This window comes from Archaeoglobus sp. UBA230 (genome assembly GCA_002507545.1).
Taxonomy (GTDB): domain Archaea; phylum Halobacteriota; class Archaeoglobi; order Archaeoglobales; family Archaeoglobaceae; genus Archaeoglobus.
Genome location: DAVR01000020.1, coordinates 1 through 52,772, shown reverse-complemented (window position 1 = coordinate 52,772; position 52,772 = coordinate 1). Strand labels below are relative to the sequence as shown.

Below are 52,772 nucleotides of genomic sequence, written 5' to 3'. Positions count from 1 at the left end.
GTGCTTACCAAGCACGCGCTCTTCCTGCTGAGCTACCGTGGCCTGCAATGTCCTAATGAAAAAGGGAATTAAAAGCTTTCGCTATCGTAAAATCCAGCCTCGCTGTATGGGGTAGTCATAACACGCCTAATTCTCGAAGCGATCTTTCTGCCAACTTTCGGAACCTTTGCCAGTTCTTCTTCATCGGCAGTGGCAATTTTCTCTATCGTCTGGAAATAGTCGAGCAGGTTTTTCGCAATAACTCCCCCTACATTGGAAATGGCTGACACTATGTGCTCCTGCTCCTCTTTCAGCGTTCTTTTCGTCTTCGCAGCATGCTCCACGACAGCTCTTCTCTTCTCCTCCTGTTCTCTTTTCGCCATAGCCATTATGAATTCTGCCGTTTCTTTTGCATCCCTTGTCTGGATTATGGGGATAGAAAAATCAATTGCAAGAGATACAATTGCACCTCGGATTGCGTTAGGATGCATTCCCCTATACAAGTTCGCCCCCTCAATTATAAGCACCGGACGTGAATAAGCAGATTTTAACTTCCCGATCTGCGAGAAAAGCCTTTCACGCTGCTTGATGCTCTCTATAAAGTCGTCAACAGTCTTTCTCTCCACTGCCACCCTATCACTCAAAACGTAATCTGCAACCTCCAGATTTCTGATCTCTATACCTACCCCCATCTCTCTGAGGTGCTTCACCACATCCGACCTTAGCTCTCGCGAATCCACTATGATCTTAACACCAGCTCTTGGAATTTCCTCAAATTCGACAAGCGTTTTTTGCTTCTTTCTTTCAATTGTTTCTTTAATTTTGAGAATCATTTCATACATCTTTTTCTCCTTTCTCAGACTTGTGTAATAATAGGCCTCATCCCTCGTCCCTTTGGTCATCAGAACAACAATCCTTCCCTCTCTCCCTCTTCCAGTTCTACCTTTCCTCTGTATTGCCCTTATCTCTGAAGGAACTGCTTCGTAAAACACAACAAGGTCTGTTGACGGAATGTCCAATCCCTCTTCCCCAACGGACGTGGCAACGAGAACCTTATATTCTCCCTTCCTGAACTTGTCAAGCGTTTCAATCTGCTCCTTCTGCCTCATTCCCCTGTCATCCTCCCTGCTCGCCTGTCCCACGAATTTCGCAACCGGAAACCTGTCTGAAAGCTCTCTCACAATCATATCCGCCGAATCCCTGTAGTTCGTGAAAACAATAATTCTTGAATCCTCCTTAGCCCGAAACTGCTCCTCAATTATCTCTTTAAGCTTTTTTAGCTTCGGATGCTCCACCTTGCATTTCGCTGCTGCAACGACGGCATTTCTAAAGAGAGTGTCGTTAACGATGCTCTTTGCAGCCTTGCTTCCGCCCTTTGACGATGCCTCCTTTATCAGCTTCTTCAAATATAGCTTCAACGCCTTAATTCCCTGGGTCTCTATCAGTTCAACAGCATGCTGAAGTTTGAGAATTTCTGCAAGAACCGATATTGCTTCAAACATATCCGAATCTCTACTCTCGGCAGCCTCAACCTGCAGAGCCTCTTGCAAGGCAAGTAAATCTTTCTTTGATGCGTTTTCCGGAATCTCTATCCCTACATCTTTCAACCTCTTGAACCTGATCTTTATACACTCTTCAAGCCTCCTCTTGACCTCCTGCATTTCCTTCGGCATCTCAACCTTTATCCACTCTATTTCCTTCCTGCCAACGTAAGGGGCAACATCCTCATCCCACTCAGTTCTGACTTCTATGGTCTCGATTGCCAGATTCTGGACAACCTCCATTATTCTTTCGGGATCGCTACCAGGCGAGGCGGTCATTGCCAAAATTAAAGGTTTTTTCGCCTGTCTCAAATATTCTCTGGCGATAAAAACATAAGAGTAGTTTCCGACTGCTCTATGCGCTTCATCAAAAACAACCAGAATAACATCCGTCAGTTCGATTCTACTGGCAAGAAGGTCGTTTTCAATTACTTGTGGTGTCGAAACGATAATTTTCGCGTCTTTCCACATCTCTTTTCTTTTCTCAGGCTCAACTTCACCACTTAGAGAAACAATACTATCGCCATTTATCTTAAGCACATTTCTCAAAAACCTTGCATGCTGCTCAACCAGCGGCTTTGTAGGGGCAAGGAAGAGAGCCTTTCCATCCTCGTTGAGCAATCTTGATGCAATGACAAGAGCAGCAATTGTTGTCTTCCCCAATCCAGTCGGTATAACAACGAGTGTGTTCTTAGCCAGTGCAGTAGCAGCTATCGAAATCTGATACATTCTCCGCTCAATTGTATTCTCTTTAATCAATGGGTGAGTTACGTATGCCACATTTCGTGTTGGATAAAACAGTAAATAAAACATACCTTAAATCTCCAAAAATTTAGAAAAGAAATATATAGTATTAAAGCACAGAAACTATCGGTGGGAGAGAATGGATGCCAGAGATGTTGTGCTGTCGGTAATTAGTGTGTTTTCGGCAGCAGCGTTGGTATACAAATGGTTGTCATTATACAACAGGATTGATGGAACTGTCATCTTTCTGGCTACATTACTCATAGCATCGCTCACTCTGCTTCTTATCAGCATAGAACTGAGAATGCAGAAGATAATGGATGAATTTCAGAGTGTGAAAAGAACGATAGCTGTCAACTCCGATGATCTCGAAGGGAGGATAGAAGCTCTCTTTAGAGACAAAATAGGAGACCTTGAGGAAAAACTCGAATCAATAGAAAGGAGGATGTACAGGTAACAGCAAGGTTTAAATACAAATCTACCGAAAGGTATCACACAAGCCAGGGTGGCAGAGGGGCTATGCGGCGGACTGCAGATCCGCTGACCCCGGTTCAAATCCGGGCCCTGGCTTAAAGGAAAAGATGTAGAGCCAGCTCCAAATTCTCTTTCCTATTTTTTACTTTCTGGTAGACTAAAGTTGTTATGGTTTTTATTTTGTTGCAAGATTAAAATTCTGGTAGAATTACTTATGTATTTAATGTCCGCTCCTATTTACTGGAATCAGCTTAAATCCAGTTCCTGCCTTTATCACTTGCACAACAGGAAAATCGAAATCATCTGGCGGGAAGATAAGATTGCCAATCCATCACGCTGGGAAGGGTTATTCTGTGAGATCAGCAGATGGTTGCGAGATAACGAATGAGGAGCTAAGGGAGATTATTGAAAAATGGATTGAGGTTAAGAAGTACAAGTTTAGAGACTAGGAGTGGAAAGCTCTTGTTAGCTATGCACCAAACGTGACTGGGCTTTTAACTCTTACAATGCTTATTTGATTATGTTTTTTAAAATTTTCTTTTTTCATAGGAAAAAAAGGACATGTAAGAAATTCTTATATACTGATACTTTGAGACATAATGTCAATGACATCTGATAACAGCATTGAAGGTCGAACAAAAATAGGTGTGAGAGGTTTGGATCATCATTCAAGAGATGAAATTGAGAAGTTCTGGCGAGAATGGAATCCAGAAAATCCAAAAATAAGGGCTGTAGGGTTAAGCACACCGAAAATTTGTAATCTTAGGTGTGTATACTGTTATGCGGGTAGTGATAGGGTCAGATCAAAGAATGAGCTTACTGTAGACGAGTACAAGAGGGTTGTCGATGAGGCTAGAGAGCTTGGTGCAGAAGTTGCTTTGATTTGCGGTGATGGTGAGCCGTTAATGTACAGATATCTGATTGAATTTGTTGAACACCTTTCGGATAAAGGAATGTATCCAGTTGTAGTTACAAACGGAATTGCGTTAGGCGATGATACGCTATCTCAACGAATTCATGGAGTGGACTCGTTTGAACTGTGTGAAACCTTGTATGAGCACGAAGCATCTTTGGTAGTAAAAATGGATTCTATTACCAAGGAAATCTACGAAAGGATAGTAAATGTTCCCGGTACCTTTGACAAGTTTATGAGAGCTGTAGAGATAAAGGAGGAATATAAATGTTTCATAACAAGATTTTTGGAATTAAGAACAAATCATTAAAATCGTTTTTAGCTGCCATATTTGTAGCTGGGAGGTTTGAGTATTTCATAGCAGATATGTTGCCCTTTATTACAGGCGTATTTTTAGGATTGAGTTGTATTTCCCGTGACATCTTTCCATACCAACAGATTTTAATTGGGCTGATAATAACCATATGTGCCCATTACGTGTCTGTCTGGGCCAATGTTTTGGGAGATTATGAACTGGACAAAAAATTCAAGTCGTATCTCCCAAAATCGGTAGACATTATTGGCAAACAGAATTTAATCATCGGAATAGTGTTTATGGTGCTTTTAGGTACTTTTTTCATAATCTATTTGGCTTTTACTGTTGGGTTTGTAATCTTAGTTCTTTGGATTATAGGGATATTCTTCGCTTTTGCGTATTCTAATGAACCATTAAGATTGAAAAAGTACATCGCAATTGGGGACTTTTCAAGAGGGATACAACTTGTAATTCTCTTGCCGTTCGGATTCTTCATAGTAGCACATTATACTGATTTTTCGATGAGTGATATTGTGTCATTGTTATTTTATACTGTTGGTTTAGGCATAAATCTATTCGGATTATTTTTAGTAGGTGAAACATGGGATTGGAAAGACGATGTTGGTTTTGTTAATACTTTTGCGACAAAGTATGGATACAAAGTATGCTTAAACGGTGCCATAATACTCATGCCGTTGGGAATTATTTTGATGATGGTTTGTTATTTTATAAAAATGTCCTATTCAAACGTTTTACAACTTATCTATTTATTGCTGTGGATCGTCTTGGCATGCGTTATCATGGGAATTTTCTATCACTACATATATTCCAGAAAGGAACAATACGAGAGAATAGAGAGCAAATGTGGGATATTCACAATGGCTGGAACAACCGCTATATGGAGTTTAATGGCGGCTTCATGCTATATGCTTATCGTGAGGTGAAAATATGGATGAAAATGAGTTAGTAAAGAAAGTACGAACTGCTATTAAACGTGCTAAAACAAATCTTTTATCATATCAAAAAAAGGAAGGCTCCTTCTATGGAAAAGTCGAATTTCATATGTGGAGTAATGCTGCATATCTCCTACTCATCGATTATTTAGAGGAAAAATATGACTTAAAATACGGAAAGAAGAATAAAATTATTGAGTGGATTTTACAGCATCAAAACGATGATGGAAGTTGGGGCAACATCATGATGAAATCTGAGGGAAATTACAGGAACACTTTGCTGTCTGTAGTAGCTCTGGAGCAATATGCGGATAAGGAGGCACTTAAAAGAGCTAAAAGTTGGTTAGAAAAATATAGTGGAAACAAATGGCTTGACCCCTATACACAAATGTTTCTGTCGATAAAAAGAGATGTAAAAATATTTTCACCTCCGCCCCTCTTTTCGTGCATTCCTGAGAGTTTGGGCAGATTGCTGGGAAAACTGCACATGAAATGTCCTAAGTTATTCCATTGGAGTATCTATCTGTTTCCATCCGCATGGACGAGAAATGCTTTACCGCCTCTTCAAATTGTTTCACTAATCAAAAATAAAAAGAAACTAAATTATTTTGATAAACGAATTATCAGTAAATTAAAGAAAAAGATTATTGAGACTCAGCTAGCCAATGGCAGTTGGTTCGATACTGCACTACCAACAATGGGTGCTATTTACGCTTTATGTGAGTGTGGTGAAGACATAACCAATCCAAAAATACAAAAAGCATTCAATTTCTTGGATGGACTTGTAGATGATGAGGGTTTGTTGAGCAGATTTAGACTTAAGGTTTGGGATACTGCTCTGTCAGTTATGGCACTGCTTGAAAGTGGTATGAGCTACAAACATGCCCCAATAAATGTTGCGTTAAATTACCTTTTGTCAGCACGTACTTCAAAAAATGTGTGGGCGTTTAGTGAGTATAATGTAAACCTTCCAGATAACGACGACACTGCCTTAGCATCTCTTGCCGTTTTAAAGGCATTAGGAAACGATGGAAGAAAATATGTTGAAAATGCTATTACATACCTTCTCAAGATGCAAAACGATGATGGGGGATGGGGTGCATTTGATAAAAATCAATCCCGAAAAGCGAGAGGATATATGCCACCTTATCACGAAGATTACGGGCATGAATTAAAGGATCCCTCAACAGCGGATGTCACAGCACACGTTTTACAATTTTTGGGAGAAGTAGGATATGGTACTTCAGATGAGCAAGTTGAAAAAGCCATTAAATGGTTAAAAGACGACCAGTTGGATTTTGGTGGATGGTGGGGGCGTTGGGGGCTAGCATACATCTATGGTACAACACAAGTTTTGCAAGCGTTAAAAGCCATAGGCGAAAATATGAATAAAAGCTATGTTAAAAAAGCAGTTCACTGGCTCGTAAGCATGCAGAATGATGATGGTGGCTGGGGAGAGCACTATTCCAGCTATTATTCGCCCCACCCGATTAAGGGAGAGAGTACAGCAGAACATACATCGTGGTGTATACTAGCTTTATTGGACTGTGGTATTGATCCGTTTTCGGAAACAGTTATTAGCGGGATTGGGTATCTCTTAAAACTACAAAAAGAAGATGGAAGTTTCCCATCATCCTACGCTGCAGCAGCAATTGATCCAGGAAAGTATGAGATATATTCAGCAATATTCCCATTATGGGCACTCTCCAAATGGTATAGAATTGCAAGAGGTGATAACTATGAAAATAGTTGAAATAAACGCTAAATCCATAATCAGCAGGATGAGAGATGGATTCTTTGCCATGAGGTACCTACCGTTCAGATTAACGGCGAATATTTATCGTGGTTGTACCCATGGTTGTATATACTGTTATGCTGCTTGTACTCACTATTACATGCGTTCAACTCCAAATCTTTTTTCAAAAGAGATATATGTGAAAAAGAATGCCCCTGAGATTTTCGAGAAGGAGATAATTAAATATGAGCAAAGAAAAAAGAAAAGCGTCATTGTTATCGGCAACATCTCAGACACATACCAACCAATAGAGATGAAGCACAGGTTAACTAGAAGATTGCTTGAGATATGTTATGGATATAACTTCCCATGTTTTATAGAAACAAAGTCGCCCTTAATACTGAATGATATGGACATTATAGAGAAACTAGCTGAAAGAGAGCTCATTGGGGTTGGTATGACTGTAACTTCCTACGATGACAATTTTACAAAACTTGTGGAGCCGTTTGTTCCAAGAAGTAAGTTTATTCATTCCCAAAATCGTCAAAAAGAAAGGATCCTTACATTGCAAAAGCTGTCTGAAATCGGGGTTGATACGTATCTCCATATAACTCCATACTTCCCATACATAACGGATAAAGATATAGATAGCATAATCAAAGACGCCGCTGAAGCGTGTATAGGCAATGTTATAATGGCACCTCTTGAGCTATCGGGATTTATCTGGAATAGACTTAAAAAAGTGCTTGCCACAAGCGAGAAATATTCATACCTAATACCTCTATACGAAAAGATGTACTTTGATAATGGGCGAAAGCTTGGAGCAAGAATAACCACATCTGAAAAAGACCATTACGTGTTAGAGGAAAAGGTATCGAGACTGTGTAAAAAATATGGCATAGGCTATTGGGCATTTACCAATCCGCAGTTCAATACAGCAACAATATCTGGGGCTTATAAATTACGATATCCTATCTTACTTGACTATTGGAAACTTGCACGGGAAAATGGCGAGTTGAGATTAAAAGATGTTCTCCAATTTGCTATGAATTTCCCTGTGGATAAAAGATACTTGTCAGCATTAAAAGAGTATTTTTTGAGTGGAGAGCTCTTCGAAGGCGTGTACGGCATAAGAAAAATAGTTGAAAATGGTGAAGTTATATATGTGCCAGTTTACTGAGAACTAAGATGGTTCGATTTGAGGAGCTAAAAAATATATTACCAAACTTATGCAGGTGACCAACATGGGAATGACGATAGCAGAAAAAATACTTGCACATGCAAGCAGAAGAGAAGAAGTAAAGCCAAACGAAATAGTAGTCGTTGGTCCAGATCTCGTGATGAGCAATGATGCGACAACTCACATAACAATCGACATATTCAGAAAAATGGGAGGAGTAAAGGTGAAAAGCCCCGATAAAATCGTGTTCGTCATAGATCACAATGTTCCTTCAAATTCCGTTCAAACAGCGGAAGTTCATAAAAAGATGAGGGAGTTCGCCAAATACAACAGCATAAAGCTGTACGATGGAGAGGGTGTTTGCCATCAACTTCTCATAGAGCATCATGCTGTACCGGGGACTGTTATTGTCGGAGCAGATTCACACACCTGTACTTTGGGAGCCTTAGGAGCATTTGCCACTGGCATAGGCTCGACGGACATGGCAGCAATATGGGTGAGAGATAAAATCTGGCTGAAGGTTCCTCAGACACTAAAATTTGAGATAAACGGAAAATTACCAGATGGTGTTTATGCGAAGGACTTGATTCTAAAAATCATAGGAGATATAGGGGCAGACGGAGCAACCTACAAGGCTATGGAGTTCTCTGGATCCACGGTAAAAGAGATGTCGATGGATAGTAGGTTCACGTTGTGCAACATGGCGGTTGAAGCAGGAGCAAAGACTGGTATAATCGAACCAGATGAAAAGATCATTGAGTTCTTATCAAAGCTTAGGAGCGGGCGAGGATACAGGCTACTTAGGAGTGATAGCGATGCAGAATATGAGAAAGTCTACTATTATGATGCAAGCGAAATCGAGCCAATGATAGCTTGCCCGCACACACTTGACAACGTAAAACCAGTCAGAGAAGTAGAGGGTTTAAAAATTCATGAAGCATTTATAGGCTCTTGCACTAACGGCAGAATCGAAGATCTGAGAATTGCCGCTGAAATTCTCGAAGGAAACAAAGTACATCCAGATGTTAGACTGATAATCTCTCCAGCTTCGAGAAACGTGTTCAGAGATGCGTTAAAAGAAGGTTTGATAGAAACGTTCCTTGAAAGCGGGGCAATAGTCATGAATCCGAACTGCAGCACATGCTGGGGAGCTTGTCAGGGGGTTTTAGGCGATGGTGAAAGGTTGATAAGCACTGGCAGCAGGAACTTCAGGGGGAGAGCTGGTAATCCAAATTCTGAAATATATGTAGCTTCTCCGGCAACCGTTGCTTATTCAGCAATAAATGGGGTTATAAGTGACTACTCAAAGGAGGTGTGATCGTGAGAATAGTAGGTAGGTGTTGGGTTTTTGGAGATAACATAGACACAGACGTCATTCTTCCGACACAATATCTGCTTCTTCCCGATGTAAAATCCATGAGTAAGCATGCATTCGAACCGCTTCGTCCCAACTTTAGCAACGAGGTTAAAAAGGGAGACATAATAGTAGCTGGAAGGAACTTTGGATGCGGGAGTAGCAGAGAGCAGGCACCAGCGGTTCTGAAAGAGCTGGGTGTTGCAGCAATAGTTGCAAAATCATTTGCGAGAATATTCTACAGAAATGCAATAAACTTGGGTTTGCCAGTTGTGGAATGTAGCACACTTTATGATGAAATTGGAGAAGGAGATATTGTAGAAATAGACCTCGAAAACGGAAAGATACTCAATAAAAGAACTGGTAGAATACACGAAGCTACAAAGATCCCAGAATTCATAATGGAAATTTTCAGATGTGGTGGACTGGTTGAGTACATGAGGCGAGATTCATGAATATCGTCCAGAAGATACTTGCGAATCACGTTGAGAGGGAAGTTAAGCCCGGAGAAATAATCACGGTTTCAGTCGATCTAGCCATGATTCACGACTACTTCGCACCGCACTGTTTCAGCCAATTTAAAAATATGGGTTTCACTGAGGTTTGGGATCCATCAAAAATTTTGCTTATAGCAGATCATGAAATCCCGCCAGCATCGGTGGAAGAATCGGAAAGTATGAAACAAATGCGTAGTTTTGCTGAAAGATACGGAATAAAACTGGTAATTGGTGAGGGAGTGAGTCATCGAGTCATGCCAGAAATGGGTCTGATTGTCCCAGGGGAAATCGTGATTGGTACGGACTCTCACACCTGTACAGCTGGAGCCTTAGGAGCTTTTGCTACTGGTGTCGGTTATACAGATATGGCTGCCGTACTGGGTAGAGGAAAAATCTGGCTGAAGGTTCCTCAGACACTAAAATTTGAGATAAACGGAAAGCTACCTGACGGTGTTTATGCGAAGGACTTGATTCTAAAAATCATAGGAGATATAGGTGCGGATGGAGCAACCTACAAGGCTATGGAGTTCTCTGGATCCACGGTAAAAGAGATGTCTATGGATGGCAGGTTCACGTTGTGCAACATGGCTGTTGAAGCTGGAGCGAAGACTGGTATGGTAGAGCCCGATAAGGTGACACTTGAGTATCTCTCCGGCAAAACGAGAAAGGAGATCAAAAGAATTAGAGGAGATGGAGACGGGTACGAGAAAATTTACCAATACTGTGCAGAAGAAATTGAGCCGATGATAGCTTGTCCGCATTCTGTTGATAATGTGAAGCCGGTGAGAGAAGTGGAAGGTACTAAAATAGATGAGGCGTTTATAGGTTCCTGCACTACAGGTTTGGAGGATTTAAGAATTGCTGCTGAGATCTTAGAGGGGAACGAAGTACATCCGGATGTCAGACTCATAGTGACACCACCGACGAGAAGGATCTATATGGAGGCTCTAAAAGAGGAGATCATTGAAATACTAATCGAAGCAGGTGCAATAATAACTCATCCTTCGTGTAGCTTGTGTGCTGGATCGAAAAGCGGTGGGATAATAGCCGATGGCGAGAGGGTTATCACGACGACGAACAGGAATTATTTGGGCAGGCTTGGTGGCAGAAATTCTGAAGCTTTTCTTGCTTCTGCAGCCACTGTTGCATACTCCGCAATTTACGGTGAAATCAAGTCTCCGTGGTGATTGGGGTGTATAATGCGGAAGAATACTGGAATGTCAGGTTTAAAAACGAAGGGGAAGTGTGGGGAAAAGAACAATCTCTATCAGCAAAATTAGCTGCTGAAGTGTTTAAACGATACAGTGTAAAAACAATATTAGCCCCAGGTTGCGGATACGGAAGAAACTGCCTTTATTTCGCAAAGCTGGGGTTTTCAGTAACGGGTATAGATGTTTCGACAACTGCTATAGAAATAGCTAAGAAAAATGCGGAAGAATGCAATTCGAACATAAAATACATCATCGGTGACGTTTTGCAAGTTCTACCAACTGATAAAAAATACGAGGGAATCTTTGCTCACAATCTACTACATTTGTTTCTCGAAAGTGATAGGATGAAGTTGATAAATGGTCTTAAGGGCTCTCTAAAGAAATCTGGGATCTTAGTTGTCAATGTCTTTTCCGTAAACGATCCCTCCTTTGGTGAGGGTGTACAGGTTGAAGAGAATACATTTTTTGAGTCAGATGGACATTGTTCGCACTATTTCACGAAAGACGAACTACTATGCTATTTTAACGATCTAACCTCAATAACAGTAAGAGAAATCGAAGAAATGGAAGAACACGGTGAAAAAGGTTTGCATAAACATAAGTTTCTATTTGGTGCTTTTAAAAAATAAAATATGCAAAAAATTAATTAAAATTTAGATAAATAAAAAATATATTTTGATTAAAAAATTCAAAGAATTATAGAAAATCCGGAGAGGTTTAACAGCCTGAGCATGGACATAAAGTACTCTGCAGTAGTTAATCTGCCTGAGCTCTTGAGAAGATGGAAAGATGGCAAACAAACTGTTCAAGTTTGCTGTGGCGATCCCGCCGGAGTTACAGAGCTCTTACTAATGTCAATGAAGCAGGTGGTAGGAGAGGAAGTGTTCGAAGACACTCTCAAAAGATTTAAGGGAGCTGGGGCAGGGAACTTATAAGGCTCATAATAACATTATATAAAATTAAAAATTAAGTCCTTTTAATTATAAACAAAAGGAGCAAGAACGAACTCACTACTCCCAAAAGAAAGAAAACACCGAGGAATACTAATAATACACTCATTTCAAGCATTCCAACTGATCTACCCACCACGTCCCCGTAAAAGAATCCAATCCTGCGTTTAATCTCTCCTTTGAGCATCCAGCTACCGATGATTGATAGAATTGAGCCAATCGCAAAAATTAGTAAAACAGCTATCGGTGCCCCCTTCTTCAATCTCCGAAGAACAAATGTCCTTAATAAATGTTCAAACTCGTGTTTTTCCATTGATGAGAGAAATACTATGCTCTCTTTGTCGTAAACGTACATTTTTATATCTCTCATCCTCTTTCCAACTTTCTTTTGTGCAATTCTGACTATGTCAAGCTCCATCAGCTTGTTAACATGATATTGTACAGTTGATGCAGGAATACCCAACTTGCTTGATAGATCTGTAATAGATGACGGGACGGTCCAGAGCTACTAAATTACTTAAAAGAGAGGATTTTTCCTAACATTGGAAACATGAAATTTGACTTAATCGAACTGCTCTCTGACGAAGTTAGGCTTCAGCCACTCTGCGATATCCTTTGGGGGGTGAATGCATGGTTTTATTCTGTGGAGAGTGTTTTCATTTTGACTATACAAAGTGCTGCCACGAATACTACGATTACGACGGATTTGAAGAGAAGGTAGATGATTACGGAGACTTTGCGGAAGTTTATTGTCCATGTTGCCATAACGATAGGCTTTTAGAATCTGACCTCGATAAAGAGCTTGTTAAAGCTTTAAAAGAATTTGATGAACTCGTAGCTGCCATAACTATTGGAACGACTCTTTCACCAGTTTTGCTGTGAACTTTGATCTTAGCTCCTCATTCAGTCCAAATAACATTTCCCCATATAAGCGAAGCAAGCTCTCCGATTCTCAATCCAGCTTCATAACCGATAGCGATGATAGCTCGATCTCTCTCATTTACAGCAGCTTCGATCATACGACTGACTTCTTCTGTGAGAACGTCTGGCTTTCTTTTGTCTTTTCTCTCCCCTCTCAGAACTTTTCAAGCCAAGCCAGTTTTCTCAATGAAGCCAGCGGAAGAGCATTCGAAGACCTTTTTTGAATTCGTTACGTTAATTGTATGTGGCTTATACCCTTCCTTCTCGATCTCAAAAAGAATGTCCTCAAGGTCTTGTTCAGTCCACTCCTTGAATGGCTTGTTTTTCCATCTGTGAATAACTCGTAATGTTTGAATGTAGCGTAGTACTATGTAAGGATGAATCATCCATGTAGCCAACTGTGCTGGTTTCATTAAAAAGATTTCTCCCTGACTCTCAACCCTTTGTTAGAATCCAGGCCCTGGCTCTCTTTTACTCTGGTTCTAATCTATCATATGATTTTAGTTGGATTCCGTTTAGGAAAACGAGCAAATTGTGTGAGGAAAAAGACTTAGTTTTTATATTATTAAAATATTGACTTCAGTTAAACTTATTAAGTTACAGTGTATACAATATATGGGTGTAAAAAATGTTAAAAAAATTTTCTGAAAATGATTTATATGAGTCCACAGAAGAAGCCAAAGGATGTACACAGGTTAGCGAAGGGATTTATGAGGAGGCTTTGGACTATCTTACATTTTGGGATTCAGTTGCAAAGAATGAAATTGAGTGGTTTGAGCCCTACAGAGAGATAATATATAGCGGTAACGCTCCTTTTTATAGATGGTTTGTTGGTGGAAAGATAAACATAACTTACAACTGTTTGGATAGACATATTGAATCAAAAGGGGATAAAACAGCAATAATATGGCAGGGAGAACCTGAAAACGAAAAAGAGATGATCACTTACCGCGAACTCTACCAGAGAGTCTGCAAGTTTGCCAATGCTCTCAGGACGCTTGGAGTTGAGGAAAAGGATGTAGTCACGATCTACATGGGGATGGTGCCGGAGCTTGTTGTCGCAATGCTTGCGTGCGCTAGAATCGGCGCGATTCATAACGTGGTTTTTGGAGGTTTCTCCTCGAAAGCTCTGAGAGAGAGGATAAACGATTCCGACGCTAAAGTTGTCGTTACGATGGATGGTTACTACAGGAGAGGCGAGGTTATTGAAACTAAGCGCATCGTTGATAAAGCTCTGGAAGCTTGCAGCGTTGAGAGTGTTGTTGTGCTCGAGAGAGTCGGCAACGATGTGAATATGGTCGATGGAAGGGATATCTGGTGGCATGAACTGGAAGAAGGCTTAGCAGATGAGTGCGAATGTAAAGCTCTTGACAGCGAACATCCGTTGTTCATACTGTATACATCGGGAACAACCGGAAAGCCGAAAGGCGTTCTTCACATTCACGGAGGCTACAACGTTGGCACCCACATTACAACCAAGTGGGTATTCGATTTGAAAGATGGAGACGTATTCTGGTGCACTGCTGACATAGGGTGGATTACTGGACATAGCTATGTTGTCTATGGACCGCTCAGCAACGGTGCGACAGTGCTAATTTACGAGGGTGCTCCAGACTATCCACAGCCGGACAGGTGGTGGAACATTATTGAGCAGTACGGCGTGACCATTTTTTACACTGCTCCCACCGCAATACGCTACTTCATGAAGCTCGGCGAGGAATGGCTGGAGAAACACGATCTGTCCTCGCTGCGTCTACTTGGAACGGTCGGCGAAACGATAGATCCAGAAGCTTGGAAGTGGTACCACAAGTATGTAGGGAGTGAGCGCTGCCCTGTAATTGACACATGGTGGCAGACTGAAACCGGAATGATCATAATAGCTCCCTTGCCCGGCATAACAAAGCTCAAGCCCGGCTCTGTAACGCTGCCCTTCCCGGGAATGTTGGTAGAGATACACGACGAGAAAGGAAATCCAGCAGATGTCGGAGAACTCGTAATAACGAACCCGTGGCCAGCAATGTTCAGAGATCTACGGGGTGATCCAAGAAGATTCGTCAAACAATACTGGACATCAGACGGTAAACGAATTTACTATACTGGAGATGGAGCAAGGAGAGACGAAGATGGGTATTACTGGATAATAGGGAGAATTGATGAAGTTCTAAAGGTCAGCGGGCATAGACTTGGAAGTGCTGAAATCGAGGGTGCGCTTGTATCTCATGAAGCTATAAGCGAGGCAGCCGTTGTTGGAAAACCCCACGAGATCAAAGGAGAGGTACCAGTAGCATTTGTTGTCCTTAAGATTGGCTACAAGCCGGACGTCGAACTTGAAAAATATCTTAAAACGCATGTTAAAAACGAAATAGGATCAATAGCTGTTCCTGAAAAGATTTACTTCGTCGAACAGTTACCAAAAACGAGGAGTGGAAAGATAGTGCGCAGGATTCTACTTGCTATTGAGAAGGGTGAAGAGATAGGAGATATCACAACTCTTGAAGATATGACAGTTGTTGAGAGGATCGTGGATGTTAAAGGGGCAAAATAAAGCCAACCTCATTCTATTATTTTTAAATCTCATTTGCAGGGCTGTGGTTATCAAAGAACTTCCTCGTAAAACTTCTGCACAACCCTCTTATCGAGCATAAGCTCTTTGTCCTTTATTACTTGCCTTTCAAGCTTATTCAAGGTTGCATGAACTGCAAACCCAACACCCCAGCTTTCACCAGTAACAAAGAAAACTCCACGGTCACTTGTCAACCTCATCCTCACGTAAATGAGAGGTATTCGTCTATAGTACAATTTGAGCTTCTTCACATAAACAAATAAATGGACTTTCCCAAGAGAGCTCTTGAGCTTCCTCAAAAACTTGTTTAATTCGTCCAAGAGCTTTTCTATTTCAGAATCGTCCAAAATTATGCCCTTCGCGATAATCTGCACTTCATACTCTTTTGGAAGTGCCTCTTTTAAATAATATTCAAGAAAATCTTTCTTTACCACTATCCCCTCAGGAATGATGCCCTTTACAACCACGAGGCTTGATATGTCGTTCTCGATCATCAGGTCAATAGCTTTGGCAATCGTGTCATTCCTCTCAACTGTTATAACCGGATGACTCATTATACCTTCAACCATCACTGAAAGCGTTTTTTCTTTTTCTTTCATGCTCAGGTGTCCGAGTCTATCGTCTTTCCCTATAAACACAACTCTATCTACAATATCCTTGCCGGTAATGATTCCGACAACTTTATTTTCATCATCAACTACAACAACTCTGCTGATACCATGATTTCTCATAGTGGCCAGAGCCTTGGATACGCCATCGTACGTTTTCACGGTGATAACTTCTGGATTCATAACATCTCCGACTTCAACATTTTCAAATTCCTGTTTTATTTTTTGTAGAAACTCGTTGATGTGAATAACTCCAAATCCTCCGTTGAGCTTTATAAGAACAAAGGGCGTGGAATCCTCTATAAACCTTTTCGCCACCTTCTCTGGCGTTAGCTCGTCAAGGCGAATGATTCCAGTTTTCGCAAGGAACTTCTTGATTTTCGTTTCATCAGGGTTCGTCATTAGGCTACCCCTGATTAAGTCCTTTTCTCTTACAACCCCAATGATTTCGTCATTTTCTTCAACCAACAGGGCTCTTTCATGCTTGGACTCGCCTAACATTGAAATTACCCTCGAAAGTGTTTCACCTGCGCTTATAACGTCATAATCGTCTCTAATGACCTTCTTTAATTCTCTGACATCCATCTCATTCCACCTTTTTGCGTAGATAATAATGAAACTACAAAGTATAAAAATGTTGGTTACATATATTTAATTAAAAGTATAATAAAAATCTAAAAGTGTAAATTCTGCAAGATTTTTCCGAAGTGCGTCTTGCTAACCCGCAGATGGTCACAATCTGCTCCATTCGCTAAGTTCAACATCGGTTAAGGACTTATTTTTGGGGCAAAATTATTATTGACCAATAGGCAACCTAACAGATGGACAAAGAAATCGAATGGTATAGAATCTCAATTTCAGAAGTCTTTAGACTTGTTAAAAGCTTACCTCAAGGTATAACAGATGAAGATGCCGCAGAAAGGCTTGTATTGTTTGGTTATAATGAGATTAAAGAAGAAAAGAAAATAAGCGAAATTTTAAGATTTCTTTCTCACTTTAACGATCCCTTAATTTACATTTTAATGATGGCCGGTTTGATAACGATATTTCTTCGTCGATACGTGGATACAACCATAATATTCTCAGTCGTGCTGATAAATGCATTAATTGGTTATATTCAGGAAAGAAGAGCAGAAAAAACAATTGAATCTTTAAAGAAGATAGTAGAGGTTAAAGCAAGGGTAATAAGAAGGGCCGAAAAAGATATTCCCGCAAAAGAGCTTGTCCCCGGAGATGTGATAATATTAGAGGCTGGAATGAAAGTTCCAGCAGACGCGAGGCTTTTTGAAGCAAGAAATCTAACTGTTGACGAATCTTTACTAACGGGCGAGTCCACGCCTGTTGAAAAATTCTCTGAAACTATTCTGAAGAAGACTGCCGTTGATAGAAACAACATGGTTTTTGCCGGGACACTCGTTCTTGAAGGTTACGGAAAAGCAGTCGTTGTTGCTACGGGCGAGGATACCGAGCTGGGTAAGATTGCAAAAACTGTTAAAAAGGAGAAAGGTGTTGAAACACCTTTGCTACGTAGAGTAAAGCGTCTTGGCAGATTCATTTTCTTTATAATCGTTGCAGTTTCGATCTTAAATTTTACAATTGGGATATTGAGAGGTTACGAGCCTACATTCATGTTCTTAGCTTCTGTTAGCTTAGCTGTTGCAGCTATTCCTGAAAGTTTACCCGCTCTTGTAACAATGAGCCTTGCAATTGGTGTTAGAGACATGGCAAAAAGAAAGGCTATAGTTAGAAAGCTACCGGCTGTAGAATCTCTGGGAAGTGTTACGACGATATGCACGGACAAAACCGGAACACTTACACAGAACAAAATGAAGGTAATACGAATATTTGCTGGAGGAAGGGAGTATGACGTCGAGAGTGGCAATTCTGTTCTAAGCAGGGAAGAACTCGCGAAACATGCCGAGGTATATCTCACAGTAAAGGCCGGCTACGTATGTAATACAGCAATTTATTTTTTAAAAGATGGAGAACTTGTAACGAGCGGAGATCCAACTGAAGTGGCTCTTCTCGAGGTTGCATCGCTGGTGGGAATTAAAAAGCAGTTTAAAATTATTGACGAAATCCCATTTAATCCCACATTGCGCTATATGGCAACTGCAGCAAAAGAGGGGGAATTCGTGGAAATCTACGTAAAAGGTTCAGCAGAGAGAGTACTTTCAATGTGCAGGTGGGCTTTGGTGGAAGGAAGAATAGTAGAGCTTGATGAACGTCATGTTCGCAAGATGGCATCAGAGTTCGCCCTTCAGGGTTTAAGGGTTCTGGCATTTGCATACAAGTTCGTTGACTTGGAGGAATTTGGTAGTATTGAAGACAATCTTAATGATTTGATCTTCCTCGGTCTTCAATGCATGATAGATCCTCCGAGGGAAGAATGTTACGAGGCGATCAAAAAATGTAGAGAAGCCGGTGTAAGGGTTATCATGATAACCGGAGATCATCCAAATACTGCGTTGTTCATCGCAGAAGAGCTTGATATTAACGGCAGTGTTGTAACGGGGGATGAAATCGAAAAAATGAGCGATGAAGAGCTTAAAGAGGTATTGAAGAAAACAAACATATTTGCAAGAACTTTGCCAAAAATGAAGCTGAGAATAGTCAGATTACTGCAGGAAATGAGCGAAACAGTTGCAGTTACTGGGGATGGTGTAAACGATGCCCCTGCATTGAAAAGGGCTGATGTTGGCGTTGCGATGGGCTCCGGTACGGAGGTGGCTAAGGAATCCGCTGAAATAATTTTGCTTGACGATAATTTTGCGACAATTGTAGAGGCCATTGACGAGGGTAGAAACGTTTTTAGGAAGATTCAGAAGATTCTTGCATGGTTGCTACCGACTAATGTCGGAGAGGGGATCGTGATTCTTGCAGCCTTTCTTTTGGGTCTCGCACTTCCAATTCTACCGGTGCAGATCCTCTGGATTAATACGGTTACGGCTGTGCTTTTGGGAACGACCTTAGTTTTTGAATCCAGAGAGCCAAATCTACTTAAGCTCAAGCCGATAACTGGAGAGTTGCTGAATCCGGCGATTTTATTCAGGATAATTTGGGTAGCTACGGTTTTGGTCGTATGTGCGTACCTTCTTTATTTCAGATATAGCGAGAACGAACTGATAGCCAGAACAGTAGCAATGAATGTTATAGTGTTTTTTGAAATATTCTACCTGCTGAGTGCAAGAAGTATTGATTTGAGCTTTATAAAAACTCTGAAATTTAAGAATAGGGCTATCTATTTGGGTATTCTTGCAACGATCGTTTTGCAGCTGGTAGCAACGTATTCGCCCCAATTCAACGCAATTCTGCATACCGCACCGCTTGATGCGAACATGTGGTTTGGAGTTGTAACTGTATCTTCTTTAGTATTTTTCTTTGCTGAGCTGGAGAAATATATAAGAATAAATTTTTATAAAAAACTAAATCATTAAACTCTGAAACCTGAGGACTAGGAGGTTTCAGCAGAGGTTACGAGATTAGCATTCTCGGAGTCTTTAATGGTCAGCGATTTGTTAAATTTGTACAATAGAATCCAATTATTTTAAAAATTCTAACATTTCCTCATCGCTGACATCGTGCCACTCTAAGTAAGCGTCAGCGACCGCATAGGGATAAATGTCTCTCAGGTTTATGCAGAAGACGCCGTCACATTTTCCAGAAACCAGATCAACTGCATGTGAAGAAGCTGTGGGAACGGCAACGTAGATTTTATCGTAAAATCTTCTCGCACTCTTTAAAGCCACCAGCATTGTATATCCAGACGCCAAGCCATCGTCAACGAGGAATGCCAACTCGTTCCCCTCCCCAATTAAACATTCTTCAGGAATCATCTCCAGCCTTTTTGCGATTTTTTCTTCAGTCTTCTTTATCTGCTCCTTAACGACTTCATCACTAAGCTTGTAGTGGTGAACTGCACTCTCATTCAGCTCAAACTCGCCGAACATGCTTAGTGCACCAAAACCAGCCTCGGTCGTCCACGGAAATAGGATTTTCGATACCAACAATACTTTCAACTTCAAACCGATTTTTTTAGCCATTGCCGAAGCTACGGGGACTCCTCCTGCTGGTATCGCAACTACATCCGTTTTATCTGCATCCACATCGAGGTGTCGCACAATTAAATCAGCAAGCTTGTTTCCAGCGTCGGTTCTATTTCTGAAGACCCCAAATTTGTTGTAGTATTTCTTGTCCTGGATTACAAACATACCAATAAAGTTAGACTCAAAATATAAAATCTTAAGTGTAGTTCTTGAGTTTCATGGGTCGAAGTTCACGGAGAGTGTGTCCCAGAAACACAACTGGAGACGTTAACGCCCCGCAGTCTGGTTTAGCTTGCTAATGGTGTCCCCAAGCCTTTCAATGTACTCACCAAACCCAGTCCAGTTACCAGCTCCTGCCTCCTCTCTCGCCCTGTCGTAAAGCTCAACCAATTGCTTCACAAGATCCTTAACGCTCTCTTCTTCAACGATTTCAGAGACTTCCTCACCAAATACAGTTATCAAAGCCTCGTCAAGTGTTGGTCTCATTGCCAGTACATCACTGTAAACAACTATAACACCTCTGAGCTCTGGAATCTGGGCATTTACAGCTCTCAGATAGATTGGCTCAATGTACAGTATCGAGTTCTCTATGGGAATAACAAGCAAATTACCCCTGATGACCTTCGACCCAACCTGCCCCCAGAGTGTGAATAACTGGGAAATTTCGGCATTCTGATCTATTCTCGCCTCTATCTGCATAGGACCATAAATCAGCTGGCCTTTCGGAAATTCATACAGCCTTAACTCACCATAATTCTCATCGCATCTTGCTGCCATCCAAGCAATTATGTTGTCCCTTCCTTTTGGATTAAACGGAAGCATTAGCAAGAACTCCGGCTCGTCGTTTCCGGGTAGGGTTAGTATAACATAGTAGGGTTCCATTTGTATTCTCTCATCCTCCAAAATTTCCTGCGGGATCACCCACACATCCTCACGGTTGTAGAACGTTTTGGCATCGTCCATATGGAAGGTTGCGTAAATATTTGCCTGAACTTCAAACAGATCAACCGGATACCTTATGTGAGCCCTCTCTTCTTCACTCATTTTATCTGCTGACACAAAAAGGTCTGGAAATGCTTTCATCAAAACCTTGATCACCGGCTCTTCCTGAATAACATAGAACTTAGCTGTTCCATTGTATGTGTCTACAAAGACCTTAACCGGATTTCGAATGTAATTGAATGTCGGATATCTTGCAGAGTACGGGAACTTGTCCAAAGTCGTATACGAATCAACTATCCAGTACTGCTTTCCGTCTATTACAGCCATATAAGGATCTCTGTCATACACGAGGAAGGGTGCTATTGTAGATACTCTGTCTATTACATTCCTGTGAAACATCAAACTGCTTTCCGTTGTGATGTAATCGCTCAGCAGAAAACTAACGTCGGCAAATTTTATTGCGTATATGAGTTTTTTAAAGTACGAATCGAGTTTAACTCCGCCAGAACCATTGTAAGTTGTCAAAACATTTCCTTCGCCCAGCGGATAATCAAATTCCTTCTGTTTTGTTTTAACGATTACGTAATTTGTTGTTAGCTCACCATAGTATATCTCAGGGCGTTCAATAGCTATTTTTCCCTTTGGGGGTATATCCTCAATTATCAGATCGGCCAACCCCACCTTGGTTACAGAATTCACCGGCGAGGCAACAACACCGTAGCCATGAGTAAATATCAGATGCTCGTTAAGCCACGTTTTTGCTCTCGGCGATAGCAAATCGGTTGAAAGTTCCCTTGCAGTGATCATTATCTGTGTATATCTTCCATCAATGTAATAGCGATCTACATCAACGTCATTTATGAAATAGTAAGTTCTTATCTGCTGCATCTGCCTGTAAACGCTGAGCAGCGGTCTATGATCCCAGATTCTGATGTTATCTATAGTACCACGGTTTCTCTCAATTGTGTCAACGCTGAGGTTGTTCTCAGCAGAGTAATACATTTTCTTAACGTTTAATCCGTAGGCAAATCTCGTGAAATCAATACCATACTGTATGTATTCCTCCTCCTTTAGAAGTTCATTTGGCTCAACATTGAGCTTCTGAACTACAGTAGGCACAGCGACAATGGAAAGAAGGATTGCAACTACCAGAACGGCGACAAGTATGGGCATTGCAGCGACGTTTCGTTTATAGCCAAGATAAACACTTACTACGGCAAAGAAAAGCGACAATATCGCAATCAATCCCATTGCAGGAAGTCTTACGTTTACGTCCGTATAGCCGGCGCCCATTACAGCCCCATGTGGGGAAGTCAGCAAATCAAACCTCGCAAGGTAGAAATACGCCGCTATGAAGATGAAGATGCCAGCCAGAAGCAGAGAGATATGAACATGCCCTATCCGAGGAAGCTTGTCCTTGAATTCATCAAAACTTTCCCACCTGAATGTGAAAACATAGTATGCTACCGAAATTGAGATTGCAAGTAATAGCAATGTGAGGAAAAAGAAAAGTATAGTCTGGATGAATGGGAGTTTGAAAACATAGAAAGAGACATCGAGTCCAAAAATCGGATCTTTGAGGTTGAAGTCAACCGAGTTCGTGAAGTAAACATACTGCAGCCAAACGTTGGAAAAGAGTAGAGCTACTATTAGGGCTAGTAATATACCCACCCAGAATGGCAGTTTGAGAGATTCACCAAACTCATAACTCACTCTTTGAAGTGCAAGATGATTGAGACTGAGCAGAACAAGAGCAGAAACAAAAAAGGTCACAAACAGGGTAACTTTGTAATACACTATGGCTATGAACACGGACTCGAGATTGAGAGACTCGAACCAGAGAAACTCCGTGTAAAGATGTAGGGCAATGATCAAGGAAACCAAAAGTATAGCAAATGTAGCTATAACCACTTTCTTATTTTTCGGTATTTCGAATTCTTTTTCCATTCTAAAACTTGTTTTCATTATATTTATTTTTTATGACTATAAATTCAGCTAAAATAATATATATTCGAATATATGTCTGTTCCTGTCGAATTTTGCCCTTTCACCTATTAATTTAAGTGACAGCTAAGCCATATTTTGAGTGAAGGGCTTTGGAGGGTGGAGCCAAATCGTATGTCTGCTATTGGACGTTGCATTTTCACTTGGCATGTTTTAAAGCCTCCTCTATCTTTGCTAATATGGTATCTCTATTTGGTAGATCGTATGCTGAGATTATTTCTGAGATATCTTGCCATGTAACGAACTCCCGAAAGATATCTTTCTTGTTCAGGGGGCTTCGTTTTACTTTCAGGTAGTAGGGCGACAGTATTTCTTTATGTTTTCCATTGATTAGTGGAATTACAACTGGTTTTTTCTTAAGATATTCACCCAATGATTTAGCGAAGACGTACTGACGAATCAGTTGATATACCGTCACCCAGTCGGGAACGCTTTTTATCTCTGGAAATATCTCTGCATAAGTCTTGAATCTTTTTTCTGCTCCTTTTCCTTGAGCTTTCCATGGTGAAGTGCTGCTGTTCTGATTCAATTTACATTCCACAAAAACAACCTCTTTTTCGGTTATTATTACTAAATCTGGTTCGGTCATCGTTCCTTGATGTCTACCATCAATTGTCTGAATTAAAATATTCAATAATTGCTGCTCTTCACCATAATGTTCAACATCACAACCCCAAAACAACATTTTATCAACTTTGGAGATTTTAAAAATATCAGATACTACTTTTAATCCTTGGTTCCCAGAAAGTTGAAGAGTTCTAAAAACATTCCAAGTTAAAGCATCCTCACTATTTGGCTTCGATAAATACGCCTGTCCACCATAACCTGCACACCAATGACTCTCGCTCGAAAACCGGTCTCTCCAAGCCTTTTGAATTAAGATGGGATTGTTTTTATCAACTATTAGATTTTCCCGATAGTCATACTTTTTTAAGTTTTCAGGAATCATGTGTTCACATCCATTTTCGGTAAATGCAATATTGTCCTCTTAGTAAATACGATAATTCTATTATCTCCAATTGTTGTAAACATATATAAACCATCCGTTCCTCCCATAATTCTCCCAAATCCAGTGGATTTCATTTTCCGAATCCCCTTGTAGCAACACGAATATAAATCTCTGTCGTCTTTAACTTTGTGAATCATCGTTTCTTAATTTAGTTGATAGACTTCCTGAAAAAATTAGCTTAACCTTACTAAACCACTACACACATACAATTATCAGAACAAAACTGCCTAATTCAAAAATGATACTCGTTTCTCCTGCTGATTGTGTGGTTTCACATACGCTTCAAATGTTTGATCAAGGGAACCCTGCTATCACGTGCCTTCCACTCTTCTTTTGGAAAATGCCAATTACTGGTGTTCAGAGCTTTAATTTTTTAGAAATTCAACAACATACCTGTTGAACTCCTCTGGATTCTCCAGCTTTGCCAGATGGGCAGAGTTCCTGACTTCCACTATTTTCGAGCCGGGTATTAACCGGGCAATCTCTCTACCCAAGGCGGGTGGGGTTGTAATGTCATACTCGGCAACTATAACGAGCGTCGGAACCTTAATCTGAGGTAGCAGGGATTCATAGTTAACCCTGCCGATCTCTGCCGTGACCATGGCGTAGAATTCCTTGTTGTTTTTCCTGATAATTGTTCTGACCATGTCTTTCAAGTCCTTCCTGTCCTGGTGGATAGACATTTCCGCAATAAACTCCGCAATCTGGCTCATATCCGGGCTGCTTTCAAGCAGCTTCAATCTCTGCTCGAACATCGGCTTTGCCTCCTCGGGCAGTTTGTGGAGCGTGTTTGCAAGAATCAGAGATTTCACCATCTCAGGATATTTCCTGTAGAACTCCAAGCAGACAACACCACCCATCGAAAGACCCAGAAGGTTCGCCTTATCCAATCCAAGATAGTCCATCAGGTTTTTCACGTCTCTGGCAAAATCCTCAACTGCTATACTTTCCGGAACGTCAGACATCCCGAAACCCCTTAAATCGAGAGCTATAACCCTGAAGTGCTTCGAGAACTCATCGTACTGGAAGGTCCATCCTTCGATGGATTCTCCAAGCCCATGTATCAGGATTAAAGGCTCACCCTCCCCACATTCAAAGTATCTCAGTTTTAGCCCATCCGAGTCGAAAAAACCAAATCTCATACTGTTTGTTTTCATCACTATTTAAATAAGTAATTGGTTTGTTTGTAGAGAGTGATGAAGTTAACCAAGCCAAGATTTCAGATAACATTCAACTTTTTCAACTTTTTCAAGTAAGATATAATAGCTCTTTCACACTCTATATCACAGCATGAGGAAGCTGGTAGTGTGTCTAGTTGTAGTGGGATTGGTGTTAGCGGGTGTTGGTGCACCAGGGTTATTTTGCAACGGCTTACCTGTACGTGAGCTGAATCGGTAAGGGGGTTAGCATGAATAACTTTTATTTTATTTTCAAAGTAAGGAGAAATAAAAAAAGAGTGGTTTCTACTTCCCTTTTGTTATCTTTGTTATTGCTGTCTTCTCTGTATCTCGGTGAAGCTTATGAATCATCATTTCGGGAGAAAATATCACCATTTGCCAACTCGGGGTATGATTTAAAGGTTACAGCTTTGATAAACGAAAGTCTTGCCAAAGAGATTTTCAACGGGAGTTTTGTTGATAGCGCAGTGTTTGTGCTGGTAACGGATTTAAAGCTAAATGACATACGAGTTGAGGGGATACTGATTAGCGAGATTACTAAATTGAACATGACGAATTACCGGCCGGTTATCGTAAAGGGGGAAGTGGAAGAGGATGGAGTTCTAATCTCCAAGGATCTAGCCGAGAAATTGAGTATGGATGTGGGAGATATCGTAACGCTAAAACCAATCCACAGCGACCGGAACGTTACGCTCCCAGTGGTGGGTGTCGTAGAAGTACCTTACAATAGAAACATAGATGTAATTCTGGAATACCCTGAAAAATTCAGAGATTATTACGCAAATAAGCTTCCCATGCACGCTTTGTATGGAGAAGCATATATAAAACTTAAAGTCTCTCCTGAAAAAGCTGAGGATTACGTTAGAACAATAAGCTCGTCGGCAGTTGAAGTTTATCAGAGAGAGGAGAGGTTACAGGAGTTGAAAACATATCTGAGTGGTGTGAAAAGCAACCCTTACTTTATCGCCTCTAAGTATGCAGGAGTATTTGCCGCAATGGTTGTGGTGGTGAAGGAATCCGACTTTTTTATTTCGAGTGTAAGGAGATTTGGGATTGGTATACCTTCAGGATATCTTTGCTTGCAGTCCGCGCTATATCTATCGCCGATGTTCTTTACATCTTTGATTGTGAGCCTGGTCACTGTGATGCTGGTTTTTGGCCAAATTTCTTCGGAGTCGCTTTTTATACTGATCGTTTACGTAGTTTTTGGGATACTCAGTTCTTTTTTCTCTGCGTTTCTCTCGGTAAAGAAGGGTGATAGCCATGATTCCGGGAGTCTATGAGCTTATACTGTGGATTCCTGCACTGTGTATACCGCCAGTTGCTGTATTTTACGATGCTAAAAAGAACGACAAAAATCCATATCTATGGTCAATTGCGATTTTGGCTGGTCTGACAATGAACTACCTCGTGGGACTCGTTTTGGTTGTTGTGTATCTGGTGTACAGGACTGATAATTCTGTCTCTGATAATGAAATGGATATGAGGGAGGAGTTTTTGAACTTGCTTGATCCAAATGAGAGGAAAGTTGTCGAGTGTCTATTGAACCATGGAGAGATGAATCAGAGTGAAATTGCCAAAAGAACCAATCTAAGTCATGCAACTGTGTCGAGAATACTCACAAATCTTGAATCCAAAAATATTGTAACGAGACACAGAGACGGAATGCAGAAAGTTGTTAGATTGAGGGAAGAGATCATGTCTAAGTTGCAGTAGATACCCGATCAATCTGTTAGGAATCTAAAAATGGACTTTACAACGGCCAAAAGATTGAAATCCACACATTTGCCAGAAGCACAAACGTAAGTTTGCCACTTTAAATGCTGAGGGGGACTGAACAATTGTTTGCCTGTGGTCGGTTAACTGAAAAACTCGCAAGAAAATTTCTTTGTGCACGGTTCGTTTCACCAATTCAGACTGCCAAAACCAATAAATACTAAATTAATTATTGAAAATGTATGAAATCCAAATCCTACAGGTGGGTTGTTCTGCTGGTCTACATCTTGGCAGGAATAATCTCGCAGATCATGTGGATAACCTTCTCCCCCATTCTGCCAATCGTCGAAGAGATTTACAATGTGGGAGATGCAGAAGTGGGGTTGCTTTCTGCGGTTTTTCCAATAGTTTTCATTATTCTTGCGCTTCCTATTGGTTATTACGTTGATAAGAGGGGTTTTAGAAAAGCTGTTCTGCTTGGGAGTGCATTTTTTGCAGTATTCGGCGTTCTCAGAGTCTTTGCCACTACATTTCTTTTGCTCCTCATCTTCCAAACTTTGGCTGCTGTGGGGCAGCCTTTCATATTCAACAGCATTTCTAAGCTTGTAAAAAGCTGGTTTCCAGCTGAAGAGGCAGGACTTGCAACGGGTCTTGGAAGCATATCCCTTTTCATCGGCACAATTTTGGGGTTGAGCTTAACACCAGTTCTAACAGTAACTTTGGGCTTTGAAAAAATGCTCCTGATTTACGGCGTTGCTGCCTTCATTGTGCTGTTTCTTTTCTTCATCCTCGGAAAGGAAGCAGAGACCGAGGTGTTTGAGGAGGAATACAGGTTGAAAGAATATATAGACGTGCTGAAAAATAGGAATGTCTCTATTTTGTCCATCATAGCCTTCATAGGTGTAGGGATATTCACCGCCTATCTCACATGGGTCGAGCCGATTCTCGAAGATCATGGATTGGACGTAGAAACTGCTGGCCTCACGGCTTCTGCACTGCTCTTCGGCGGAATTTTCGGCAGCATATTGATTCCTGCATTATCGGACAGGGCTGGCAAGAGAAGACCATTCCTTTTCGTGTGCTTTGCTCTTTCAGCTGTTCTTTTCTATATCCACACACTCACCTTTGGCGTTATCATGCTTGCGGTTGTTCTCTTCATTCTCGGATTCTTCTTCATTTCAGCCCTACCACTCGCTCTTGATTTATCAGCAACGTCCGTAGGAGAAAAATATGCTGGGACAGCAAATTCATCCCTCTGGTTACTATCACAGCTCGGCTCTGTCTTGCTAATCGTCGAGTTCGAGAGTATGGCAAGAGGTATGAATTGGGATTCAACCTTAATGCTATCAGCAGCGCTTCTCGGACTATCCTTTCTGCTAACGATCTTTCTCAGAGAGTGAAGTCAAAGGCAACCTTCATTGCCCCACTATCTTTTTTATTTATAGCTGCCCATAAGGCCTTCTTGTATTCCTCAATCCTGAACCTGTGGGTCAAAAGCTCTGAAAAGTCCTGTTTTTGAAGCATTTCGACAGCGATGTCAAAGGCACTCTTTTTCTCTCCGTTAACCTCCTCGATGCCACATCCAAAGGTTCCTATAACACTCAGTTCTTTGGCAAACACTGGAGCCCAGTCAACATTCATTTTTGCAACTGTACCAGCAACAACAACTCTGCCGAGTGGCTTTGCAATCCTTAAGGCTAAGTCCACGGTCTCTGCGATACCAACACATTCAAAGACAACATCAACTCCGCCACCCACAAACATTGGCTTGTCCCTTGGTGGGACGTACACTCTACCACTCGTCATCTCAGCAATTTTTTCAACCGGATTGCTCGTTATTACTTCATCAGCACCAAATTTCTTTGCAAGTTCTGCCTGCTTATCACTCACATCAATCCCGACGATTTTGCCCTTGAACCCGAGATGCCTCAAGGCTGCAATCGTGCAGAGACCTATAATCCCACAACCCACAACCGCTGCAATTTCATCATCCTTCGGAAAGCTCCGTAAGGCAGAGTGAATTCCAACCGTTATGGGCTCAGCAAAAACTGCATTTTCATCCTTAATACTGTCTGGGATTTTCATCAGCTGGGTTTCATGGGCGACAAAATATTCTCCCCAGCCTCCTCCAGTATCTCTGCATATTCCGGTGAAAATACCGGGTGACAACTTGCCCCTATCTGTGTTGTAGCAGATTGCGTAGTGTCCTTTCCTGCAGGCTTCACATTCCTCGAACCCCCTGACAACACATGAGAGAGCAGGAATTAGTATGACTCTATCTCCCTCCGAGAACTCCTTCACCGCATTACCAACTTCCTCAACTGTTCCGACAACCTCGTGGCCTGGGATAAAGGGAAAAGATGTTAGAGGTTCCAAGTAAAAGCTCTCCTCAAGTGTTATCACCCTGATATCCGACCCACATATCCCTGAAAGCCTTGTCCTTACCTTTATCCAGTCTTCTCCGGGCATTTTCGGCTCTGGATAGTTCGGATAGTATCTCAAGAGTGAGAGGGGACTGTAGAATACGCTTTTCGTAAATTTCTTGAGTACAAGAGTTAATGCGGCCTTCGCAAGACTCAGCTCAACAACTAATGCTTTCATTCTACCTCCGGTGGGTTGCAGCCCTCTAACCAGACGATAGAGAGTGTGATAAGGTCGGGCGGAGTCAGATTGATGTCCTGAGATATTTTCACGTCCAGTAGAGCTGGTTTATCCGAACTTTCAGCTTTGTCAAGTGCTGATGACAAATCTTCAGGTTCCTCAACCCTCTGTCCATACCAGCCCATTGATTCCGCTACCTTATCATACCTCACGTCCTTGAAGTCAACCCCGATGAATCTTCCGCCAAAACCCATTTTCTGCGAGCCTTTAATCATACCCCAACATCCATCATTCATTACTATGGCTGTAACCTTCACTTCCTCTCTGCTTGCAGTCTCAAGTTCCTCCATTGTCAGTCCAAAGGCACCATCACCCGCTATCAAGTAAACAGGCTTGTCTGGATTTGCCAACTTTGCTCCAATGGCGTATGGCAAGCCAGTGCCAAGATGTCCCGAATCGGCAGCCCACAGAAACGTGTTCGGCTCGTAAATTCTGTTAAGATAGGATGCCCAGACTGCAGTATTGCCACCATCAATGCACGAAATCGCATCTCTCGGATAGAAATCCCTTACCTCCTTTATCACTCTCAACGGATGCATCGGCTTCTCGTTGCTCTCCGCCTGCTTCAAAAAGCTTTCAAGCCACTCATTCTGCATCTTTTTATACTCAGCAAGTCTCTCAACGGGCTTCCTTCTATCACCTTTCCTCTTCACAGCCTCGATCAATGCTTTCAAGGTTTCCCTTGCATCCCCCACAATGCCGATGTCAACGGGTCTGTTCAGAGCAATCATTTCAGGGTCTATGTCTATCTGAATGGTTTTTTGCACATCCGGATCACCCCAAGCTGGTGGCCTTCCCCAGAAATCCAGATCGCCCATTTTACTACCAACAATAAGAACAACATCTGCCTCATTTTGCGCTGTTATCGCTGCAGGACTTGAAGGGAGGATGCAGAGGGGGTGGTCTTCTGGGATTGACCCTCTTCCACCCATAGTTGTTGTAACTACAGCTCCAAGATACTCAGCAAGCTCCTTTAACTCATTCCAAGCCTTCGCTCTCAAAACACCAGTTCCAGCATGAATTAACGGTCTTTCGGCATTGTAAAGCATCTCTGCAGCCTTTTCAACAAGCTCGGGATTACCCACAGGTGGTTTTGTTGGTCTGTACCTCTCAGGAGGATATAATTTGACATAACTCTCCTCTTCTCCGTTGTACAGTACATCAGAGGGAAAATCGAGGTGTACTGGCCCCGGCCTACCCGATGTTGCCATTCTGAATGCCCTCTGCACAAGCTCCGGAATCCTCTCCCAGTGCGATACTACAGCATTCCACTTTGTAATGGGCTTGAAAAGATGATACTGATCCAAAGCCTGCATCGAACCGTGGTCAGGATAGCTCTTCCAGCTCTGGTTTTGAGCCGTTATCACGATCATCGGAACATTGTCAGCGTAGGCAGGATATACTCCTGGCACCAAATCCGCTCCTCCCGGCCCAATTGTGCCGACGCAAACACCAACCTCACCGCTCACTCTGGCATAGGCATCTGCCATACTCGCAGCAGCTTGTTCATGTCTGCAGTTCACAAACTTCATTCCGTGCTTCTCTCCAACCCTCTTTATCGCATCGAGGAAAGTCAGAAGCTGCCCACCCGGAACACCGAAGACGTATTTGACGTTCTCTTTAATTAGACACTTCACAAGCAATTCTCCTCCAGAAATTTTCGCCATAGCATCACCGAAACGATTTTTGATTATAATTTTAAAAATGTTTTGAAACATCGAAGAGTGGAGGCGCACCGGAAAATAAAAAGAGCTTGTGGTTGACTTCCAGAGGGTGATTGAAATGAGTGTTACTGCAATTGTTGTAAATGCTATAGCTATCATTATTCTGCTGGTTGCGTTTGCGAAGGACAGGAAGAGAGCGGTGATGTCTCTGAAAATCGCCGCCATCTCCTTTGTGAGACTGCTTCCCATGCTCTTCGTGATTCTTATCGTCATAGGTCTCATTCTCGGTTTTGTAACTTCTGAACAGATAACAAAATTCGTTGGAGAGCAGTCTGGAGTTCTTGGTGTTTTGATGGTGGGGGTGGTAGGCTCTATCCTCCACATTCCCTCTCTTCTATCCTTCCCTCTGGCAGCCTCATTACTTGAAAAAGGGGCATCAATCAGTGCGGTTGCCGCCTTCATCACCACGCTGACGATGATCGGTACAGTGACACTGCCTTTAGAAATAAAGGAGCTGGGCAAGGAGATGGCACTTTCGCGAAATGGTCTGAGCTTCATTATCGCAATAGCGATAGCCTTAATAATGGGGGCGATCTTATGACAGGAAGGAGGGAGTGGGTTGCTCTTGGTATGGTTGCGATAGCTGCTACAACAATACTGCTCATCTTCCCCGAGAAACAGGAGACAATCCTAACCACGATGTGGGAGTACTTTGTCGAGATGATGATGGTCTTCCCGGCAGTCATGGTTGTGATGGGTCTTTTCGCAGTTTGGGTTTCGAAGGAGACTGTTGTAAAACACCTTGGAAAGACGTCTGGGGTGAAAGGATTCTTCCTCTCTTTATTTTTGGGTGCACTGCCAACTGGCCCATTGTATGTTGCCTTTCCACTGGCTGCAAGCCTTCTTAAGAAGGGTGCACGAGTATCCAATATCGTGATATTCCTGTCCGCGTGGTCATGCATAAAGCTTCCCCAGGAGATGGTCGAGCTTCAGTTTCTCGGTGTGGAGTTCATGGCCTTACGCCTGATCTTGACGGTGATTTTTGTGATTATAATGGCCCTCGTTATTGAAAAGGTGATGGGAGCATTGGCTAATAAAAAAGTTCAGGAGGAGTAATCGATCAACTATCATCTGCAAGCTCCTGTGGGGCTACGCTGTAACCGTAGCTCCAGAACCATCCGGGATTGGCATCTATGTCCGGCCCACCAACAGCAAGATGTGTTTGTACATGCCACCTGCAAGAATCGGAATTTCACCGGCAGGCTCTTGAACTCACGGATAATCCTGCAAGATTTAACGACATGGTAATTCTCGCTGTAGCGGAAAGGTACGGAAAGCTCGCCACATACGATAAAAGGCTGAGGAAAGATGCAGCGAGATTGGGGATAAAAGTGGAACTGTAGAGGCAAAACTTTTAAAATTGTCAGATACTTCAACCATGGACCTGATATGCATGTACGTTTTCCGCGGTGATGAGGAGTTTGGTGAGAGCATAGATGTTTATGGTGACTACCTTATAGTCAAGGTTGGCTCAGAATTTCTTGCTGTGCCGAAAAATTGTATAAAGTCAGTTGACGGAGACAAGATCGTTGTTTCCGAATTTGATGAGAAAGAAGCGGTTGAAGTTGGTAAAAAATGGGTTGAAGAAAAATCAAAGCCTGTAAGCCTTGAGGAGCTGAAAAGTTACGGTTTTGGGGAAGAGGAGTGAGGAAGAGGAGTAAGGGTAATGTCCCTAAAGCAGGTTATAGTTGTAAGGGACGATCTGAAGTTATCGAGGGGAAAGCTGGCAGTTCAGGTAGCTCATGCTGCAATAATCGGCTATCTTCGCTCCGATCCTGCTGTAAGGAGAAGATGGATTGATGAGGGGCAGAAAAAGGTTGTTCTGAAAGTTAAGAGTCTTGAGGAGCTTATGGGAATAAAGTACAGGGCTGAGAGGGAGAGGCTTGTAACTGGCATCGTCCAGGATGCCGGTCTGACTGAAATCCCACCGGGAACGATTACTGCTGTTGTGATCGGTCCTGATGAGGAGAAAAGAATAGACAAGGTTACGGGCAGTCTTCCACTTCTGAAATAATCAGGGCTCTATTCCCCTATCGGTTATGCGGTAAAAGCAACTTCTTCCCTCCTTCATCCATCTATGCTTTACAAGCGTAGCCTTTCTAACTCCCTCATCATCCCTTTCAAGCGCCAGAACGACCTTTGAGAGGTGATCAAGGCTCGGACCTCCGAGAGGACGGTCTATACCAGAGCTGACGTCTGAGAACATCTGATTTGTTATAACTACAGCAACATCATACTTTCTCGCTATTCCAAGCAAAAAAGTGAGTTGAGAAGTTAACTCCCTCTTTATCTTGATTTGCTTCTTCTCATCCTCAAGCTCGCTGCGATAAAGAGATGTGAAGCAATCAACAACTATGAGTTTTACCTTCTCGCTCCTGCACAGCTTCTCAGCCTCCTTTAATGCAACACCCTGCTGTCTGAACTGAAAAACCTCATAGACGAAAACATTCGAAAAAAGGCTGACGTCACCAAAAACTTGCTTCACCCTCTCTGCCGACAAGCCCTCAGTATCAATGTAGGCAACCTTGTAATCCTTAGCTGCATTTTTGGCCACCATCAGACAGAGTGTTGTCTTCCCTGTCCCGCTATGGCCATATATCTGGGTAACCGTTCCGGTCTCAATCCCCCCTCCAAGTAACGAATCTATGCACTTACTTCCTGTTGGAATCAACATCCTCCAGCACCTTCACTACCTTCCGATACACTACATGGATTGGCATATTTAGCTCATCTGCTATTCTCGCAATATCATCAAACTCGGGCTTTACATGCCCAAAACCGGGCGTGGAGCGCTTAAACTTTACCTCAAACTCTTTGCCAGATATTCTTACTCTGATCGTTCCCTGCTCCCTCCCCGCAATAACCCGATGGTGGACAGGAATTATGCGCACACCAAGACTTCCTGTAAGTCGCATGATTTCAGAAGCAACCTCCTCAGCCTTGTTCAATTCTGCAATCACTCTTATTAGCGAAACTGGTCTCATCTTCTTTCCAAATGCTGGAAGAGTTGTTACATCAAGCACACCATCGAATCCGAGCAATCTTTCAATAGCGTATCCCACGAACTCCCCACTGACATCATCAACTGTTGTCTCAACAACGGCAATGCTGTCGTGTATCTCAGTTCTACCCAGAATAAGCCTAAGGACGTTTGGTATTTCTGTTTCTTTGCTGCCAGCCCCATAAGACACATTCTCGACATTTATTGGTATAGCTGGAAGGTTTTCGCAGTAGTAAGAAATGATTGTCGCTGCAGTTGGGGTCAGTAACTCTCCTTCCCCGTCAAAAATGACTTTTACTTTCGCATTTTTTAGAATTTCGAGAACTGCTGGAGGTGGGACTGGGTATTTACCGTGAGAGAATTCCGTAAAACCACTTCCTATCCTGATAGGAGTTGCAAATAACTTATATCCCCTATCCACCAAATTTCTGATTCCTTTAACGCAGCAAACGATGTCAAATATGGCGTCATCTGCTCCAACTTCGTGAAAAACAGCCTCTCTGTAATCTCTGCCGTGCACTTTACCCTCCGCTTTCGCCAGTATTTCAAATATCGCCAAAGAATCGGCTTTAACGTCATTATCAAGGTCTGAAGACCTTATCAGCGACACCACATCTTGATATCTCCTCATAACATCTTCCTTTACCTCCACAACAACCCTTCTCGCCTCTATACCCTTCACATTAACCTTCTTGAGTTGGCAATCAACTTTAAGGTCGAGAAGCGATATAATTTCATAAATCTCAGATTCTCTGATTGCTAAATCGACTAAGGTGGCCAAGATCATATCTCCTCCAGCACCATTGAAAGCATCGAATATTGCAACTTTCATCACATCACCACAAGTCTTTTTTATCTCTAAAATAAAAACTGTTTAGGTAGGTGATGAGTATGGAAATCACGCTTAAAGTTAATCAGGCATACCCGAGCGATTCGGGTAGGGGGATTGCTCGCCTCGATCCTGACACAATGTTAAAGCTTCAGATATCACCCGGAGACATAATAGAGATAGAGGGGGCTAGAAAGACTGTTGCCAAGGTTTGGAGGGCTCCCAAGAGGGACTGGGGCAAGAACATAATAAGGATTGACCGCTTTATCAGAGAGAACTCTGGAGTTGGAGTTGGAGACGTCGTGAAAGTAAGGAAGGTCGAGTATCAATCAGCCAAGACTGTCATTCTCGCCCCTCTCAAGAAGATGGACCTTAGAATCTACGGAGTGGATATTGGCGAATACCTGAAGCACCAGTTCTTAAAGAGACCTGTTGTCGAAGGGGACCTTGTCCCTCTCGTTGGCGCTCCAGCCCTTTCAGGATTTGGAAGATACAACCAGCAGAATCAGGCGGTCGTGTTTGTGGCGGTTAAAACAGAGCCTAAGGGGCCCGTTGTCATTGATGAAACAACAAAGGTCGTTTACAGGGATAGACCAGCAAAGGGGTTTGAAAGATTCGGAAAGGCTGGTGTGACTTACGAGGATGTTGGTGGGCTGAAGGACGAGCTTCAGAAGGTCAGAGAAGTTATTGAGCTTCCGCTGAGGTATCCAGAACTGTTCCAGAGGCTTGGAATTGAACCTCCGAAGGGTGTGTTGCTTTTCGGTCCACCCGGAACTGGAAAGACATTGATAGCCAAGGCTGTGGCGAATGAGATCGGTGCGAGCTTCTACACGATCAACGGACCGGAGATAATGAGCAAGTTCTATGGAGAGTCAGAGCAGAGGTTAAGGGAGATATTCGAGGAGGCAAAGGAAAATTCGCCGTCAATTATATTCATTGACGAAATTGACTCGATTGCCCCCAAGAGAGAAGACGTCACCGGAGAAGTCGAAAGGAGGGTTGTTGCGCAGCTTTTGACTTTGATGGATGGACTTGAGGAGAGAGGGCAGGTGATTGTCATTGGAGCAACCAACAGAATTGACGCCGTTGATCCTGCGCTAAGGAGACCAGGGAGATTTGACAGAGAAATTGAGATTGGAGTGCCAGACAGAGAGGGGAGATACGAAATTTTCCAGATACACACAAGGAATATGCCTTTGGAGCCAAAATATAGCAGAGAGTTCGTTCTTGAAGCCATTGAAAGATGCAAGAGAAACATAGAGGATGCTGAAACACTTAAGATTCTCGACTTCTTATATGATGAGGTTAAGAACTATGAAGACGATGAAGAAGTTAGAGCTGCAGCCAAAAATCTGCTACCACCAGAAGTCCTAAATGAGCTCGAAGTTGAAATAACAAGGTCTATGCTTCGCAGTCTTGCGGATCAGACCCATGGATTTGTCGGTGCAGACATTGAAGCGCTCTGTAAAGAAGCTGCAATGAAAGCCTTGCGGAGATACTTGCCACAGATAGACCTCAACGAAGACGAGATACCGCTGGAGCTTCTTGAGTCAATAAAAGTGACTTGGGATGACTTCATGGATGCTCTGCGAGAGATTGAACCATCAGCTATGAGAGAGGTGTTTGTGGAGATTCCGAAGGTTACATGGGATGATGTGGGAGGACTTGAAGACGTTAAGAGGGAGATTATCGAGGCGGTAGAATGGCCTCTTAAGTTCCCAGAGAAGTTCAAGAAGTTTGGAATCAAACCTCCGAAGGGTGTGTTGCTTTTCGGTCCACCCGGAACTGGAAAGACATTGATAGCCAAGGCTGTGGCGAATGAGAGCGAGGCGAATTTTATAAGCATTAAAGGTGGGCAGATTCTGAGCAAATGGCTCGGAGAGAGTGAGAAGGCTGTAAGAAAGATATTCAGAAAGGCGAGACAGGTTGCCCCATGTATAATCTTCTTTGACGAGATTGATGCCATCGCACAGTTAAGAGGGATTGATGAGGGGAGCAGAGCAGTAGAGAGGGTATTAAACCAGTTGCTAACGGAAATGGACGGACTTGAGGAGTTGCATGGTGTCGTTGTTATAGGTGCGACGAATAGACCGGATATACTCGACCCAGCGTTGCTCAGGCCAGGTAGATTTGACAGACTCGTTTACGTCAGGCCGCCAGACAAGAGGAGCAGGCTGGCAATATTCAGAATCCACACCAAGGACACACCACTCTCAGACGATGTTGACCTTGAAGAACTTGCTGACCTGACCGAGGGTTACGTTGGGGCAGATATAGAGGCGATATGCAGGGAGGCTGTGATGCTGGCGATTAGAGAAAACATAAATGCAGAAAAAGTAGAAATGAGACATTTCCTTGAAGCTCTGAAGAAAGTTAAGCCGAGCGTTAACGAGACGATGATCAACTTCTACGAGAGATTCGAGGAGAGGATGAGGACGGAAAGGATGCAGGTCGCAACAAAGCCCTTCGTTGGCTACGGCTGATCGGTTACGTAATTTCAAGCTATTCTGAACTTTTTCAATTTTTCATCATCTGGCTCAAGTCCGAGTCCGCCCCTCTCAGGAAGCTTTACGTAGCCCTTCTCAATTTCAACGCTGTCATCCAGCACTCCAAACATCACTTCATCCCACCACAGCGGGTCGAGGGGGGTCTCGATGTAGGGGCAGAGTTTCTCGGGTAGTGAGGCAGCAAGATGTAAATTTGCGAGCCATCCCAAACCTGGGTCCCAAGCATGGGGCATAAACTTCAGATTGAAAGCTTCCGCAACTGCTGCAACTTTTCTACACTCACTGATTCCGTTCGAATAAACGGCATCTGCCTGCACAATGTCAAAGGCACCGCCTTCAATCAGCATCCTGAACCTTTGCAAGCCATGTTCGAGTTCCCCGCCAGATATTTCAACTGTGGTGTTCTCTCTAAGCCATCTGTAACCCTCAACGTCATCCTTCCAGAGCGGTTCCTCAAGCCATAACACATCATATTTTTCAAGTTCCCTCGCAACCTTCAGAGCGGTTTTCCTGCTCCAGTATGGTGGAGTGTAACTCCATGCCTGATTTGCGTCAATTGCAAGCTTTATATCCGGAAATTCCTTAACAACGGCTTTCAGCACTTCAAGATCGTCCTTGACCCTTGCCCTCCTAAACCTCAGCTTCACAACATCAATTCCAATCTCTGCATACCTTTCAACAAGCTTCAGCGTTTCTTTTGGATTGAGTAGTCTGCCAGTGCTCGCATAGACCTTAACCTTCTTTCTCGCCCCTCCGAGAAGTCTGTATAGTGGTAAGCCTTCTCTTTTTGCCATCAAATCCCAGATTGCAACTTCAAGAGCGCCAAGCCTTTGTATCGCCCAGCTACCGATCTCAAGTAACCGAATGTCTACTTTTTCAATTTCCATGTCCAAACCCTGAATTGTCAGCCTGACTGTAGTTTCAAGGAAGTGCTTGTAAGCTGTACCAAACTCAATTGCCGAATAGCCCTTGTATCCCCCACTCTCCACCTCAACAATACTGAAGACATAAACAGGGCGTGGAAAGGGTTCCCACGAAAACTGAATAGGCTCACGAAGCGGAACTGCAAGAGTATGAACTCTAAGATCGTCCAGCCTCATGGTCCGATTTTATCGTCTTTAAATATTAGTTTTTTGGCAAATAGCTTGTTGATGTTTGGCGAGTGATATATAAATAATAAAAACAATAATTTAGCTAAATTAAACCAAGCCTTACGAGATTAGAATAGCACTTCCTCAAAACTTTCCTTATCTCACCCCTTTTCCTGCTTCCTCCAAGCCTTCTTGCAGCTCTTCTAATGCTCCCATACTTCAAAAATGTTGCAAGCACCTCTTTATCTCTCTCATCAAGATCGAGATGTTTCAAGCTCTTCTTGGCTATCTCCACCAAATCAGCATTGCCATAGTACATGTTGTGAGGGTTTATAAATTTAACAGGCTCAAAATCGAAGCGAATAACGTAAACCTCATCCCCATAACCCATTTTCTCAAGTTCTTCCAGCATTTCTTCTTTATTTTTAAAACCGTCGAGCCTCGCCTCTTCATCAGATAGTTCAGAAATCTTCTTCCGCTCTACAGCCTTTATCCTTGCCTTTCCAATTATTTTCCCACCACAGTGAACGTAAGCTTCATCTCCTTCTTTTAAATTGGTCCAGTTCCTTATTGTAACCCTTTTTTCTCCACTCAAAAGTAAATCGGCATACTTTTTTTTGAACTCAAGGTGCTTCATTCTCAAACCACTCCGCAATCTTCCTGTCGTATTCTGCTGTAAATCCGAAAACTCTTGCTGCATTTTCCTTCCAATCAATATCACCTTTCAGCACCTCAATAAGTTCTCTAAAGCCTTCAACATCGTAGGCTGCCAGCACTCCTGCCTTTGCTGCAGCTCTTAGCAGTGAGATGCCTCCTATGTCAATGTTCTCCTTACAGGGATTCTTCTCGAACTGGTAGGGGATTACAACAACAGCCTTTATTTTCCCTGAAAATATCATCCTGTATATCTCTGGGTGTATGGTTTTGAGTTCTCGGTTCTCCTCAATCCCCGTGATTTGAGAGAGACGTGTAACTTTAACTCCCTTCTCCGCCAGATATTTCGCCGTTCCCTCAGTGGCAAGAATCTCGAACCCCAACTCCACAAGCTCCTTCACCAGTTCCTCCAGTCCCTCCTTCACACTTGATGAGATTAGAACCTTCACCTCTCCACCCCCACCACTATGCCGTCCTTAGTCCTCACGACCTCAAATTCTACAACATCTCCCACTTTCTTCTCCGTCATTACTGCCACGCTCCTCCCTCTAACCACACACAGCTTTTCTCCAGAAAGTCTTCCCTCAGCCACAATTCTCGCCCTCACAACCTCTCCTTTTTTGAAGGGGCAGCCCAACTTTGGCCTCTTTTCCATCCCGAAGTCCTCAGGTTTTAAAATGAGCTTAACCCCGTATTCTTTCTCATACTCAGCAAGCCTCTTGTAAAATTCCCTGAATGACATGCTTTTCCCTGCCTTTCTTCCAAACCTGTATGGGATGTACTTCTGAATGCCAAGTGGCGGATACTTCTTGCCAGCACCGATTTCCAGTGCAAACTCAATTATCTTCGGTATCTCTTTGTCATTGTAACCCGGAACCCAGACTGGAGCTATGAGCAAATCCATTTTGCTGTTTGCAATCATCTCAGCCACCTCCTTAACTCTCTCAACGTTGTATGGCCCATGCAGAGTTTTCGCAATTTTACTCTCAAGAGAGCTCATTGATAAGTTTACCCTTGTGACGTGGTCCTCAATCGCTGCTATCTTCTCCTCATTTAGCAATGTGCCGTTACTCTGAACAGATATCACATCCACTCCCTTGATCCTGCTCACTCTCTCCACAAAATATTCAAAATACGGATAAAGCAGTGGTTCACCCTGCCCATCAAGGTGTACCTCAACCCCCTCTCCTTTGAACTCGACAACTTTCTCAAGTTCCTGAAGCATGTAATCCGGCTCAACGATGTAGTCAGTTCTCCTTGTTTTGCTCTTCTTACCTTCATCCACACTGCAGAAGATGCAGTTCAGGTTGCAGCCGGTGATGGTTCTTACCTGCAGTAAATTAGTCCCCCTGTCAATGATTCCAAAGGCGGAGTGTCCGATTAGCGGAATACCACTTTCTCTTGTTACAAAAACGAGTTCTCTCCCTGTAACTCTGTTCAAAACCCTCTTTGCGTCACAATAAGAGATGATGTATTCCTTTGAATACTTTTTCTCCAGCTTGGAATACACTTTTTTGGGAATTCTTACCTCAACGATATTCCGAAGAATGAAAATTTTCTCATCCTTAGTTTCTGCTTCTCTCAGCATTTCACACTTTCAAAGTCTTCAGAGCTTTTTTGCCTTCATCTGTCGCAAAGTAAAATCCCTCCTTCTCTTCAATAAAACCCTCTTTGAGGAGTTCCTCGATTAAGCCTTTAATGAGGTTTGGTGGTAGTCTTGTTGACTTGACTATCCTATCAACATTGAGTTCTTTCTTAACAAGCAAATTCATTATCCTTAGCTTGTTGGGATTTGAGGCTATTGAGCCTGCTTTCATAAATACAATTTGGTGCAAAGGTATAAGGACTTTGCCCACTAACATAAATGTAATTTCTTTGATATAATTTTTAATTCCAAAGATAAATTTAAGAATTAACTGAACAAACATCCTTTTGGTGCCGAAAATGATAGAAGCCAAGGACAGAGTCGGGGAAGAACTTGCTTTCAATCTAAAAGACGTACTCAAGGTTATTGCGAGGAAGGGAGTAAGTGATATACTCTACAGCTTGGAGAGGAGTCCAAAGAGATTTTCCCAGCTAATGTTCGACACTCAGCTTAACCCAAGCATTCTTGACAGACATCTCAAGGCACTGATACAACTCGATCTTATAACAAAAGAGGATGGCCTATACAGACTTACAGAAATAGGAGACAAGGTTGTTACAATGATTGAGGACTTACTAAGCTTGTTTAAAGAAAAGATAAGTTGACACAGTAAGAGCAACCGAAGTTCCAGTTTTGATTATTAACTTTACCCAAATATCACTATTTAATATAAGATACTCAGAAATAGATAAATTTAAAAAATCTGAAGTAAACAGAACAATGTGACAGAGATTGCCAAAGATGGCAACGTGTCCATAGGGAGCATCCCAAAGATCACTAATAAAGAGGGAATAGGGGTCATACTTTGCAGTCTCGAAGATGGACCAAAAAGATTTACCCAACTCATGGTTGATACGAAGTTAAACCCCAATATTCTCGACAGACATCTCAATCTGTTGCTGGAGTTTGGTTTTGTTGTGAAGGATAAGAGAAGTTACAGACTAACAGAGTCTGGAACAAAAATCGTGTGCGGTCTTTAGTTTACTTATCCTCCTCCCTCCACTTGAGATAGTTGCAGTAAGGGCAGCCAAGGTTCCAGTATCCTTTTTTCGTCCTGATCTTGACCTCTTTGATCCCATGTTCCTTGCAAAGTTTGGACGTGACATACAGAGTTCCGTTCTGCGGTAGTGGGAGTGTGAAGGTGCAATCAGGAAAGTTGCTGCAGCCGATAAACCTCTTTTTCGCCTTAGACTTTCTTAAAACAAGTTCTCCTTTACATTCTGGACACCTGCCAAGAACTTGGTCTTTTTTAATCCCTTCTTTCAATTCTTTGCTCAGTTTACTGTAATCTATCGTCCTCAGAATCTTCATGAGCATCTTTTTTGAATTCTCAACAACCTCCATTTCTTCCTTTTTACCTTCAGCAATCATGTCCATTTCTTCCTCGAGTTTTGCTGTCATTTCAGGCAGTGTTATTGTCTCAGCTTCCTTTTTAAGGACATTTATTACGGAAAAAGCTGTCTCACTCGGTCTGAAGGGGTTGCCATGAATATACCTCCTGCTAATGAGTTTCTGGATTATCTCATGCCTTGTTGACTTTGTGCCGAGATTTAGCTTTTCCATCATTTTTATAAGAGAGGGGGGAGAGTAGCGGGCTGGTGGTTTGGTTTCCTTCTCCTCAAGTCTCTTTTTAATTATCCTGAGATTGTCGCCCTTCTTCAGAATTGGAATCTCACTCTCTTCAGCCCTTGAGTAAACGTATATCGCCCTCCATCCCGGCTCGATGAGGGTTCTGCCATTTGCAACAAGTCTCACACCATTACTCTCAAGCTCAGCTTTCCTGACATCCCACAGAGCCTTTGGAGCAAGAGTTGCAAGGAAGCGTCTGACAACGAGCTCATAAATCCTCCACTCATCCCTTGAAAGCTCATCCCTGCTTGCAACTCCCGTTGGGTAGATAGGCGGGTGATCCTTCGTCTCTCTCCTCCCGCGCGACGGTGTAATTCTCTTTTGCGACAGCACAATTTCCACTTCCTTTGGAAACAAGTTCGCCAGCGATTTCGTTATTCCAACGAGATTAAGAGTGTTAGGGTAAACTGTGTTATCGGTTCTCGGATAGCTGATGTAACCATTCATGTAGAGGGTTTCGGCGATTGCCATTGCCCTGTATGGTGACATGAACCTCGATGCTTCTCTCAGAAATTCAGTTGTGTTGAAGGGTGTGGGCTTTGCCTCAGCAACCTCACTTCTACTGAAAGTCACAACTATAGCAGTCTCTCCTATTTTCGAAAATACTTTCTCTGCCTCCTCTTTACTGCTGTATTTTTTTGGATGCTTTGCCGTAAATTTCTCAAATTCGGCAAAGATTTCGTAATACTTCTCAGGCCTGAACTTCTGAATCTCTGTCTCCCTATCTACTATCAACCTGAGTGTTGGGGTCTGAACTCTCCCCACACTTAGAAACTCCTTTCCCATTTTGCCCGAATGCACCGAAATAAGCCTTGTGAGGGTTGCACCCCATATCAGGTCAATTTTCTGCCTCGCTAAAGCAGCGTTTGCCAGATTAAAGTCCACCTTTTCGGGTTTGGAAAAAGCTGCCTTTATCTCCTGCTCCGTAACAGCACTGTATTTCACCCTATCCACTTTAACCTTCGGATTTACGCCCTTCACAATCTCAAGGGCTTCAACACCGATTAGTTCTCCTTCCCTGTCATAATCCGTTGCTACAGTAACCCTATCGGCATCTTTGGCAAGAGTCTTCAAAAGCGACGTTATTCCTTTCTCCTTAACCTTCTTAACGAGTTCAACCTCTAAAAGTTTCTCAAGAGGTGTTTTCGCCCAGTTATTAAACTCTTTCGGAAAATCAAGCTCTACAATGTGTCCTTTAAGCCCGACAACGTAAGCATTATTCGATGGAGAGTGGTAGTAGCTGATTCTTCCCTTCTTCAGAATCTTAACATCTTTAAAAAGAATTGAGGCAATTCTTCTTGCTGTATTGTCCTTTTCAGTTATTATCAGCCAGCTCATAACCACTCAAGACTTCTCGACTTCAACTCTCGCCTCTTCCTTTCCATGAACTTTATCACAGTCGAGTGCTGGGCACCATCAACAAGCATCATAATCGCCTCTCTTGCAGCGGCAACGTTCTCAGCTTCGCCTATGATCGCAACATGCTTTCCATGGATTGAGATGTTCACGTTCAGCATGTCCTCAATCTGCCTCCTCATCTTGCCCTCCTTCCCGATTATCCTTCCCTTGATCCTCCTCATTGCGCTCTCAGAGACGATAGTTGAGAGGTCAATAACCTCAAGAACGAGCATTTCATCATCCAGCAGTCTGAGGGCGATTTCCGGAGAGAAGCCATGCGCTATTGCGGTTACAACATCCCTCGCCCTCATGAAACCAAGAGCATCTTCACACTCGACCTTAACAAAACCGAATTTGCTGCTAACCCTAAGCTTGCAACCCGTTTTCTCCTCTATCAACCTCTTAATCTCCCCTTCTTTACCAATAAGAGCGCCAATCCTGTCTTCAGGAATTTCAATCTCCAAAACGTTCATATTCAACCACCTTTTACTTCGCTCAGAATTTCACTTGCATCAGCCTTAACACCAAATTTGCCGAAAAATCTGACAATATTTCTCACATCTCTCTCCAAATAGCTTTCAGCCATCGGATGCCTCTTTATCACAGCCTGTCCCATGTCTATGAAGTAAACTTTGTCGAAATACATGATATTATACTCGCTCAGATCAGCATGCACAAGCTCGGCTTCAGTGTAAAGTCTCTTCAGATTCTCCAACACATCCTCGAAAATTTCATCAACATCAAACTCTCTCAACTCCTTGCCGAGTTCGACAAGTGTTGGGGCTGGAATTTCATCCTCTCCTATGAACTCCATGAGCAGAATGTTTTTCATATAGATAAATGGTTCAGGAACGTTCACCCCAGCATCCTTTGCTCTCTCAAGGTTTCTGAACTCCTTTTCTGTCCAGATAAACACCTTTTCCTTGGGCGATATCCTCCTCATATCAAACCTCTCATCTCCGAACAGGTATTCGTCCATTTTATCGAACTCGCTGGTTTCAATCCTGTATATCTTAACTGCCATCCCAACCTCTCTGCCATTAAAGAATCCATCCGCATAGAAAACATTTGCCTCCTTCCCAGTGTTGATAACACCTCCAAGTGCAGTTATGTAACCCTTCGCCGACAACTTGTAGAGGGTTTTGAGTGTTCTGCCATCCAACACCTCCGCATAAATTTTCCTCTCCTCCTCATCCTTATCCTTTATCCTGAGCTTGTCGAGATAAGCATCAAGCTTCTTGATATCCTTCACGAGACTAACTTGCCGGAGTATTTTATAAATCTAATGACATCCTTTCTTTATGGTAAATTTCCAGATTCCCTTTGAAAAGTTGAAAAATGTGAAGAGGGTCGGTATTCAGCTTCCTGATGGGCTTAAAAGATATGCTTTTGATATTGCGAACGAAATTGAGAGGAGAGGTTTTGAAGTTTTGATTTCGGGAGAAACGAGTTACGGTGCATGCGATATTGATACAGCCATTCTCGAAGAAGTTGACTGTGTCCTCCATTTCGCACACACACCCATACTAAGCATTGAAAGGGTCGTTTACGTTCCCTACTTTGTTGACTACAATCCCAAGATTGAAATAGATGTTCCGGAAAGGAGGATTGCCCTAACTTCTACTGCCCAATATGCTCACAGGCTGAAGGACGTTGCGGAGTGGCTGAGGGGTAGGGGATACGAGGTTGAGATTGGAAGAGGGAGTGGAAGAATATACTATCCAGGTCAAGTTTTGGGCTGCAATTATTCAGTTCTCAGAGATAGTAAAGCTGACGCTGTTGTTTTTATCGGTGATGGGTTGTTTCATGCGATTGGTGCTGCCATATACACGAAAAAGAGGGTTTACACTTTCAACCCGCTGAACAGGACGATGCAGGAAGTTGATGTAGAAAATTTTGTCAAAAAGAGATACTTCATCGTTTCAAAATGCGTAGGAAAAAACAAAGTTGGCATAATTGTCTCTTCAAAGCCCGGACAAAGGAGGATGGAGTTGGCGAGAAGGCTGAAAGAGGAGGGTGAGGAGGAGGGTATAAAAGCCCACATAATCTACCTCAACAACGTGAGGGCTGAGGAGCTTTTCAACCTTTCCTACGACTTCTATGTCAACACAGCCTGCCCAAGAATAAGCTACGATGATTCAGAGAGATTTGAAAAGCCCATTATTACACCTCAGGAATTTGAATTTCTGATTGGGAAGAGGAGCGATATAGGGTTTGATGAGATGGACGAATAATGTTAAATTCTCGCATGAGTAAAAATTTTGTGAACAGGGAAGATGTTGAAAAGCTCGTAGCAATGAACAAAGCTTTCAAGCTGCTGAGAGAGAGACAGAAGGAGAACATAAAAAGGTATCCTGAGATTGAATCTATCGCCAAAAAAATTAGGAGCGTGAGGGAGAGGAGCATTGGGAATAGAGAGCTTTTAAGTGAATCTATCGAAAATTTTGAGAAAAAAGGTTTTGACGTGTATCTGACAAAAAATAAAGATGATGCAATAAAGGTAGTAACTGAGCTTCTGGAGGGTGAAAGAGTTGTTGTTAAGTCAAAATCAAATGTAGCAAAGGAGATAGGTCTGAGAGAGGAGCTTGAGAACAGGGGTGTTGAGGTAGTAGAAACTGATATAGGGGACAGAATTATTCAGATTCTGAATGAAGATGCTTCACATCCTACAGGACCTGCGGCCCATCTCTCAGTTAAAATGATTGCCGAAAAACTCTCAAACCATTTCAAGACAGAAATCGTTCCGTCAGCAGAAAAAATTGTTGAAGTTTTGAGAGAAGATATAAAAAAAAGGGTTGAAAAGGCTGCAGTTGGGATAACAGGAGCAAATGCCATAACAAGAGAGGGAGCTATTGTCGTTATTCACAACGAAGGCAACATTTACGAGGTAATGCATAGGCCGAAGAAGTGGATAATCCTCACAGGAATAGACAAGGTCTACCCGTCTCTTGAGGATGCTGTTGCTGCTGCAAAGGTTCAGAGCTTCTTCGCTACAGGTGAGATACTACCCTCATTTATTGAAATAATATCGGGACATGCTAAAACAGCAGACATTGAGAAAAAGCTAATTAAATCCGGTAGTCCTGAGAACATTGCCCTCATCCTGCTCGACAACGGAAGGGGCGAGATATCTGCCTCTGAGTTCAAAGAAATTCTTTACTGTATCGGATGCGGAAACTGCGTCGCCAACTGCCCAGCTCATTCGGTTTACGGTAGTAGATTCGCCGGTGGGAGGTTTGCTCTGGTTGATGCAATTAAAGGAGATAAAGATATCTTGAGGCTCTGCCTATCGTGCAAAAAGTGTAAGAAAAACTGCCCAATGGAAATTGATATTCCGAGAATGATTAGTAGCCTTAGAGAAGGAAGTGAGCTGTATAACTTCTTGATCTCACATGCCATGTGGCTGAATGAGAAGCTGAAAGTTGAGCTGTTGAGGATGGCTTTCAGGTTTTCAGTAAGCTAAGGAGTTTGCCGTGCGGGAACCCCAAATTATAGTGTTTGACGTAACAAACCTAACTAATTATAGAGTCTTCTTCATCTTACCACTATGATAATTTTTAAATAACCTTCTTTTCCCTAAAATCAACTCAAATGTTTCTCTGCTAACAGGACAGAAATGGAACATCTCTTTTTTTAACCGGTTCGAAATCATAGCAGTGCAATCGTTTCATAAACTTCTCCTTCTTAGTATTTCTAAAATTAGAAGACAAATTCTGCTTTCGTGAACATTAGCAGGATATATGTGGAAGAATAAAGATGTTAGAGTCTTGTAGTCAATTAAAATCATCATCTTCATGCCCAGAAAGAGCCCTTTCGTTGAGTAACCCTACATATAGGGCTTATTCTCAAGATGTCTTCAGGAAAGGTGAGAAAGACTCAGCGGAGTTCTGGATTCAGATGGGTGGCAGGTTCATCTACATCAGATACTTTGCCGTGAGGGGCGGTAGCGGGGAATATCTCGGAACGCTGGAAGTCGTGCAGGATATTACAGACATCAAGAAGTTGGAGGGGGAGAAGAGGCTGCTTGGGTGGAAAAAGGAGTAGTTGTTAGCTTCTGATGATGCGGTAGGATGCATATATCGCTATTGATATTACTATAAAAATCATGAACAGTATCACTACAGCTTCAGACATAGCGACGCCCAGGGGTTTGGAAACCGTTTTTTGAGTGGTAATAGGCATTGTAAGTACAAGTACCAGCACAAATGCTACGAGGGAAGATACTAAAATCACTTTAACAGCTTTTAGCTTCAAAGTTCTTTTTCCAGATTCTGTAAGCTCGTAATAGATCCATTTTCTACCGTCTTCGATCCTGTTCACGTATCCTGCCTTTTCAAGTATGGAAAGGTGGTAAATTACCGTTGGTTTCGCCAAACCGAGAATCTTGGACAGCTCTGATGCCGTATATCTTCTCCGCCACAGATGTTTCAAAATGGATAGTCTTGTTTTATTTAGGAGAACTCTCACATCTTCAGCTTTCACTTCAATCTCTGTCATTTGCCATGAAGTGTCAGTTACGTTCTTTAAAAAAGTTGCGAAAAAGTTAGAAAAATCTCTAACAAAATCTGTGGTTTTTTGTGAATCTTTGCTTAGATTGCTTAAGGGAGGTGATGCGGTGAAGTGGACAGCTCTTTTAGGTCTGATTTTAGGTCTGCTACCTGCAACTGCGAGTGGGTACACGTATTCGAATAACGTATGTCGAAGATTACCTTTACAGTCCAGTATCTCAACCGTGTAAGGCAAGTGACTTGATACCGTGGGGGGAATTGGAGGCGAACGTTGTGGAAAATTGGTTACAAAATGCAGGTTGGAGCAGAGAATTTCGCCATGCCGATGCCGAGGTTAAGAAGGTTGACTTTGGTACGCAAAACAGCGGATATGAGGGTTTGGATGAAGCTGATTTCCATTTCCATTTCGGACACGGATACAAATTTGTAACTGGTACTTGGTTGGCATTGTGGAACTACTCTTTCTGCTTCAATCCCGGAGCAATAGTCTCTCCAGGCGATCTCAAGAAAAAGTGGGATTTTAACAACGAATGGGTGTTTTTGCACAGCTGCAATGTATTGAGTGATGTACGGGCATGGGGAAAAGCTCTGAAATACACTCATATGATTATGGGTTTCTCAACAACAACATATACCAGCACCGATTTGCTTGAGAGATTTTTCAAGGCGGCAATTGAATGGGACTGGGATTTGTACTGGGCCTACTATCACGCAACTACGGAAACGTACAAGGGATACGATAGTACAATAAAAGCCGTAATCATTGCAGACAACTCCAACCAGCTTTACAACGATCGCTTATGGGGTCAGAGAAACGTGGAGCCGGACGAGTATCCAGATGACAACGAGGTGGTTTACAGAGAATGGGTCTGTTCTGGAGGTGGTTAAAAATGGTAGGTTTAAGATTGATTGCCCTTATATTAACTGTAGCAATCGGTACAACCTTACACGCATGGTTTAGTAATCTCAACGAACCTATACCAGCACCATTGGGCAGCGAAGCTGAAATAACTTTGAAAACGGAACTTCCAAAAATCAAGGTTGCTACGGTGTACAGGATAACAGATGTGGAAAGAACACTAATTCCACCAAAGAAAAATCTCAAAGAAGTCAAATATGTGCCGAGTGAAAGTGAAGCAATTAAGATTCTAAGCTTGTCTGACCAATACGACGGTCTTGTGCTGAAAAGCGTTCAAACAATAACAACTAAAGTTATGAACACGGAAACTGGAGAGGTCGTAAGAGAAAAACCGGAGTTCGTGAGTATAATTTACGGAAGGGAGATTAACGGCATTCCAGTCATAGGCCCAGCTGCTGACGGTATCGTCGCAGCGGTTGCGGAAAACGAAATAATCTACATCTCAAAGCTATGGCGGGAGATTAAGGAGGCGGGTAAAAAACAGATAATTTCAGCCGAAACGGCATTCACAAAACTCAAAAAGGAAGAACTGCTGAGCAGACCGCTTTATACTGGTACAAAACTTGAAGTCAGAGAGGTGAAACTTGCTTACTATGCGGGGAGCGAAAACCAAAAGTATTACAAGATCGTCTGGTTATTCAAGTGCGTGGATAACAACGGCAACTGGGTGGATGTAATTGTGGATGCATCCCCATCTTAATTTTTGGTGAGAGCATGAATGTTTTGGCTCTCGTCCTAAAGCTTTTGGGAATGGAATACGGTTTCAGCATGCGAGCGTTTCTGCTTGCAGTGTTTTTGATCTTCACTGGCACACTGCTGCGTAACAGAAGCAACTACAAGATACATGGGAAGATTTTGACGATTATCGGAATACTCCTCCTCTGCCTGAACGTTTTGGTGGTCTTTGCGATTTACATTTTAAACACGGGGTTTGGTTAAAAATAGTTAAAATTTGTAACTTCTCCCATCAGCAATCTATAGTGTTCGACATAACAAACCTTACTAATTAAGAATTCATCATCTTTGCGAAACCAAACTCTTACTGAATCTGTTAAAGCCATTCCTAATTACGTTTTTCAGCTCACCCAGAGTTTCTATCTGCAGAGGAAAAGTTCTCGCTTTATGCTTTTCCATATGAACTCTATCGGATCCGAATCTAGAGAATAAAGAGGAGAGAACACCAGAATGATGCCCACTTCACCAGCAATCCCCTCTGTTTTATTTGCCCAATAAGTTATCGAAATTTACAACTATTGGACTATCGGGATTTGTCTCTTTTATTTCCTCCAGAAACTCACATACATCCTCCTTTTTGAACTCTCCTTGAAATCAATAACGCCGTTCCCGTTTATTGCATAAAAACCGAAAGTATTAGTCCTAAGCCTTGTCGTGCTCTTTTTTACGACTTGCTAAAAGACTGCAGCATTGAGTTTACTGTAAGTTAAAGTGAGCTTTCGTCCAGAAATCCGATAATGCAGTCTTTGTGAGAATTTAAAGCCTCGTCAAGTTTTTTACTTCTTTGGTGTTTTCAGGCTTTCTGTAGGTCTAACTGGTAGGGGTTTTGCGTACATTATTCCTAAGGATTTCTGTATTCTGCTAATAAGTCTTAAAGAGTGCTCCACCCCGAACTTCCTTGATGAGTTCTCTAACTTAGTTGTCCAGCTATCTTTTTCCTTCAGAATGGCTTTCAACCCCCATTTCTACTCTTCGCTTAGCTCAGAAGGTCTTTTTCCTCCGTAATTGAGTTTTTAGGCTCTCTAAACTTTCTCGTTCCCATCATCAAGCCATATGTAGCCGGTAACCTTGCTAATTCCAACCTCATTCGCTGCCTGAGGCACGCTCTTTCCTGTATAGAAAGATTTGATGAACCGCAGCTTTCTCAGAACTACAGCATCTATTTTCCTGTTTTTATTTCTCTATTTAGTTTTAGTTTTTGTCTTAAACTCTGATTTTGCACTTTTTATTCAATTCCCATCTCTACGAAGCACATCAATTCTCTTCTTATGATGTCTATGCCAAACCAACTTTTTGGCTCTTCTATATTAACCCTCCCCAAAGCTGTCGGTCTTACTGATTTATCTTGCAACAATATATGCCCTACACTGCTTGTGTGCTTAGTCGTTGCTTCATCCAAGACCCCTAACACATCACAACTCTGCCTGCATCGTCCATGGAAGCTGTTGCTTCTACTATTAACGCCATTTTCTGCTCTTCCTGCCGTAATACTGAGTGTTCACCCCCCTCTGCCTTTCTCCCCCCACACTCTCCTCCACCGGATCGTTTGAGTAAAGAGTTTACAGTAGTATAACATTTAAGGAATTTGCCGATCAAAAAATTGCTCAGAAGCTACAATGCTTGGACAGTATACTCAAGTGGCTGTCCATAGCCGCGAGCTTATTCCAAATTCAAAAGCGGGCAAATGTTATTAGTCATTCAAACTAACCAACTTCATGTATGACGTGGCGATAATCGGTGGAGGCCCAGCAGGTTTGACTGCTGCTTTATATGCTGCGAGATATGGCCTTAAGACTGTATTCTTCGAAACTGTAGACCCTGTCTCCCAGCTTTCCCTTGCTGCAAAGATTGAAAACTATCCGGGCTTTGAGGGCAGCGGAATGGAGCTTCTTGAGAAGATGAAAGAGCAGGCTGTGAAAGCTGGAGCTGAGTGGAAGATGGAGAAGGTGGAGAGAATTGAGAGACACGGTGAGACATTCACAATTGTGTCCGAGAATGGAGAGTATGAAACAAAAACTGTTATCGTCGCAACCGGTGGAAAACACAGAGAGGCGGGGATTGAGGGAGAAAGTGCTTTTATTGGAAAGGGCGTGAGCTACTGCGCAACCTGTGACGGAAACTTTTTCAGAGGTAAAAAGGTGATTGTCTACGGTAGCGGTAAGGAAGCTCTTGAAGACGCGATATATCTGCACGATATTGGCTGCAAGGTCACGATTGTATCAAGAACTCCCTCTTTCAGAGCTGAAAGGGCGTTGATAGAGGAAGTAGAAAAGAGGGGGATTGAAGTTCTCACGAGCACAACACTGAGAAAGATCATTGGATCAGGGAAGGTTGAGAAAGTTGTTGTATACAACAGAGAGAAGAGGGAGGAGGTCAAGATTGATGCTGACGGAATATTCATTGCGATAGGCATGAGACCTGCAACAGATATTGTGGCGGAACTCGGAGTTGAGAGAGACCATATGGGATACATAAAGGTTGACAAGGAGCAGAAAACAAACATTGAAGGTATTTTTGCCGCTGGTGACTGTTGCGATAATCCGTTAAAGCAAGTCGTCACGGCATGTGGAGATGGAGCAGTTGCTGCATTTTCTGCTTACAGACACCTTACGGGCGAGCGTTGAGTAAACCCTCTACCCCCTCCATTTCCTGTGGAAA

Annotated in this window: 53 protein-coding genes, 1 tRNA gene and 2 pseudogenes; 32 read left to right on the top strand and 24 right to left on the bottom strand. The window is 42.5% G+C overall.

What is annotated here, in order from left to right; translation table 11 throughout:
- Window positions 1–68: 68 nt before the first annotated feature.
- Complete coding sequence (locus tag BP688_RS05365) at window positions 69–2,300, bottom strand: DEAD/DEAH box helicase (protein ID WP_290596447.1); 2,232 nt, start codon at window positions 2,298–2,300, stop codon at window positions 69–71.
- A 103-nt stretch (window positions 2,301–2,403) separates the two neighbouring features.
- Here BP688_RS05365 and BP688_RS05360 point away from each other — a divergent pair, with 103 nt between their 5' ends.
- The 11 genes from BP688_RS05360 (at window position 2,404) to BP688_RS05310 (ending at window position 11,811) form a co-directional block, all read left to right on the top strand.
- Window positions 2,404–2,721, top strand: coding sequence for a hypothetical protein (locus tag BP688_RS05360; RefSeq protein ID WP_290596448.1), 318 nt, complete (start codon window positions 2,404–2,406; stop codon window positions 2,719–2,721).
- 42 nt (window positions 2,722–2,763) lie between these two features.
- Window positions 2,764–2,834: transfer RNA gene (locus BP688_RS05355), tRNA-Cys, on the top strand.
- 509 nt (window positions 2,835–3,343) lie between these two features.
- Complete coding sequence (locus BP688_RS05350) at window positions 3,344–3,961, top strand: radical SAM protein (protein ID WP_290624088.1); 618 nt, start codon at window positions 3,344–3,346, stop codon at window positions 3,959–3,961.
- Window positions 3,919–4,890 (top strand): UbiA family prenyltransferase, encoded by a 972-nt coding sequence (locus tag BP688_RS05345; protein ID WP_290596830.1) that lies wholly within the window; start codon window positions 3,919–3,921, stop codon window positions 4,888–4,890. The genes BP688_RS05350 and BP688_RS05345 overlap by 43 nt, the downstream gene beginning before the upstream one ends.
- A 4-nt stretch (window positions 4,891–4,894) precedes the next feature.
- Window positions 4,895–6,652 (top strand): prenyltransferase/squalene oxidase repeat-containing protein, encoded by a 1,758-nt coding sequence (locus tag BP688_RS05340; protein ID WP_290624090.1) that lies wholly within the window; start codon window positions 4,895–4,897, stop codon window positions 6,650–6,652.
- Window positions 6,639–7,814 (top strand): SPL family radical SAM protein, encoded by a 1,176-nt coding sequence (locus BP688_RS05335; protein ID WP_290624092.1) that lies wholly within the window; start codon window positions 6,639–6,641, stop codon window positions 7,812–7,814. The genes BP688_RS05340 and BP688_RS05335 overlap by 14 nt, the downstream gene beginning before the upstream one ends.
- A gap of 64 nt (window positions 7,815–7,878) precedes the next feature.
- Window positions 7,879–9,132 carry a 3-isopropylmalate dehydratase large subunit gene (locus tag BP688_RS05330; RefSeq protein ID WP_290624094.1) on the top strand — a complete coding sequence of 418 codons (1,254 nt, stop codon included), beginning with the start codon at window positions 7,879–7,881 and terminating at the stop codon, window positions 9,130–9,132.
- 2 nt (window positions 9,133–9,134) lie between these two features.
- Window positions 9,135–9,623: a 3-isopropylmalate dehydratase small subunit gene (locus BP688_RS05325; RefSeq protein WP_290624096.1), complete on the top strand. Its 489-nt coding sequence runs from the start codon at window positions 9,135–9,137 to the stop codon at window positions 9,621–9,623.
- Complete coding sequence (locus BP688_RS05320; RefSeq protein ID WP_290624098.1) at window positions 9,620–10,852, top strand: 3-isopropylmalate dehydratase large subunit; 1,233 nt, start codon at window positions 9,620–9,622, stop codon at window positions 10,850–10,852. Before BP688_RS05325 ends, BP688_RS05320 begins: the two co-directional genes overlap by 4 nt.
- Before the next feature lie 5 nt (window positions 10,853–10,857).
- The gene (locus BP688_RS05315) at window positions 10,858–11,505 is read left to right on the top strand and encodes a class I SAM-dependent methyltransferase (protein ID WP_290624100.1); all 648 of its coding nucleotides are present in this window, start codon (window positions 10,858–10,860) and stop codon (window positions 11,503–11,505) included.
- 102 nt (window positions 11,506–11,607) lie between these two features.
- Window positions 11,608–11,811 carry a hypothetical protein gene (locus BP688_RS05310; RefSeq protein ID WP_290624102.1) on the top strand — a complete coding sequence of 68 codons (204 nt, stop codon included), beginning with the start codon at window positions 11,608–11,610 and terminating at the stop codon, window positions 11,809–11,811.
- Window positions 11,812–11,842: 31 nt separating this feature from the next.
- Here the strand turns inward: BP688_RS05310 and BP688_RS05305 are convergent, their stop codons facing one another.
- Entirely contained in the window at window positions 11,843–12,310 is a 468-nt protein-coding gene (locus BP688_RS05305) for a helix-turn-helix domain-containing protein (RefSeq protein WP_290624120.1), read from the bottom strand.
- Between the two features lie 146 nt (window positions 12,311–12,456).
- Here BP688_RS05305 and BP688_RS05300 point away from each other — a divergent pair, with 146 nt between their 5' ends.
- Window positions 12,457–12,708 carry a hypothetical protein gene (locus BP688_RS05300; protein WP_290596099.1) on the top strand — a complete coding sequence of 84 codons (252 nt, stop codon included), beginning with the start codon at window positions 12,457–12,459 and terminating at the stop codon, window positions 12,706–12,708.
- A gap of 203 nt (window positions 12,709–12,911) precedes the next feature.
- On the opposite strand, the gene BP688_RS05295 is transcribed toward BP688_RS05300, so the two are convergent.
- The gene (locus BP688_RS05295) at window positions 12,912–13,160 is read right to left on the bottom strand and encodes a hypothetical protein (RefSeq protein WP_290596098.1); all 249 of its coding nucleotides are present in this window, start codon (window positions 13,158–13,160) and stop codon (window positions 12,912–12,914) included.
- 215 nt (window positions 13,161–13,375) lie between these two features.
- Here BP688_RS05295 and acs point away from each other — a divergent pair, with 215 nt between their 5' ends.
- The gene (gene acs / locus BP688_RS05290; protein ID WP_290596097.1) at window positions 13,376–15,292 is read left to right on the top strand and encodes an acetate--CoA ligase; all 1,917 of its coding nucleotides are present in this window, start codon (window positions 13,376–13,378) and stop codon (window positions 15,290–15,292) included.
- A gap of 50 nt (window positions 15,293–15,342) precedes the next feature.
- On the opposite strand, the gene BP688_RS05285 is transcribed toward acs, so the two are convergent.
- Window positions 15,343–16,503: a CBS domain-containing protein gene (locus tag BP688_RS05285; protein ID WP_290596096.1), complete on the bottom strand. Its 1,161-nt coding sequence runs from the start codon at window positions 16,501–16,503 to the stop codon at window positions 15,343–15,345.
- Between the two features lie 236 nt (window positions 16,504–16,739).
- Between BP688_RS05285 and BP688_RS05280 the strand changes: the two genes are divergently transcribed.
- Complete coding sequence (locus BP688_RS05280; protein WP_290596095.1) at window positions 16,740–19,355, top strand: cation-translocating P-type ATPase; 2,616 nt, start codon at window positions 16,740–16,742, stop codon at window positions 19,353–19,355.
- Between the two features lie 105 nt (window positions 19,356–19,460).
- Here BP688_RS05280 and BP688_RS05275 read toward each other — a convergent pair whose 3' ends face one another.
- The 4 genes from BP688_RS05275 to BP688_RS05260 form a co-directional block, all read right to left on the bottom strand.
- Window positions 19,461–20,129, bottom strand: a complete 669-nt coding sequence (locus tag BP688_RS05275; protein ID WP_290624104.1) for a phosphoribosyltransferase — start codon at window positions 20,127–20,129, stop codon at window positions 19,461–19,463.
- A 102-nt stretch (window positions 20,130–20,231) separates the two neighbouring features.
- The gene (locus BP688_RS05270) at window positions 20,232–22,853 is read right to left on the bottom strand and encodes a UPF0182 family membrane protein (protein WP_290624106.1); all 2,622 of its coding nucleotides are present in this window, start codon (window positions 22,851–22,853) and stop codon (window positions 20,232–20,234) included.
- A 196-nt stretch (window positions 22,854–23,049) separates the two neighbouring features.
- Entirely contained in the window at window positions 23,050–23,859 is an 810-nt protein-coding gene (locus BP688_RS05265) for a PGN_0703 family putative restriction endonuclease (RefSeq protein WP_290597945.1), read from the bottom strand.
- 425 nt (window positions 23,860–24,284) lie between these two features.
- A complete protein-coding gene (locus tag BP688_RS05260) occupies window positions 24,285–25,061 on the bottom strand; it encodes an alpha/beta fold hydrolase (RefSeq protein ID WP_290597944.1) in 777 nt (258 codons plus the stop codon).
- A gap of 446 nt (window positions 25,062–25,507) precedes the next feature.
- Between BP688_RS05260 and BP688_RS05255 the strand changes: the two genes are divergently transcribed.
- From BP688_RS05255 to BP688_RS05245, 3 genes are all read left to right on the top strand, one after another.
- Window positions 25,508–26,380, top strand: a complete 873-nt coding sequence (locus BP688_RS05255) for an ABC transporter permease family protein (protein ID WP_290597943.1) — start codon at window positions 25,508–25,510, stop codon at window positions 26,378–26,380.
- Window positions 26,361–26,813 (top strand): helix-turn-helix transcriptional regulator, encoded by a 453-nt coding sequence (locus BP688_RS05250; protein WP_290597942.1) that lies wholly within the window; start codon window positions 26,361–26,363, stop codon window positions 26,811–26,813. Before BP688_RS05255 ends, BP688_RS05250 begins: the two co-directional genes overlap by 20 nt.
- 242 nt (window positions 26,814–27,055) lie before the next feature.
- On the top strand, window positions 27,056–28,213 hold the full coding sequence (locus BP688_RS05245; protein WP_290624108.1) for an MFS transporter: 1,158 nt from the start codon (window positions 27,056–27,058) through the stop codon (window positions 28,211–28,213).
- Here BP688_RS05245 and BP688_RS05240 read toward each other — a convergent pair.
- The gene (locus BP688_RS05240) at window positions 28,203–29,414 is read right to left on the bottom strand and encodes a zinc-dependent alcohol dehydrogenase (RefSeq protein ID WP_290597940.1); all 1,212 of its coding nucleotides are present in this window, start codon (window positions 29,412–29,414) and stop codon (window positions 28,203–28,205) included. The two genes, BP688_RS05245 and BP688_RS05240, sit on opposite strands and share 11 nt — an antisense overlap.
- Window positions 29,411–31,141 carry a thiamine pyrophosphate-binding protein gene (locus BP688_RS05235; RefSeq protein WP_290597939.1) on the bottom strand — a complete coding sequence of 577 codons (1,731 nt, stop codon included), beginning with the start codon at window positions 31,139–31,141 and terminating at the stop codon, window positions 29,411–29,413. Before BP688_RS05235 ends, BP688_RS05240 begins: the two co-directional genes overlap by 4 nt.
- A gap of 115 nt (window positions 31,142–31,256) precedes the next feature.
- On the opposite strand from BP688_RS05235, the gene BP688_RS05230 reads away from it, so the two are divergent.
- From BP688_RS05230 to pth2, 5 genes are all read left to right on the top strand, one after another.
- Window positions 31,257–31,739, top strand: a complete 483-nt coding sequence (locus BP688_RS05230; RefSeq protein ID WP_290597938.1) for a permease — start codon at window positions 31,257–31,259, stop codon at window positions 31,737–31,739.
- On the top strand, window positions 31,736–32,254 hold the full coding sequence (locus BP688_RS05225; RefSeq protein ID WP_290597937.1) for a permease: 519 nt from the start codon (window positions 31,736–31,738) through the stop codon (window positions 32,252–32,254). Before BP688_RS05230 ends, BP688_RS05225 begins: the two co-directional genes overlap by 4 nt.
- A 77-nt stretch (window positions 32,255–32,331) precedes the next feature.
- On the top strand, window positions 32,332–32,541 hold the full coding sequence (locus BP688_RS05220) for a PIN domain-containing protein (protein WP_290597936.1): 210 nt from the start codon (window positions 32,332–32,334) through the stop codon (window positions 32,539–32,541).
- Between the two features lie 35 nt (window positions 32,542–32,576).
- The gene (locus tag BP688_RS05215) at window positions 32,577–32,846 is read left to right on the top strand and encodes a DUF5749 family beta-barrel protein (protein ID WP_290597935.1); all 270 of its coding nucleotides are present in this window, start codon (window positions 32,577–32,579) and stop codon (window positions 32,844–32,846) included.
- A gap of 18 nt (window positions 32,847–32,864) precedes the next feature.
- Complete coding sequence (gene pth2 / locus BP688_RS05210) at window positions 32,865–33,212, top strand: aminoacyl-tRNA hydrolase (protein WP_290597934.1); 348 nt, start codon at window positions 32,865–32,867, stop codon at window positions 33,210–33,212.
- Here the strand turns inward: pth2 and radB are convergent, their stop codons facing one another.
- Both radB and larC read right to left on the bottom strand, forming a co-directional pair.
- Window positions 33,213–33,872, bottom strand: a complete 660-nt coding sequence (gene radB / locus BP688_RS05205) for a DNA repair and recombination protein RadB (RefSeq protein WP_290597933.1) — start codon at window positions 33,870–33,872, stop codon at window positions 33,213–33,215.
- Window positions 33,850–35,031: a nickel pincer cofactor biosynthesis protein LarC gene (larC, locus tag BP688_RS05200; protein WP_290597932.1), complete on the bottom strand. Its 1,182-nt coding sequence runs from the start codon at window positions 35,029–35,031 to the stop codon at window positions 33,850–33,852. The genes radB and larC overlap by 23 nt, the downstream gene beginning before the upstream one ends.
- Window positions 35,032–35,090: 59 nt before the next feature.
- Between larC and BP688_RS05195 the strand changes: the two genes are divergently transcribed.
- Window positions 35,091–37,511: a CDC48 family AAA ATPase gene (locus BP688_RS05195; protein WP_290597931.1), complete on the top strand. Its 2,421-nt coding sequence runs from the start codon at window positions 35,091–35,093 to the stop codon at window positions 37,509–37,511.
- Between the two features lie 14 nt (window positions 37,512–37,525).
- On the opposite strand, the gene BP688_RS05190 is transcribed toward BP688_RS05195, so the two are convergent.
- From BP688_RS05190 to BP688_RS05170, 5 genes are all read right to left on the bottom strand, one after another.
- Window positions 37,526–38,635, bottom strand: coding sequence for a mandelate racemase/muconate lactonizing enzyme family protein (locus BP688_RS05190; RefSeq protein WP_290597930.1), 1,110 nt, complete (start codon window positions 38,633–38,635; stop codon window positions 37,526–37,528).
- A gap of 94 nt (window positions 38,636–38,729) precedes the next feature.
- Window positions 38,730–39,263, bottom strand: a complete 534-nt coding sequence (locus BP688_RS05185; RefSeq protein ID WP_290597929.1) for an ASCH domain-containing protein — start codon at window positions 39,261–39,263, stop codon at window positions 38,730–38,732.
- The gene (locus BP688_RS05180; protein ID WP_290624110.1) at window positions 39,250–39,729 is read right to left on the bottom strand and encodes a phosphoribosylaminoimidazolecarboxamide formyltransferase; all 480 of its coding nucleotides are present in this window, start codon (window positions 39,727–39,729) and stop codon (window positions 39,250–39,252) included. The genes BP688_RS05185 and BP688_RS05180 overlap by 14 nt, the downstream gene beginning before the upstream one ends.
- Window positions 39,726–40,868, bottom strand: a complete 1,143-nt coding sequence (locus tag BP688_RS05175; RefSeq protein ID WP_290624112.1) for a radical SAM protein — start codon at window positions 40,866–40,868, stop codon at window positions 39,726–39,728. Before BP688_RS05175 ends, BP688_RS05180 begins: the two co-directional genes overlap by 4 nt.
- Before the next feature lies 1 nt (window position 40,869).
- Window positions 40,870–41,097 carry a winged helix-turn-helix domain-containing protein gene (locus BP688_RS05170; protein WP_290597926.1) on the bottom strand — a complete coding sequence of 76 codons (228 nt, stop codon included), beginning with the start codon at window positions 41,095–41,097 and terminating at the stop codon, window positions 40,870–40,872.
- A gap of 127 nt (window positions 41,098–41,224) precedes the next feature.
- Here BP688_RS05170 and BP688_RS05165 point away from each other — a divergent pair, with 127 nt between their 5' ends.
- The gene (locus tag BP688_RS05165; RefSeq protein WP_290597947.1) at window positions 41,225–41,530 is read left to right on the top strand and encodes an ArsR family transcriptional regulator; all 306 of its coding nucleotides are present in this window, start codon (window positions 41,225–41,227) and stop codon (window positions 41,528–41,530) included.
- Window positions 41,531–41,647: 117 nt separating this feature from the next.
- Complete coding sequence (locus tag BP688_RS05160; RefSeq protein ID WP_290597925.1) at window positions 41,648–41,905, top strand: winged helix-turn-helix transcriptional regulator; 258 nt, start codon at window positions 41,648–41,650, stop codon at window positions 41,903–41,905.
- Window position 41,906: 1 nt separating this feature from the next.
- Here BP688_RS05160 and BP688_RS05155 read toward each other — a convergent pair whose 3' ends face one another.
- From BP688_RS05155 to BP688_RS05145, 3 genes are read right to left on the bottom strand one after another with little or no spacing between them, the layout of a single operon-like run.
- Window positions 41,907–43,892: a DNA topoisomerase I gene (locus tag BP688_RS05155; RefSeq protein ID WP_290624114.1), complete on the bottom strand. Its 1,986-nt coding sequence runs from the start codon at window positions 43,890–43,892 to the stop codon at window positions 41,907–41,909.
- Window positions 43,889–44,425 (bottom strand): KH domain-containing protein, encoded by a 537-nt coding sequence (locus tag BP688_RS05150; RefSeq protein ID WP_290597923.1) that lies wholly within the window; start codon window positions 44,423–44,425, stop codon window positions 43,889–43,891. The genes BP688_RS05155 and BP688_RS05150 overlap by 4 nt, the downstream gene beginning before the upstream one ends.
- A gap of 2 nt (window positions 44,426–44,427) precedes the next feature.
- Window positions 44,428–45,204, bottom strand: a complete 777-nt coding sequence (locus BP688_RS05145) for a serine protein kinase RIO (protein WP_290597922.1) — start codon at window positions 45,202–45,204, stop codon at window positions 44,428–44,430.
- Window positions 45,205–45,253: 49 nt separating this feature from the next.
- On the opposite strand from BP688_RS05145, the gene dph2 reads away from it, so the two are divergent.
- A complete protein-coding gene (gene dph2, locus BP688_RS05140; protein WP_290597921.1) occupies window positions 45,254–46,186 on the top strand; it encodes a diphthamide biosynthesis enzyme Dph2 in 933 nt (310 codons plus the stop codon).
- 29 nt (window positions 46,187–46,215) lie between these two features.
- A complete protein-coding gene (locus tag BP688_RS05135; RefSeq protein ID WP_290597920.1) occupies window positions 46,216–47,415 on the top strand; it encodes an LUD domain-containing protein in 1,200 nt (399 codons plus the stop codon).
- A 207-nt stretch (window positions 47,416–47,622) separates the two neighbouring features.
- Here BP688_RS05135 and BP688_RS05130 read toward each other — a convergent pair.
- A pseudogene (locus BP688_RS05130) lies at window positions 47,623–47,808 on the bottom strand (transposase); the annotation flags it as partial.
- On the opposite strand from BP688_RS05130, the pseudogene BP688_RS05125 reads away from it, so the two are divergent.
- Window positions 47,808–47,996: pseudogene (locus BP688_RS05125) on the top strand (PAS domain-containing protein); the annotation flags it as partial. The pseudogenes BP688_RS05130 and BP688_RS05125 sit on opposite strands and share 1 nt — an antisense overlap.
- Window positions 47,997–47,999: 3 nt before the next feature.
- On the opposite strand, the gene BP688_RS05120 reads toward BP688_RS05125, so the two are convergent.
- A complete protein-coding gene (locus BP688_RS05120) occupies window positions 48,000–48,449 on the bottom strand; it encodes an ArsR/SmtB family transcription factor (protein ID WP_290597918.1) in 450 nt (149 codons plus the stop codon).
- 173 nt (window positions 48,450–48,622) lie between these two features.
- On the opposite strand from BP688_RS05120, the gene BP688_RS05115 reads away from it, so the two are divergent.
- The 3 genes from BP688_RS05115 to BP688_RS05105 are packed head-to-tail and all read left to right on the top strand — an operon-like array spanning window position 48,623 to window position 50,318.
- Window positions 48,623–49,348, top strand: coding sequence for a DUF6345 domain-containing protein (locus tag BP688_RS05115; protein ID WP_290597917.1), 726 nt, complete (start codon window positions 48,623–48,625; stop codon window positions 49,346–49,348).
- A gap of 2 nt (window positions 49,349–49,350) precedes the next feature.
- Entirely contained in the window at window positions 49,351–50,079 is a 729-nt protein-coding gene (locus tag BP688_RS05110; protein ID WP_290624116.1) for a hypothetical protein, read from the top strand.
- A 14-nt stretch (window positions 50,080–50,093) separates the two neighbouring features.
- Entirely contained in the window at window positions 50,094–50,318 is a 225-nt protein-coding gene (locus tag BP688_RS05105) for a hypothetical protein (RefSeq protein WP_290597916.1), read from the top strand.
- A gap of 818 nt (window positions 50,319–51,136) precedes the next feature.
- On the opposite strand, the gene BP688_RS13555 is transcribed toward BP688_RS05105, so the two are convergent.
- The gene (locus BP688_RS13555; protein ID WP_394329821.1) at window positions 51,137–51,262 is read right to left on the bottom strand and encodes a hypothetical protein; all 126 of its coding nucleotides are present in this window, start codon (window positions 51,260–51,262) and stop codon (window positions 51,137–51,139) included.
- Window positions 51,263–51,339: 77 nt separating this feature from the next.
- Entirely contained in the window at window positions 51,340–51,525 is a 186-nt protein-coding gene (locus tag BP688_RS05100; RefSeq protein ID WP_290624552.1) for a hypothetical protein, read from the bottom strand.
- Between the two features lie 304 nt (window positions 51,526–51,829).
- On the opposite strand from BP688_RS05100, the gene trxB reads away from it, so the two are divergent.
- Entirely contained in the window at window positions 51,830–52,738 is a 909-nt protein-coding gene (gene trxB / locus BP688_RS05095) for a thioredoxin-disulfide reductase (RefSeq protein ID WP_290624118.1), read from the top strand.
- The last annotated feature ends 34 nt before the right edge of the window (window positions 52,739–52,772 follow it).

Excerpts from the sequence above, each read along its gene's own strand:
- BP688_RS05360 (WP_290596448.1), top strand. The coding sequence starts at position 2,404 with ATGGATGCCAGAGATGTTGTGCTGTCGGTAATTAGTGTGTTTTCGGCA.
- BP688_RS05350 (WP_290624088.1), top strand. The coding sequence starts at position 3,344 with ATGACATCTGATAACAGCATTGAAGGTCGAACAAAAATAGGTGTGAGA.
- BP688_RS05345 (WP_290596830.1), top strand. The coding sequence starts at position 3,919 with ATGTTTCATAACAAGATTTTTGGAATTAAGAACAAATCATTAAAATCG.
- BP688_RS05340 (WP_290624090.1), top strand. The coding sequence starts at position 4,895 with ATGGATGAAAATGAGTTAGTAAAGAAAGTACGAACTGCTATTAAACGT.
- BP688_RS05335 (WP_290624092.1), top strand. The coding sequence starts at position 6,639 with ATGAAAATAGTTGAAATAAACGCTAAATCCATAATCAGCAGGATGAGA.
- BP688_RS05330 (WP_290624094.1), top strand. The coding sequence starts at position 7,879 with ATGGGAATGACGATAGCAGAAAAAATACTTGCACATGCAAGCAGAAGA.
- BP688_RS05320 (WP_290624098.1), top strand. The coding sequence starts at position 9,620 with ATGAATATCGTCCAGAAGATACTTGCGAATCACGTTGAGAGGGAAGTT.
- BP688_RS05310 (WP_290624102.1), top strand. The coding sequence starts at position 11,608 with ATGGACATAAAGTACTCTGCAGTAGTTAATCTGCCTGAGCTCTTGAGA.
- BP688_RS05300 (WP_290596099.1), top strand. The coding sequence starts at position 12,457 with ATGGTTTTATTCTGTGGAGAGTGTTTTCATTTTGACTATACAAAGTGC.
- BP688_RS05295 (WP_290596098.1), bottom strand. The coding sequence starts at position 13,160 with ATGAAACCAGCACAGTTGGCTACATGGATGATTCATCCTTACATAGTA.
- acs (WP_290596097.1), top strand. The coding sequence starts at position 13,376 with ATGTTAAAAAAATTTTCTGAAAATGATTTATATGAGTCCACAGAAGAA.
- BP688_RS05285 (WP_290596096.1), bottom strand. The coding sequence starts at position 16,503 with ATGGATGTCAGAGAATTAAAGAAGGTCATTAGAGACGATTATGACGTT.
- BP688_RS05280 (WP_290596095.1), top strand. The coding sequence starts at position 16,740 with ATGGACAAAGAAATCGAATGGTATAGAATCTCAATTTCAGAAGTCTTT.
- BP688_RS05275 (WP_290624104.1), bottom strand. The coding sequence starts at position 20,129 with ATGTTTGTAATCCAGGACAAGAAATACTACAACAAATTTGGGGTCTTC.
- BP688_RS05270 (WP_290624106.1), bottom strand. The coding sequence starts at position 22,853 with ATGGAAAAAGAATTCGAAATACCGAAAAATAAGAAAGTGGTTATAGCT.
- BP688_RS05265 (WP_290597945.1), bottom strand. The coding sequence starts at position 23,859 with ATGATTCCTGAAAACTTAAAAAAGTATGACTATCGGGAAAATCTAATA.
- BP688_RS05260 (WP_290597944.1), bottom strand. The coding sequence starts at position 25,061 with ATGAGATTTGGTTTTTTCGACTCGGATGGGCTAAAACTGAGATACTTT.
- BP688_RS05250 (WP_290597942.1), top strand. The coding sequence starts at position 26,361 with ATGATTCCGGGAGTCTATGAGCTTATACTGTGGATTCCTGCACTGTGT.
- BP688_RS05245 (WP_290624108.1), top strand. The coding sequence starts at position 27,056 with ATGAAATCCAAATCCTACAGGTGGGTTGTTCTGCTGGTCTACATCTTG.
- BP688_RS05240 (WP_290597940.1), bottom strand. The coding sequence starts at position 29,414 with ATGAAAGCATTAGTTGTTGAGCTGAGTCTTGCGAAGGCCGCATTAACT.
- BP688_RS05235 (WP_290597939.1), bottom strand. The coding sequence starts at position 31,141 with ATGGCGAAAATTTCTGGAGGAGAATTGCTTGTGAAGTGTCTAATTAAA.
- BP688_RS05230 (WP_290597938.1), top strand. The coding sequence starts at position 31,257 with ATGAGTGTTACTGCAATTGTTGTAAATGCTATAGCTATCATTATTCTG.
- BP688_RS05225 (WP_290597937.1), top strand. The coding sequence starts at position 31,736 with ATGACAGGAAGGAGGGAGTGGGTTGCTCTTGGTATGGTTGCGATAGCT.
- BP688_RS05220 (WP_290597936.1), top strand. The coding sequence starts at position 32,332 with ATGTCCGGCCCACCAACAGCAAGATGTGTTTGTACATGCCACCTGCAA.
- BP688_RS05215 (WP_290597935.1), top strand. The coding sequence starts at position 32,577 with ATGGACCTGATATGCATGTACGTTTTCCGCGGTGATGAGGAGTTTGGT.
- pth2 (WP_290597934.1), top strand. The coding sequence starts at position 32,865 with ATGTCCCTAAAGCAGGTTATAGTTGTAAGGGACGATCTGAAGTTATCG.
- radB (WP_290597933.1), bottom strand. The coding sequence starts at position 33,872 with ATGTTGATTCCAACAGGAAGTAAGTGCATAGATTCGTTACTTGGAGGG.
- larC (WP_290597932.1), bottom strand. The coding sequence starts at position 35,031 with ATGAAAGTTGCAATATTCGATGCTTTCAATGGTGCTGGAGGAGATATG.
- BP688_RS05195 (WP_290597931.1), top strand. The coding sequence starts at position 35,091 with ATGGAAATCACGCTTAAAGTTAATCAGGCATACCCGAGCGATTCGGGT.
- BP688_RS05190 (WP_290597930.1), bottom strand. The coding sequence starts at position 38,635 with ATGAGGCTGGACGATCTTAGAGTTCATACTCTTGCAGTTCCGCTTCGT.
- BP688_RS05185 (WP_290597929.1), bottom strand. The coding sequence starts at position 39,263 with ATGAAGCACCTTGAGTTCAAAAAAAAGTATGCCGATTTACTTTTGAGT.
- BP688_RS05175 (WP_290624112.1), bottom strand. The coding sequence starts at position 40,868 with ATGCTGAGAGAAGCAGAAACTAAGGATGAGAAAATTTTCATTCTTCGG.
- BP688_RS05170 (WP_290597926.1), bottom strand. The coding sequence starts at position 41,097 with ATGAAAGCAGGCTCAATAGCCTCAAATCCCAACAAGCTAAGGATAATG.
- BP688_RS05165 (WP_290597947.1), top strand. The coding sequence starts at position 41,225 with ATGATAGAAGCCAAGGACAGAGTCGGGGAAGAACTTGCTTTCAATCTA.
- BP688_RS05155 (WP_290624114.1), bottom strand. The coding sequence starts at position 43,892 with ATGAGCTGGCTGATAATAACTGAAAAGGACAATACAGCAAGAAGAATT.
- BP688_RS05150 (WP_290597923.1), bottom strand. The coding sequence starts at position 44,425 with ATGAACGTTTTGGAGATTGAAATTCCTGAAGACAGGATTGGCGCTCTT.
- dph2 (WP_290597921.1), top strand. The coding sequence starts at position 45,254 with ATGGTAAATTTCCAGATTCCCTTTGAAAAGTTGAAAAATGTGAAGAGG.
- BP688_RS05120 (WP_290597918.1), bottom strand. The coding sequence starts at position 48,449 with ATGACAGAGATTGAAGTGAAAGCTGAAGATGTGAGAGTTCTCCTAAAT.
- BP688_RS05110 (WP_290624116.1), top strand. The coding sequence starts at position 49,351 with ATGGTAGGTTTAAGATTGATTGCCCTTATATTAACTGTAGCAATCGGT.
- BP688_RS05105 (WP_290597916.1), top strand. The coding sequence starts at position 50,094 with ATGAATGTTTTGGCTCTCGTCCTAAAGCTTTTGGGAATGGAATACGGT.
- trxB (WP_290624118.1), top strand. The coding sequence starts at position 51,830 with ATGTATGACGTGGCGATAATCGGTGGAGGCCCAGCAGGTTTGACTGCT.